Consider the following 57,671-nt stretch of genomic DNA (forward strand, 5'->3'; position numbering starts at 1 on the left):
TTAGCCCCGGTTTCCCGGAGTTATCCCCATCTGTAAGGTAGGTTGCCCACGTGTTACTCACCCGTCCGCCGCTAATCTTTAGGAGCAAGCTCCCAAAGATTCGCTCGACTTGCATGTATTAGGCACGCCGCCAGCGTTCGTCCTGAGCCAGGATCAAACTCTCCATAAAAGAGAAATTCGAGTTAGCTCGATTTCTTGCTGGCATCATTTAAGATACTCATTTTGTTTATGTCACCGGCAGAGCCGATGCACAAACGTATAATTCGTTAACGTTTTGCTGTTCAGTTTTCAAGGTTCATGTTGTGCGCTTGCTATAAAAGCGACTCCTCTAATCTACCACATCTTAATTTAACTCGTCAAGTCTTTTTTAAAAAAAGTTTTTTCAGAGTGTTGTGTGCGTTGTAAGGACGTTGTGTCCCTGACGACATTTAATATAATACCATGCATTCAAATAATAAGTCAACAATTATTTCAAAAAAATTATAGAGCGTATTAAAAACCGCTCTACATGGTCTTCAAAGCCCGTGCCAATCGGTATTCTCTATGGAATAACAAATCATTCTTGGATGGCACACTAACGGTTTCGATAAGTTGTTTATCCACTAGGTATTCTATAAAGAACTCCAAGTCCGAAGAATACAAAGACAACTCTTCTCGTTCGTGCAACTCTTGAATATTCCATGATTCTTTTTTGTTTAATATACCTAGTAGATGCTCTGACGCTTCATTCGTGTAATTATGAATGAAAAATTCGCTTGCTAGGAAAACCAAATCCAGTCTTTTCTCCACAGCTTCTTCACTGCCGATCAATTCTTCATAAAGCTTATAGACGGCAGGGTCTATTTTTTTCATTTGGGACCATACAGTTTCTTCGGGTAACGTGTTGGCCTTTATCGCCACCAATCTTGCAAGATGATGTAAGGAATTTATAGCACGCAGATAAGCATCCATATACCGCTTTCTCTCAAAATGAATTTTCCCTTCATTATATGCGCGAATCATTTTAGCTAATTCCATACCCATTTTAATATTTCTTCCGAATAAAGGCTCTGCGGATAACTGCTGTTTTAGACGTTCCGCATATTCATCTCGGTCAAAATAGATTTTGCCTAGAACGAGCCAATCAATGATTTTCTTATTCGTTCCAACCAACAGCCAGTGTGTTAATTGTTTTTCACTAATGATATGCATGGCCGCTTTAAGTTTGCCGTCTGTATAATGTTTTGTTTGTATAGGCACTTCATTATTTGAAGTAATAATGAAAAGTATTGTGTCAAATGTATCCGTAATCGGATCGTCTTCTCTTTGGTTTTCAATAAGCAGCACACTTAACGTGTCAGGCAGACTTGCCCTCTCCTGGTAAACTGGCCGTAATATCTGTTCCACTTTTCCGCCTCCCAGTTCTTTCTCGAACATCTCGAATACTCTTCTTCGACGAATTTCACATAAAATCCTTTAATTTAAAGTGAGATTGTACTGCAATTATTTAAGAGTATGATATATTAGGGAAGGATAGTGTTAGGAGGAAACTAGAGATGAAACCTTATAAAAATAAAATAAATCGCATTCGTTCATTCGCCTTGTCGCTCATTTTTATTGGAGTTGTCATTATGTATATCGGGATCTTTTTCCGTTCCAATGAAATTGTGATGCTAATCTTCATGTTCCTCGGGGTACTCGCTATTATCGCAAGTACTGTTGTATATGCATGGATTGGTACGTTGTCGACACGAGCCGTTAGAATAAAATGTCCAAATTGTGGGAAACACACAAAAATGCTCGGTCGTGTAGATATGTGCGGACATTGCCGTGAACCATTAACACTTGATCCTGAATTAGAAGGTAAAGAGTTTGACGTGGCGTATAATAAATCTAAGATGTCCCACGAAGAGTCATCAAAATAAAAAGAGTGTAGCCCAATTGGGTTACACTCTTTTTATTTTGCTTCGTTTTGAGCTTCCCCGCAGTCAGGACAAGTGCCATACACTTCTAAACGATGTGAATTCACTTTGAAACCTGTTACGTGGGCAGCTAGGCGCTCCACTTCTTCAAGCCCTGGATGATGGAAATCCACTATTTTTCCACACTCGTCGCAAATAATATGATAATGGTCGTGGGTCACAAAATCAAAACGACTCGATGCATCTCCGTATGTCAACTCTTTCACAAGGCCGGCATTTTGGAATACACGTAAGTTATTATAGACTGTTGCTACGCTCATATTTGGAAAGTCTGATTCAAGGGCTTTATAAATCTCATCAGCGGTCGGGTGTGTATGAGAAGTGATTAAATACTCCAGAATTGCATGTCGCTGCGGAGTAATTCTTACACCACTTTCTTTCAACGTCACAAGCGCATCTTTCAAGAAAACTCCCGGCATCGTAATGCACCTCACTTCATAAAGATTACTTCTTTATAATCATTATAATTAGTTTACTCAATGAAGGGGCATACTGTCAACTTTTCTGCTGAGAACCTTGATTTCAGACCATATTTTTTCACTATTTCTCGAAAGTATCAATACCCTTTTTTCAGATCTACCTGATTTATGAGTTCTTTATCACCCGTCAACCATTTATCCAAGTTCGTCTCCATGATGCCGAGTGAACGTATGATGTATTGATCGGATATGCTGGACATATGCGGTGAAACCGTGCAATTGGGCAGTTTCCATAGCGGACTGTCCACAGATAAAGGCTCTGTTTCAAATACATCTAAAACCGCATGACGGATTTCTTGATTTTCCAATGCATCGACGACAATCTGTTCTTTGACAGCGTCTCCTCTTCCCACGTTCATGAAAATTGCGGAATTTTTCATCGCTTGAAAGTGCTCAGCCTGATAAATCCACCTTGTTGCCGGTGTACTTGGCAAAATTGAAATGACATAGTCCGCTTCCGGCAACTTCATCATGATTTCAGAAAATGAAATGGTTTCATTCATCGACGGGCTGTCGTGTCCTGACCGATTGCAACCGATTGTGTGTACATGAAATGCCTGCAACAACCTGCCGATTTCCCCGCCGATTGCTCCAGTCCCCACGATCAAAGCTGTCGAGCTATTCACTTCACCAGGTATTTTATCCAACTCCCAGCGCATTTCGGTCTGTCTTGCATAAATTCCGGGCAAACCTCTTTCGAGCGACAATAAATGTGCCAGCACTGATTCAGCCAGCGGCATCTTATGGACACCATGCGAATTCGTGACGATAATGCCTTTCTTCTGCAATGCATTCAATGGGAGTTCGTCCACCCCAACTGCCGCCACCATGACCCATCTCAACGCAGAAGCACGCTCGATAATCTCTTCCGTAAGATCGACTCCTTCAGTCGCAATCACTTCGACGCCTTCTAACGAAACATCTTCAATAGAAGCTGTATAGATGAATTCGACATTCGGATATTCCTTGCTTAGTTGTTCTTTAAATGCCGTTTTCACCTTAAACGTGAATAATACCTTCATAATCGAACCCCCTATTTTGTCAATTGTTGAAGTGTAGCCAGTGCATCTTCCACATGCCCTTTCACTCGCACTTTCCGCCATTCTCTTACTACTGTACCTGTCGGGTCGATTAGGAATGTAGATCGCTCAATCCCCATATACTCTTTACCGAAATTCTTTTTCAGCTTCCATACACCGTACTGCTCGGCAACCGCATGATCCTCGTCTACCAGAAGAGAGAAAGGCAACCCATGCTTTTCAATGAATTTTTGGTGAGAAGCCTCATGATCGGGACTTACACCTAAAATTACTGCATTTAATTCTTCAAATTCATTGACCGCATCGCGAAAATCACAAGCCTCTGTCGTACAGCCAGGTGTTGCATCTTTCGGATAAAAATACAGCACCACATACTTTTCCCCTTTAAATTGTTCCAATGAAACGATATCTCCATTTTCGTTTGGCAACGAGAATACAGGTGCCTGCAGTCCTTCTAACTTGTCCATTCAAAAAAACCTCCTCTGTGTGATGAAAACGTTCATTATTCTGAAATTACCCATACTTATCGTAGCCGAAATGAACGGGCTTTTCAATTTACTGCAACGCGACGCTGAAGGTGGAGACTTACTGGTGATTAATGCTAAAATGGGTAACGTATAATTGATTTGGAGGAATTCACTGATGAACCGAAAAAATTCAGAAGCAATCTACGCAGAAGCATGTGAACATATTGTAGGTGGAGTAAACAGTCCGTCCCGCGGGTATAAAGCGGTTGGCGGCGGGGCTCCCACTGTCATGGAACGTGCGGAAGGCGCTTATTTTTATGACGTGGACGGTAATCGATATATTGATTATCTAGGCGCATACGGACCAATCATTACAGGGCACGCACACCCTCATATTACAAAAGCCATTACGAAAGCAGCGGAAACAGGCGTCTTATATGGAACGCCTACCCGCCATGAAGTGAAATTTGCCAAAATGCTGAAGGATGCCATTCCCGGAATGGATAAAGTCCGCTTCGTCAACTCTGGCACGGAAGCCGTCATGACAACAATCCGTGTCGCACGAGCATATACTGGACGTACGAAGATCATGAAGTTCGCAGGTTGTTATCATGGACATTCTGACCTTGTCCTTGTCGCAGCAGGCTCCGGACCCGCAACACTTGGCACCCCTGATTCCGCAGGTGTTCCATCTTCCATTGCAAAAGAAGTTATTACAATTCCATTTAATGATCCAAAGAGCTACAAAGAAGCGATGGATAAATGGGGAGACGAGTTAGCTTGTATTTTAATTGAACCGATTGTAGGAAACTTCGGTATTGTCGAACCGAATGAAGGTTTCTTGGAACTCGTTCATGAACTTGCTGCCGATAAAGGAGTACTTACGGTGTATGATGAAGTCATCACAGCATTCCGTTTCCATTATGGAGCTGCACAAACACTGCTCGGTCTCCAGCCGGACTTAACGGCTTTTGGCAAGATTATCGGCGGCGGACTTCCGATTGGTGCTTATGGCGGTAAAAAAGAAATCATGGAACAAGTTGCTCCGCTCGGTCCCGCCTATCAAGCAGGTACTATGGCAGGAAACCCGGCATCCATGCTTTCTGGTATCGCTTGCCTCGAAGTCTTGCAAGAACCGGGTGTCTATGACGAAATGGATCGCCTCGGCGGTTTATTAGAAGTCGGGATTTTGGAATTAGCGAACAAGCACGGCATCCAGATGACCATCAACCGATTAGGTGGAGCACTCACATTGTTCTTTACCGATGTCACTGTGGAAAATTATGAGCAAGCCGAAGCGACAGACGGAGAAATTTTCGGGCGTTTCTTCAAAGAAATGCTGAAAAACGGTGTGAATCTTGCGCCTTCTAAGTATGAAGCTTGGTTCTTGACTACTGCCCATACAGAAAATGATGTAAAGGAAACTTTAAAAGCGGTAGATCGTTCATTTAAAACATTAGCCGAATCAATGGATTGACCGTTTCTCGGCTATATTGTAAAGTAGCAAAAAAGAGCTTATTCAGGAAAGGAATTACCCAATGAAACTTGGTGCCCGCGTCTTTAAAACGGGTATTGCGATTGTATTTGCCCTATTTCTCGCTCAATTACTTGAGTTACCAACTGCGGTATTTGCAGGGATAGCAGCGATTTTCGCAATCCAGCCATCTATTTATAGATCGTATTTAACGATCATTGAACAATTGCAAGGGAATCTGATCGGCGCCGCTGTGGCAGTGTCGTTCACACTTATTTTTGGTCCGCAACTAGTCGTTGTAGGATTAGCTGCAGTGATTGTTATGATCATCATGTTGAAGCTAGGTCTCGAGAAATCTATTTCTCTTGCGCTCGTCACAATGATTGCCGTTATGGAGGTAAAAGACGATAACTTCCTAACCTTCGCCTTACTCCGGGTATCCACTATTCTCGTCGGTGTACTCGCAGCTTTCATCGTGAACATGGTCTTTATGCCACCGAAGTATGAAACGAAACTGTTTCAGGCAATCCATCAAGCTCAGGATGAAATCATTCGTTGGACCCGTCTCGCAGGTCGTCAGGCTTCTGAGCATTCTGCCACAAAAAAGTCTTTGGGCAAACTGAAAGAACGACTCGTTCAAATCGACCAGCTCTACTTGCTATTCAAGGAAGAACGCAGCTACATTAAAAAAACCACTGCTTCCAAAGCCCGAAAACTTGTTGTCTATCGGCAGATGGTTGCAACAACTCGCAGCAGTTACGATGTGCTTAAGAGATTGCATAAATTCGAAAACGAACTTATCAATCTTCCTGATCACTTCCGTATGATGGTGCAAGAACGACTCGAAGCATTGCTCGTCTACCATGAGCAGCTTCACTTGAAATTCATCGGGAGGTTAAAGGCAGAACGCGATGAGGATGGAGTGCATAATGAATTCATTCAGCGACAAGAGGTAATGGATATTTTCGCGAAGGAAATTGCCATCACCAAAGAAGACGAGGAATTCTCTGCCTACCATTTACTCCATATTCTCTCTTCCATGTTGAACTATGAAGAACAGCTGGAGCATTTGGATATGTTGATCACTTCTTATCAATCAAGATTTGAAGATGAAGATAATGCTGCTTTAGAAGATGAATTTTATTAATTAAAGATAAAAACTGCGATAGACTGTTTCTTAGTCCATCGCAGCTTTTTAATTACCCTCCCAATTCCTGTCGATTGTAGAGCCCGGCATATACGCCTTCGCGTCTCATCAATTCTTGGTGAGTTCCTGATTCTTTTAATTCTCCATGATCAATTACATAGATACAGTCCGCGTGTGTAATAGTCGACAAACGATGCGCTACAATCAGAGTAGTCCGTTCATGCGCCAGTCGTTCGAGCGAGTCTTGAATCAAGGCTTCACTTTCCAAGTCGAGCGCAGATGTTGCTTCATCCAAAATAAGCAGCGCCGGGTTTTTCAAAAATACACGCGCGATCGAGATTCGTTGCTTTTGACCGCCAGATAATTTTACACCACGTTCCCCGACTCGTGTATCATACCCTTCAGGCAACGTCTCAATGAAGTCATGTGCGTTCGCAGCTTTAGCCGCAGCCACAACTTCTTCGTCCGTCGCATCGGGCTTGCCCATCAGAATATTGCTTTTAACCGAATCGCTGAACAAAATGGAGTCTTGGAGCACCATACCAATTTGATCACGCAGGGATTTGACTTTGACATCCCTGATATCATATCCATCGACACGGATCGCTCCCGAATTGACATCATAGAAGCGAGGAATCAAACTGATGATCGTTGACTTCCCTCCGCCACTCATACCAACTAACGCAGCGGTCTCACCCGGACGGATCGTCAAGCTGATGTTTTTCAACACCTCTTCTTCCTCATAAGCAAAACTGACATTCTCGAATTGAATTTCTCCGTTAATTGGCGGCAGTACCTTTGCATCTTCTTTATCCACCACATCATACTTCTCATTCATCAAATCAAGCACCCGATCCATCGAAGCAAATGACTGAGTCAGCGATGTCGAAGAGTTAACCAACCGTCTCAAAGGAGAATACAGACGCTCGATGAACGCAATAAATGCGACCATCGTACCGACTGACAGCGAGCCGTTGATCACTTGATACCCCGCAAAACCGATAACGAGTAACGGTGCGACGTCAGTGATTGTATTGACCACGGCAAATGCCTTCGCATTCCATCTTGTATGTTCGATTGCACGATCTAAAAAGGCATTGTTCACTTCATCAAAACGTTCTTGCTCTTTGTCTTCGATGGCAAAACTTTTAATAATGCTGACTCCAGCTATCCGTTCATGCAGATAACTTTGTACATCCGCCAAAGCTTGTGACCTTTTTCTTGTCAATTCACGCAACTTCCCGAAGAAATGCTTGACGCTAAACGCATAAAAAGGAAAAGCAAGCAATGTGACCAGAGTTAACTGCACGTCCAGAGTCAGCATGATGGCAATCGCAATAATAATTGTCGCCAAATCCAACCAGACGTTCATTAAGCCGATCATCACAAAGTTTTTCGTTTGTTCCACGTCATTGATGACCCTGGAAATCACTTCACCTGCACGCGTATTCGAATAAAAACGTAAACCTAGCTTCTGCAAATGACTATATAGTGATCGCCGTATATCAAACAAAATCTTATTGCTGACATACTGCGCATAATATTGGCGATAATATTCAACAGGAGGTCGAATCAGAAAGAATAAAATAATCGTGCCGCCTAGCCAATAAAACAAATACTTCGTTTTCTCGGCGTCGGACATAGCCGGTGCCCCTATGATGTCGTCAATGACAATTTTGATCAGCAACGGTAAAAATAATGGAATGGCAAACTTAATGATCCCGATAAGAACGGTAAAGAGGATCTGCCAATTATAAGGTTTTACGAATTGTAGATAACGTTTAATACTTTCACCCATTCTGTTCCTCTCCTAATCAGTTAAAAAAAACCGACCCACACGAGTGCAGGCAGGTTCAACGTTTTTCATCCTGAAGTTGCTTATAGAACTCAAACCTGGAGGTCCATACATTAATAAAGTCAGGAGCAAACGGTCCTTTTCTTTGCTTGATCCAACCCAGCAATTGGGTTAAATTATCTTGCAGGATTTGATCGATCACTTCTGGATATTTCATTTGACGTTTATGTTCGGCATATTCATCCTCATCTAAAATCAAATAACTCATATCCGGAAAAACTTTCACGTCTAGGTCGTAATCAATATACTTCAATGACTTTTCGTCAAAGACAAACGGTGAACTCATATTAACGTAATAATAGACGCCGTCTTCACGCAACATGCAAATGATATTGAACCAATTTTCCGCATGAAAGTAGCAGATGGACGGCTCGCGTGTCAGCCATGTTCGGCCGTCTGATTCAGTCACGAGCGTACGTTCATTTCCTCCAATGACAATATTTCGGGTTCCTTTTAATACGAGCGTTTCTTGCCAGACACGATGGATCTTGCCATTATGTTTGTAACTGTGGATCTGTATCGTTTCTCCTTCTTTTGGAATTGCCAATTTTCTCTACCACCTTTGAGCCTCATGCCACCGCTCTTGCTATCTGTTCATTATACCAACTGACTTCCCAAAATTAAAACGTTTCAACCATCTATTTTGTAATTGCCTGAATTTTGCGGGGTGCTTGCTTCGTTTTGTCCATAAAAAAACCGGTAGAAATGGCATATAATAGCCATTTCTACCGGTAGGTGGTGTCCATACTTACTTGGAACCTTTAAATTGGTTCGCACGTGCACCCGAAGCTTGTTGCTTGTTTGCTTCTGCTTGACGGTTTTGCTCTTTTACCTCGTTCACATCAGTCTCAGATGCAAATTCTTCATTCATAGATGATTGCATGTTGGAAGATGCTGATTGCATGTTCGCAGCAGACTGTGCATTTTGCTGACGGACTTGGTTCACATCAGTTTCTGATGCGTACTCTTCGTTCATCGTTTGCTGATTAGCAGACTGTGCATTCTGCTTACGCACTTGATTCGCATCTGTTTGTGATGCAGATTGAGCATTACGATTTGGTTGCTTAGGCATGGATTTATTCACCTCCGTGCCCCTTATGATGTCCAGCGTCCTCATATTTATTCAGAACCGGCAAAGAAGTTTTTACCAATCAATACTTTCTATAATTTTCATCACAGGCTTTGATTTCGGCAAGGCTTCAATTTGTTCTTTTGTATAAAAGTTCAGCGGCTCTTTAGAAGTAACATCCTCCAATTGAGCACGATACGCATGAATGTCCCATGTGATGTGCGAGAACAGATGGGAGAATCGCGTGAGCTCTGTTACTTTTTTCAACTTGAGCCCGGTGTCTTTTTCAAACGTCTCCACTGCATCCAACTCTTGAAGTTCTACCATCGGAAACTCCCAAAGTCCTGCAAGTAAACCTGTGCCTGGTCTCTTTTGCAATAACCATTTTCCTTCTTCATTTTGAATTGCGAATGCAGCAAGTGAGACATACTTTTTCTTTTGCTTTTTCAATTTTATCGGCAATTGCTGTTGTTTACCTTCCTCAAATGCGATACAAAAATCACGAACCGGACATAATAAGCAACGTGGATTCGGTGTACAGATGACCGCACCCAATTCCATCAAGGCCTGATTGAATGAAGAGGCATCTTCTTCGGAAATCAATTCCATAACCGCCTGTTCGAATATTTTTCGATTTCGGGGTAAAGCAATATCCTCTTCGATCAGCAATATGCGAGATAAGACTCTCATGACATTTCCATCAACTGCATGCTCCGGTACACCATAAGCTATACTAAGGATCGCCCCCGCTGTATATGGGCCGACTCCTTTGAGCGCCGAAATTTTCTCTCTAGTATTCGGCACTTCCCCACCGTAGGTTTCCACAACTTCTCTTACACCTGATTGAAGATTGCGGACACGTGAATAATAACCGAGACCTTCCCACATTTTCAGGATTTCTTCTTCTTTCGCTTCTGACAAATCTTGCATCGTCGGAAATTTTTCGATAAATCGTTCATAATACGGAATGACTGTATCTACTCGCGTCTGTTGCAGCATTACTTCTGAAATCCAAATATAATATGGATTATTCGTTCTTCTCCAAGGTAAATCTCTTTTTTCAGCTTCATACCAAGACAATAAAGCCTGTTGGAAAGCCTTTTTTTGTTCAATTATTTGCATAATGCCCTCGCTTCTTTATTCAAATACTTTTAGTTCTCGTGAAATAGGGTATATAATTAATACAGACTTAGACATTTTACGACTCTTTCCTCTATCAATTATGCCTCGGCGTAATTGCGTCCAGATTTTGAATTGTGCTTAGGTCTGCGTGACGCAGATCAGTTAGCCTTTGCCGCAGGACGCGGCGAGTTTTGGCTAACTCCATCTTTTAAAACTCCTCTCAAAATCTGTGACATCCGCCGGAGGCTTAGGTCAACAGGATGTTGATCATGCAGGCGTTGTCACAGGATGTGGCGATCTTAGCCTGCGTACTTCTCTTGTTCAGCTGGCGTTTGAATGCCCGCTGAACAGGAAGTAAATTCGAATTCATCTCAGCACCTATAGAGGTGTGAGCCTTCTGCTGAATAAAGATAAAAAGGAGTGATGATTTGGATACAGGTACACATATAGCCATGGGAGTTGCGATTAGCGGTCTAGCACTGGCCGATACTGCCGTAGCGAATGACCCTTCCACTATGGGAGCGGTATTTGCCGGTATTATGGTCGGTTCGCTGATTCCGGATATTGATACTGTGTTAAAGCTTCGAAACAATGCCGTTTATTTGCGCAATCACCGTGGAATTACACATTCCGTTCCAGCCGTCATGTTATGGCCGCTCTTGATCTCGATCCTTTTGACACTCATTGTTCCTGGAGCGGAGTTTTTGCATGTATGGGCATGGACTTTTCTAGCTGTGTTTATCCATGTCTTTGTAGATATTTTTAATTCATACGGCACACAAGCACTGCGGCCCTTTTCACAAAAATGGGTAGCGATCGGGGTCATCAATACATTTGATCCAATTTTTTTCGGCCTGCACGTCATCGCGATTCTCGCATGGTTTCTCGGTACAGATCCTTTAGCCACAATGTCCACTTTATATATCGTGATATTTTTCTATTATTTACTGCGGTTCGCCGTCAAAAGCGCAGTAAAAAGATCTGTCAAAAAGACAGTGCCCGGTGCTACTGAGATTTTCATCGCCCCGACTATGAAATTTTTTCAATGGCGTGTGGCAGCGACCACTGAAGTCGATCATTATGTCGGACGCGCATACGGACGGTCGATTACATTATACGACCGTTTTAAACGCGAACCAATGCCAGCTTCTCCACAAGTCTCGGCAGCTCTAGAAGATCCGAATTTAAAGGCCTTTGTGTCCTTTTCTCCTCTGTATCGCTGGTCGGTTTCACATGTTGGCGATCTTTATGAAGTCCGTCTCATCGATTTGCGGTACCGAAGTAAAGGATATTATCCATTTGTCGCAGTAGCTCATGTCAATCAAGATTTGGAGGTAGTGAATTCCTATACCGGATGGATCTTCTCTGAAGACAAACTTCGCAAGAAATTAAAATTTGCTCCTAACAATTAAAGAACGTCCATGCATTATGCATGAGCGTTCTTTTTGTTTACTTCCCGCTTTTCACGTCTTTCAACATGGCGATCGGCAATGCTTCTATTGCTTTCTCTCCACCTAAACGATGGCCCCATGCAAATAACCCTTTCAAGTAATCTACTTGAAAGAACATACCGTCGTCTCCTTCAATACGATACATTTCACCTGGCTTGATACTTTCCGGATCAACCAAATAGGATTGCACCATGACGGCTTTGCGCTGGTGTACAGCATACTCGCTGATCATGCCCATCTGTTCCGCTTTTCGTGCTTTTTCCATAAGGGAAGCGACTTCACTCCGCAGTTCATTTTCATTCATTTCGCTGTAATGTTTTTCAGTCTCCATCTTCTTCATTCCTTTTCTGTTCAATAAAAAGATCAATCTGCGCAAGTGGAATGCCCTTTTGATACATCGATTGCTTCACTCTCTGTCTCAAATCAGCGCCGGAATACTTACTCTGATAGCGTCTCCACGCCTTTTCACCAAAATTCTGAGTGATTTCAGTCCATTCATCTTCATCCCGTTCGATGGTCACGCTATTAAGCACTTGTTTAATTTGTTCAAATGAAAATCCTTTTCTTGCTAATGTATTTTGGATTTTCTGTTTTACTTGTGCCGGCGGTTGCTGGCTGTTGGAGCGTATCGTCTTTTCAGCGAGCTTCAGTGCATTGTCCATTTGGTCTTCCATCGTGTACTCCTCCAATGCTTGAGTTTGAAGTTCCTTGGGTATACCTTTCTTATAAAGGGATTGCTGAATCGCTCTCGGACCTTTTAAAGAGCTGTTCTTTTCCGTCCGGACAAGCGCTTCAGAGAATGCTTCATCATTTAGGAATCCAAGTCGTTTCAATTTCACGATCGCCTCAAGGACGATCGCTTCTCCATAATCTTTCTCAAGAAGCTTCTTTTTCACTTCCATTTCACTGCGCATACGGAAAGACAAAAAATGCAATGCACGGTTAAATGCTTTTTCAATTTGGTCCGCATAGACAATTTCGTCCGTCTCCCAATCGTCCAGCGTCATTCCCTTCGTGAGTTCAAATTTCACCAGTACAGATTCATGGACGCTGAAAGCATACTGTTCATCAATAAAAATATTATAACGTTCGCTATCTCGTTTTTGTTGTGATATTTTGGTAATTAGCGGCATTTCTTCATCACCTACTTAGTATTAGTATACCGCTTCTTTCAGTGATGGTCAGCAATAGTGTATTAATTTTGCAGAGTTTGGAGGGGAATTAGTATGAGAGTCGTTATTACAGGAGGAACTGGATTTATCGGCAGCATATTGACTGCAAAGCTTCGAGAAAGTGGTCATGATGTGATCATATTGACACGCAAACCGTCTTTCGAACAGAATGGTGTCCAGTACGTTCAGTGGCTAACAGACAACGCTTCACCTGAAAATGAGCTTGGTCAAGTCGACGCTGTTGTGAATCTGGCAGGTGTTTCAATTAATGATGGCCGGTGGACAACAGAGCGCAAAAAACAAATCCACGATAGCCGAATCACAGCTACTCAAGAGGTGCTGCGTATTCTGCGGTCACTGCCTGAAAAGCCAAGTGTATTAGTAAATGGAAGCGCAATTGGAATCTATCCTCCATCGCTCACTGAAGAGTACACAGAATCATCCATAGTGGTCGGCGATAATTTTCTCGCTAAAACAGTTTATGATTGGGAGCGCCTTGCCAGCCATGCAAACGATTTAGGTGTTCGAACAGTGTTCACTCGATTTGGTATTGTCCTTGGCAAAGATGGAGGCGCATTGCCTCTCATGAAGTTGCCTTATCTATTATACTCCGGCGGCAAAATCGGCTCAGGCAATCAATGGTTTTCTTGGGTACATGTTGAAGACGTTGCGAACGCCATCATCTATTCATTGGAAAATAATGCGATTGAAGGTCCTGTCAATGTTGTAGCACCGAGCCCGATGCATATGAATGCTTTCGGAAAAACAGTAGCAAAAGTGCTCCATCGACCACATTGGTTTCCCGTCCCAAGTTTCGTTATGGAGTTAACTTTGGGTGAGAAAAGCATGATCATCTTACAAGGCCAGCATGTTTTGCCAGATAAGCTCCTTAAAAATGGATTTACTTTTCAATATCCATCTTTAAAGCCTGCTTTAGAAGATCTGTTGTGAAATGAAATGTTTGTTGGGATGTTGACAATACCCTGACAAACATTTTCCGAATTTTGCATAGTACATATTTAAAGCCAAACCGCACATGCTCTATTAAAAGGAGTGATGTTGTATGGCTCGCCACGTTTCAGGTATTTTATTGGCTTCATGCTTATTGGTTGTCGGTATTTTAGTCAACCCTTTTGCTGTAAAGGCAGAAGAATTCCATTGGGGATTCAAGAAAGCCACAGATGGAGTGCCTCCTTCGGCTGGAGCGGAATTGGATAAATTGCTCGATGATTATGGAGCACTCTATAAAGGGAAAGGCGATAAGAAAGTTGTGTATCTAACATTCGACAATGGGTACGAAAACGGCTACACAGAGAGCATTTTGGACACTTTGAAGAAGGAAAAAGCCCCCGCTACATTTTTCTTGACCGGCCATTATGTAAAAAGCGCAAGTGATTTAGTGAAACGAATGGTTAAGGACGGACATGGAATCGGCAATCATTCCTATGATCACCCGAATATGGCCAACTTATCCGAACAGCAAATGGAAGAAGAATGGAGTAAGCTTGATGAGATCCTATACGAGACTACAGGACAAAAGCGCACCATTTATACACGACCGCCAGAAGGTGTCTTTAATGCGAAATTACTGCAGAAGGGTAATGACCTTGGATACCGGCATATTTTCTGGTCCGTCGCATTCATTGATTGGCATAAGGATCAACCAAAAGGAAAAGATTATGCATATAATGAATTAATGAAGCAGTTACACCCTGGCGCAGTCATCCTCATGCATACTGTCTCTCCAGATAATGCCCAAGCCTTGCCTGATTTCATTCGCGATGCAAAGAAACAAGGCTATAAGTTCCACTCTCTTGACCAACTGGTCGAAGAGTATGAAAAGGAAAATTCTGTGACCCAATAAAAAGAGACCTTGTCTGTTTAACTTCACCAACAGACAAGGTCCCTACCTATTCGGTCCTTCTTCAATTTGCATTTTACATTCGTAGTTATCCAATGTATTTACTTTTATTGGACTGTTACGGATCCCCTCCTTCGTTATTACGTACCTAGGATTCGATTCGCTTCTATAACTACGACCTCCTTTTCATTTGATTATTCTGACTATACCACCTATTCAGACACTTGTAAACTATTTTATTCGAATTTAATAAATCTTTCTTAAGAAATACTAAAAATCTGCATGATGGATGTGCGCTATGCATGTAATTGAATGAGAAAAATCAGATTGAAAAAGATGGCGTTTTCATATACGATATCAATGATGGAAAGAGGTGGACATATGGACACATCACAAAACAAAGACCAAGTTGTAGAACTGAAAAATCGGTTCAATCAATTCCTTGAAACATTAGAAGCGATCGAACCAGAAAAGACGGGTCTCCAAGAGATCGATCGGCTGATCATGTTACTTGATGAGCTGGAAGAACAAATGGATAGTTATAAAAAATAACATAAATAACGGGGGATTTTGAGATGTACATAGAATCAATCGAGAAAAGTATGTATGATCTAATTTGCGAAACATCTACGAACTTACCAAAGGATGTTCGCCGTGCGATTCTTTCCGCAAAAGAAAAAGAAAACAAAGGTACGAGCTCCGCTATGAGTCTCGATACTATCGCTAAGAACATTAATATGGCAGATGAAAAACTTTCACCTATTTGCCAAGATACCGGTCTGCCAACATTCAAGATCAAAACTCCCGTCGGTGTTAACCAATTGGAGATCAAAGCTGCAATTAACCGCGCTATCGAACTCGCTACTGAACATGGAAAACTTCGTCCGAACGCAGTTGATTCTTTGACTGGCGATAACAGTGGAAACAACTTAGGGATCGGCTTGCCTGTTGTGAAGTTTGAACAATGGGAACAAGACCATATCGAAGTGAAATTGATCCTAAAAGGCGGCGGCTGCGAAAACAAGAATATCCAATACAGCTTGCCAACTGAATTAGAAGGGCTTGGACGCGCTGGACGTGATTTAGATGGTATTCGTAAATGTATCTTACATTCCGTTTATCAAGCACAAGGACAAGGGTGTTCAGCAGGATTCATCGGTGTAGGTATCGGCGGCGACCGTTCATCCGGATACGATTTGGCAAAAGAGCAACTCTTCCGGGATGTAACCGACGTCAATCCAATTCCTGAACTTGCACAGTTGGAAGACTATGTACTGGAAAAAGCAAATCATCTAGGAATTGGTACAATGGGCTTCGGCGGTGAAGCAACGCTGCTTGGCTGTAAAATTGGTGTTATGCACCGGATTCCTGCGAGCTTCTATGTTTCAGTAGCATATAATTGCTGGGCTTATCGCCGCATGGCAGTAGACATCAATGCGGAGACTGGAGAAATTACAGACTGGCATTACAATGAAGGCGAAAAAATTGCATTTGAACAACCTGCTGAAGAAACAAAGTCCACAGCACGTGTAGTGAAATTGCAAGCACCTATTACAGAAGAAGAAATTAGAGACTTGCGTGTTGGCGACGTCGTGAAAATCTCCGGTCGCATGTATACGGGCCGTGATGCTATTCATAAGCATTTAATGGACAATGATGCACCAGTTGATTTGAATGGCCAAGTCATTTACCACTGCGGTCCGGTCGTTCTGAAGAATGAAGAAGGCAAATATGAAATTAAGGCAGCAGGTCCTACGACTTCAATTCGTGAAGAGCCGTATCAAGGAGATATCATGAAAAAATTCGGTATTCGGGCAGTCATCGGAAAAGGCGGCATGGGGCCTAAAACTTTGGCGGCGCTCCAGGAACACGGCGGCGTGTACTTGAACGGAATTGGCGGAGCAGCCCAATATTACGCAGACTGCATTAAGGAAGTAGAAGGCGTTGATTTGCTTGAGTTCGGAATACCAGAAGCACTCTGGCACCTGCGTGTTGAAGACTTCACCGCAGTCGTAACAATGGACTCCCACGGAAATAGTCTACATGCCGATATTGACAAATCTTCATTAGAAAAGCTCTCAAAATTTAAAGAGAAAGTGTTTAACTAATCAACCAGCAGCGAATGATTTCATTCGCTGCTTTTTTGAGTTTACAAAAAGATTGATCATTTTAGTAACATTTTTTCAGAGCAGGTGCTATACTATAGTTAATAACTATTATAATTTCAGAATCATTCTAGTTTGTGATTTAAAAGTCGATTCTACTACGGTAGAGTCGACTTTACTGCTTTAATTAGACATTTGAAATTGAAATTCATTATCAATTAGGAGGTATTCAAATGACAACATCAGCAAAAGAACAATTCGTTGAAAAAGTAGATTGGACCGCGAGATTTGAATTGATCGCTGCCATATTATCCGGACTTTTTATCTTGGCAGCATGGCTCTTGAGTAAAAATGGCACAGAAGCTTTCTCTATCACGCTGTATATCCTGGCATTTTTGATTGGAGGATATGCAAAAGCCAAGGAAGGTATTGAAGAAACGATAAAAAATAAAGAGCTGAATGTCGAGATGCTGATGGTTTTTGCAGCAATCGGCTCTGGCATTATCGGCTACTGGGCGGAAGGCGCCATACTGATTTTCATTTTTGCAATCAGCGGTGCACTTGAAACGTATACTTTAAATAAAAGCCATAAGGAAATTTCTTCTCTAATGGAAATGCAACCTGAGGAAGCGTGGCTCATCACAGAGGATGGCAGTGAACAAAAAGTACCTACTGCATCTTTATCCCTCGGCGCAGTCCTGCTCGTCAAGCCAGGCGAACGCATTCCAGTGGATGGTCAAGTACTCAGCGGCATTACTTCCGTAGATATGTCTGCAATTAATGGAGAGTCCATCCCTGTGACGAAGCAAGAAAATGATGAATTGTTTGCGGGAACAGTGAATATTAGCGGGGCAATTCGAATGACCATGACAAAGCCCAGCTCTGAAACCTTATTCCAAAAAATTATTGCTATGGTTCAGAACGCACAAAGTGAGAAATCCCCTTCTCAACAATTTATTGAACGATTCGAGGGTACTTATGTAAAAATTGTCTTGGCGGCAGTCGTGATTATGATGTTTCTTCCGCATTTTTTACTCAATTGGGATTGGACGACTACCTTTTACCGTGCCATCGTACTATTGGTAGTCGCTTCCCCCTGTGCGTTGATGGCAGCCATTATGCCTGCAACCTTGGCTGCGGTCTCAAATGGTGCTAAAAGAGGCGTTTTATTTAAAGGTGGGCTTCACTTAGAGCACTTAAGCTCTTTGAAAGCTTTTGCTTTTGATAAAACCGGTACATTGACCACTGGCAAGCCGGTTGTAATGGATTTTATCGTCCGAAAAGATACCAATCCAAAAGAAGCGCTCGCTTTATTTGCAGGTGTTGAATCATTGTCCAACCACCCGTTAGCCAAGGCAATCATTCAGTATGCCAACGAGCAAGAGGTCATACCTGAACGGAATCTCCATATTGAAGACGTGCCTGGTTACGGGATTAAAGCTGAAACAGATAATGGTATGATCCGAATCGGCAATCCAAGATTTGTTGGTATAGATTTAGTGGAATCATTTGAGGATGGAATTGCCGAAACACTCGCCAATGAAGGAAAAACTGTTATTTTCATGAGAGATGAACACGGTATTGTAGCATTGGCTGCACTGAAGGATACGTTGAGAAAAGAGGCTGTGACTTCCATCAAAGAACTGAAAGCCCTTGGAATCCGTACCGTGATGCTTACGGGAGACAACGAAAAAACGGCGCATGCGATCGCTGAAGAAGTCGGAGTGGATTCATACGTTGCTGAATGTTTGCCTGAAGAGAAAGTCGTTCATCTGAAGAAATTGCTGAAGAATTATGAAACGGTTGGAATGGTTGGCGACGGTATCAATGATGCTCCTGCACTCGCTACTGCCACATCCGGTATTGCAATGGGCGAAGGCACAGATGTCGCTTTAGAGACCGCGGACGTAGTGCTAATGCAAAACGATTTGAATCGCCTTTCCTATGCAATCAAACTCTCAAGAAAAATGCAACGGATCGTTAAGCAAAACGTTTTCTTCTCCATCGCTGTCATTGCCATTCTGATCATATCCAACTTCATGCAAGTAGTCGATCTCCCTCTTGGTGTGATCGGGCATGAAGGAAGCACCATCCTCGTCATCCTTAACGGTTTGCGCATGTTGAACAAAATAGAATGACAAATTAAAACAGGCTGTCACTGGGGATGGAATCGTCCTTAAGTGACAGCCTGTTCTCATAACTAAAAAAAGCCGCCCGAGACGTCAGATGACAATGACTTCTCGGCCAGCCCTGCTTTTTTACGATGCCATTTGACGTTTACGTTCATAGCGCTCTGTCATCACTGCATTTATCAACCCGCCAATCATCAGAATGATAGCTGATAGATAGAGCCACATGATGAGCACGATAATTCCACCAATACTGCCATAAGTATTCGCATAATTTCCAAAGTTACTAATATAGAAAGAGAAACCTAATGATGTAACAATCCAGCCCACGGTCGCAAAAAAAGCACCTGGAACGATACTTTTATAGGACAATTTGATAGCTGGAATGAGCCAATATAACAATGAAAAAACAGCGAAGATAAGGAATGGCGGAATAAGGAAACGGATCTTCGTCCACATGGATAAAAATGAATCTTCCAATCCCATGAATGAGAACAGAAGCTTCCCGATCGGTTGACCGAAAACCGGCAATACTAGAGCGACTATGACGGTACCAATCAACATGATCGTAAACACAATCGACAAACCTCTAGAAATAAAAAAGTTTCGGTCGTCTTCTACATCATATGCCCGATTTAACCCCTTCGTTATAGCCCCCATACCTTTAGAGGCCGACCAAATCGTTGCAAGGATACCAATTGATAATAAGCCGCCATTACGATTTTCCAGCACTTCTGACAACGTGGACTCAATCAAGGTTGAGACACTTTCTGGAGCATATTCACGTATAAACATGAAGATCTGGCTTTGATCTAAATGCAAGTAAGGCAATAACGTAAAAAGAAAGATTAGTAGTGGGAATAATGACAACAGAAAAAAGAAAGCTAATTGCGAACCGGCAGCTGATATATCCAATTCTTTTATACGAATAATGAGCTGCTTGAAAAACCCGCTCGTCGTAGCTGGATTAAAGTCATCTTCATCCCCGTCTTTTATATCCTTAATAAAACCTTTTACTTTTTCGGTCTTAGACGTACCCTCAGAATTCGAAGAAGGGGCACTTTCATGACTTTTCATTTCATGTGACCCCCTTTCGTTAAGTGATTCGATATTTAGTGATTCTCTACTGGTACTGCGTTTTTTTTTTGCACCATCGGCGGTAAGCTTGTGTCTTCCTGAGCAGAAGAGGCAGATGCCGCAGTTGATTCATCTTGAATGATTTGCTCATACTCAGATTTGGAATCAGTGAATGCTTCCTTCGTATCTGTGAACATTTCTTTCACTTGAGGTGTCAGTGTTTTAATTTCATCCACTTGTGACTTGATATAATCAACATCACCTTTCACCTGTTCATAAAGAGTTTGCACTTGATCTTTCTTTTCTTGAAGTTGGTTTTTCACTACATCTGGATTTTCTTTGTAGTACAGTGCTTTTTCGTATGAAGTCCTTAAGGAAGTGACCGTCATTTGTCTTGTTGAACGATCCAACATGCTTACAACCGCCCCAAGCAATGCGCCACCTAAAATAAACTTACCTAATTTGTTAGAACCCATGAATTTCGCCTCCTATCACGTTAACCTTTCAATTCATTATACCCATATAGCCGATTACCAAACAATGATTGTGGCACTTTATTGAAAAAAAGCTTGACGAACCGTTCTATTTTTCGGATTATTAACAATAACATAGAACTAATAGAATTCCCTAAAGGGAGTTGATGTGCAACACTTTGAAAATCATAAAAATCTATAGAAACGGATGGAGGGGATGAAATGGAAAAAGTTACAAAATTTTTAACAAGCGCATCAGATCTAATTTGGGGACCCCCGTTGCTTATATTATTGATCGGTACCGGAATATATTTGACGATACGTTTGACCTTTATACAATTGCGATTATTACCTTATTCATTGAAACAAGTATTTTCAAGAAAGCATGATAAGAAAGCAGACGGGGATATCTCACAGTTCCAAGCATTAATGACAGCAATGGCGGCCACAGTTGGAGTCGGAAACATCGTCGGAGTCGCTTCTGCGGTCGTTGCAGGAGGACCAGGAGCTATTTTCTGGATGTGGCTGGCTGGTTTTTTCGGGATGGCGACGAAATATAGTGAAGCCATTCTCGCAGTAAAATATCGTGTGAAGGATTCCAATGGCTTAATGGCCGGCGGACCGATGTATTATTTGGAACACGGATTGAAGCAGAAGTGGCTCGGTGTCCTGTTCGCACTCTTTGGTGCATTGGCCGCTTTTGGTATCGGAAATGGAACACAGTCAAAAGCAGTGGCAGATGTAATGAAAAATACGTTCGATGTGCCACATTATATTACAGGGGCCGCTTTGGTTGCATTTGGTGCACTCGTCATTCTGGGGGGCATCAAGTCGATTGGTCGGGTAACTGCATTTTTCGTGCCTATTATGGCTTTATTCTATTTCATTGCCGGAACGATCGTTATGGTTTTGAATATTGAAGCAGTACCTGCAGCATTCGGTTTGATATTCTCGGATGCGTTTACCGGGCAAGCAGTCGCAGGTGGTGCAATTGGAGCGGTCATCCGTTTTGGTGTCGCGAGAGGTCTTTTCTCTAATGAAGCCGGGCTCGGTTCTGCCCCAATTGCGGCAGCGGCAGCACGTACCGACTATCCTGGACGTCAAGCACTCGTGTCCATGACACAGGTTTTATTCGATACATTGGTTATTTGTTCGATTACAGGTGTTACGATCGTCATGAGTAATAAATGGCAAGACAGTTCCATCGACGCGGGGGCTTTAACAGCTGAAGCTTTTGGTTCCTTTTTAGGAGGAATCGGACCCATCTTAGTATCGATCGGGCTAGTGTTCTTCGCCACTTCAACCATTTTAGGATGGAGTTATTATGGGGAGAAGTGTTTCCAATATCTCGTGCCGAATCGCAAAGCCGTCCTCTTCTATCGAGTAATTTTTGTTGGCTTTATCTATGTTGGCGCAACAGCATCGCTTGATGTAGTATGGGTTTTAGCAGATGTATTGAACGGTTTGATGGCGATTCCGAACTTGATCGGGCTTCTCGGTTTGTCTGGAATTGTTGTGATGGAAACAAGACGGTTTAAAAAGAAAATAGACGAAGAACGAGAAGAACTGCGCAAGTAATTACTCAATGTTCAGTTGACAGTATATCGCTTTCGTGAAATGATGGAAATCATAGATTACAAGGAGAGAAAGGCGGTTTCACTATGGACTTATCTACTCAAACACCAGAGAATATTGCGTATATGATTGAAAAAATTAAAGAAAAACTGCGTATGGTTAATGTCGATGCCATGAAAGCAGATAGTTTCAGTACGGAGCAATATGAAGACTTACACTATATGTACGAGATGGTCATGAAGCGAGAAAATATTACGCCAAATGAAATGCAGGCAATTGCAGCGGAACTTGGTTCTATGCGCAAATAAAAAAGACTCCAATTGGAGTCTTTTTTATTTATTGAGGCGTAACGTTTGTCCCATCTTCTAGTACAAGTGGTTGAATAAGCACTTCGACTCTTCGGTTTTTACTGCGATTTTCTGCCGTATCGTTCGGCACAATTGGTTTATATTCCCCATACCCTTTTGCACTGAAAAGATTCGGGTCCACTTCATTGCTTTCCACGATAATTTTCAAAAATTTGACTGCACGCATAACACTCAGTTCCCAGTTAGATGAATACTGTGCATTGTTGATCGGAATATCATCAGTATGTCCTGTGATGATCACTTGTCGGGGACGATCCAATGTGAGCAACTGTGAAATATCATTTGCCAATCCCATATACTCAGGATTGATTGTTGCTTCGCCAGAATTGAACAATACACTATCGCGAATTGTCAGAAGCAAGCCTTCATTCGTCAGTTCGGTATCAAATTGACTCTCCAATTCATTCACAGCAATATATTCATCTAAATCATCCTGCATCTCACCAAGCGACTGCTGATCTTCCAGATATGATGAATTCTCATTCTGTTCTCCGACCGAATCATCTGGAACCGGAACGTTCGTTGGAGCCGATTCACTCATGATGCCGCTGCCACTTTCGAATATTTCACTGAAAACTGCGGACATCTGCTGAAAACGTCCTTCATCCATAGAACTACTGGCGAAAAGTACGATGAATAACGCCAGTAATAAAGTCAATAAGTCTGAGTAGGGTAGCAGCCAGGATTCACTCATATGTTCCATTTCACGCTTTTTTTTCTTACGTTTCTTCGACAACCTGACCAGCCCCCTTGCCATCATTGCTGTCTGAAGCTAGCTTCTTTCGATCTTCTACTGATAAATAAGATGCAAGTTTTTGCTCAATTACTCGCGGCGCTTCCCCTTCTAATACAGAAAGGATTCCTTCAATGACCATCGTTTTCTGCCGGACTTCTTCTTTCGACTTCCGTACTAACTTATTAGAGAATGGATGCCATAGTACATACCCAGTGAATATCCCCAATAAAGTAGCGATAAACGCTGCAGAAATCGCATAGCCCAACGCTTCAATATTGTTCATATCGCCTAATGCGGCAATCAGTCCAACAACCGCTCCTAGAACACCGAGTGTCGGCGCATATGTCCCTGCCTGTGAAAAGATGAGCGCACCAACAGAGTGACGATCTTGCATAGCCTCCACTTCTTCGCTCAAAACATCTCGAATATAATCGGCGTTTTGTCCATCAATGGCCAAGCCAAGTCCATTTTTCAAAAATGGGTCGTCAATTTCATCCGTTTTCGCTTCTAGTGCCAATAGACCCTCACGTCTTGCTACGTCTGCCCAAGAAGAAAATAAACGAATTAACTCCGCATCAGAGGCAAGCTTTTGCTGAGTGAAAATGATCTTGAAAAGTTTAGGTACTCTTTTTAACTCGCTCATAGGAAAGGCGATCACGACCGCTGCAACAGTTCCTCCGATGATAATCAGGATGGCCGCCATGTTGAACAGCGCATCAGGTGTTACCCCTTTGAGCGTCATCCCGACAAGCAGTGCGACTAAACCTATTACTAATCCTAATACCGTGGATAAATCCATATTAAAAGCCTCCAAATACTGCATTCTTCTTATTATTTCGGTCAATTATCGATGTTCTTTAGGGTAAATGAACGACAATTCGTGATGATTTTGTGGCGTTTCTCGAACCGTCTATTGCTTTATAATTGCGAAAGGCGATCGGCCCTTGATACTATTGACATACTATGTGAAAAGGAGATGTCATGATGGATCATTTTCAAAACCAATTTTCCAATTACGCTGAATTAGCAGTTAAAGTAGGTGTAAATATTCAGAAGGATCAATATCTATTTATTAGTGCTTCCACTGAGATTACTCAATTCGTCAGGTTGATTGTTGAAAAAGCTTATGAAGCAGGAGCTAGGCAAGTATTCGTTGACTGGGTGGATGACGTAGTCACTCGTCTGCGTTACGAAAAAGCACCAGCAGATTCGTTTTCTGACTTTCCTTCTTGGAAAAGGGTGGAGCGTGAAGAGCTTGCTGACAAAGGCGCAGCTTTCATGTCCATCGTTTCGCAAGATCCAGATTTATTGAATGGCATTGAGCCGAATCGCATTCGTGACAATCAAAAAGCTTCCAGCACTGCACTCAGTAAATTTCGACAAGCGATGCAAGCAGATAAATTCAGTTGGACAGTGATCGCGGCAGCTGCTCCTGCATGGGCCGCTAAAGTTTTTCCTGATCACTCAGCTGAGGATCAAGTCCCCGCTTTGTGGGATGCTATTTTGCGCGCGGTGCGGGCAGATCAACCGAATCCTGTTGAAGCTTGGCAACGACACGATGAAAACTTACATGAAAAAGTAGATTACTTGAATGGAAAACATTATCACAAACTACATTATACAGGCCCCGATACAGATTTAACAATAGAATTGCCGGCCAAACATTTATGGTGCGGGGCAGGAAGTATTAATCAACACGGCCATGAATTCATGGCTAATATGCCTACGGAAGAGGTGTTCACCGCTCCTTTGAAAGAGGGTGTAAATGGCTATGTGTCCAGCACGAAGCCACTTAGCTATGCAGGTACAATAATTGACCGTTTTAAAATCACGTTTAAGGATGGTGCAATTACGGATGTTTCTGCTGAACAAGGAGAAGAAATCCTTAAACAGTTAATCGATACCGATGAAGGAGCAAAGTTTCTAGGTGAAGTGGCATTAGTTCCACATGACTCGCCTATTTCCAATTCAAATATTTTATTTTACAATACATTATTTGATGAAAATGCTTCAAACCATTTGGCCATCGGAAGTGCATATGCTTTCTGTTTAGATGGAGGAAAAGAAATGTCTTCCGAACAATTGCAAGCAAACGGTTTGAATCAAAGTTTGACGCATGTGGACTTTATGATTGGTTCTGAAAACATGGATATTGATGGTATTTTGCCGGACGGGACGGTAGAACCCATATTCCGAAAAGGAAACTGGGCTTTCTAAAATTCGTCACATTTTCTTCAAATTTTCATCCAAGCCCTTAAAATCTTGTCTAAAATCGTGTATAATAGGTAAGAGAACAGATCATATATGGAAAGAGGGGCTTACAGATGGGCTTAATGTATACTACAGTTATCGGTTACATGGTTGTTCTTGGATTAGCGTCATTGTTTACAATGCACTTTTTGGCTGGCGCAATGGATTCATCTGACTCAGTGATTATTGATCCAAAACCTGAAACAAAAAACTAATTCGTTCATATCCCGATTCGTTCGGGTCCAGACTTTACATGTCGACTAGAGTTGCCCTACTCGGCAACTCTTTTCTTTTTTATCAAACAGTCCAGGAGGGTTATTAAATGACATCATTATCCGAAATTATGAGTTACAATCAGGCATTCGTAGAAGAGAAGAAATATGAAGAGTTCGCTACCACGAAGTTTCCAAATAAGCGGATCGTCATCTTAACTTGCATGGACACTAGATTAATTGAGCTGCTACCAAAAGCCATGAATCTAAAAAACGGCGATGCCAAAATTATTAAAAGTGCCGGCGCTATCATCACTCATCCATTCGGCGGTCTTATGCGAAGCATTTTAGTCGCAGTTTATGAATTGCAGGCGGATGAAGTATATGTAATCGGCCATCATGATTGCGGCATGAGTTCAATCGATACTTCACATGTCGTGGATAGTATGATCGAACGTGGAATTGATCCCGCCATCTTCAAAACACTGGAGTACTCTGGTATTGATATGGAAGCTTGGCTCCATGGATTCAGCGATGTGACGGAGAGCGTGAAAAAGAGTGTGGATGCCATCAAAAATCATCCATTGATTCCGGAAGACGTCAATGTACACGGTCTCGTTATCGACCCTGCAAATGGCAAGCTCGATGTTATTGAAAACGGCTACGATGTAGTGGAGAAAGCCTAACCCTCCTCTATTTCACCAACACCTAAAGAACCGGCTTCTTCTTTTATAGAAGAGGCCGGTTCTTTTAGGTTACAAACAGAGCAAAAAGTTAGAGAGAGAAGCGAAGAAAACGAATATAGGCTTGCGATCCGGGGATTTGCACTCCAGACGGGGACGCTTTCCGGAGGGCGTGGCTTGAGCCGCTTCCTTCGCTGCGCTCAGTCCAGGGTCTCAAGACTCACGCTGATCCTCCCGGAGTCGCCCCGTCTTCCACGCAAATCCCTAGATAGTGAGCCGTAGCATATTGTGAAATCACTGTATGGAGTACGTGTATTTGTATACTTAGCCAAAAAATTCCCCATCCTTCAGAGAAGTTAAATCGAGCATTTATCTCTTTATGATTGGTGGGTCAACTCACTAACGCTAGGAAAATACGCTAGTTGATCGGAGTGGAAGGCGGCGACTCCAGCGGGATTAGCGCGACAGGTGAGACCCCACAGGAGCGTAGCGACGAGGAGGCTCACCGCACGCCCCGCGGAAAGCGTCCGCCTGGAACGTAAATCAACGGTGCCACTCTCCAATTCTTCCACCCTCATACCGAAAGAACCGGCTCCCTTCTACTCGAAGAGCCGGTTCCTTACTTTTGATATCCATTTCCGCCATGCGGTCTTGCCCTTTCAATAATCACTTTCCAAGATCGTGTACATATAGTGATCTTCCCACACTCCGTTTATAAATAAAAGTTGACGCAGCAAGCCTTCGCGTTGATAACCTGCCTTCTCTAATACTTTCACGGAGCCTGTATTGCGTGGAGATACATAAGCTTCGACCCTATGCAAATTCACTTTTTCAAAAGCAAAGTCATTGATTAGGCGGACTGCTTCCGTACCGATTCCCCGGCCCGTCTCCCTTTGATCGATCGAATAGCCAACAAACCCACTTGAAAACGGCAAGCGCTTAATGCTGTACAAAGAAATCTGCCCGATAATCATGCTTGATTTGGAATCAAAAATTCCGAAATTATATTCTCTTCGGTCCCGCATTTGATAAAGAGATTCACGAATTTTGTCTCGCTGCATGGCTACGGTGTAGTACGTATTGTCGTGCCGCGGTTCGAATTCTGTCCAATACTCTTTATTCGCAATGAGCAGCTGGGTGAACTGATAGGCGTCGTCTTCCGTCAGTATCCGTAAATAACACTGCTCTCCTTCCAGTAATATCATATTCCCCTCATCCTTTTTCTACGAATTCTGTTTCAACCGTATATTCTCTTCAGGTTATGAATGAAATGGAGAATCAATGCTGTATACCTGAATTCATTATTAACTATTATAGTATTTTTCTTCCCTACAAGACAATAGAACGCCATCATTTCGCATTTGTAAAGGAAAATTCATACTTTCTGCTTCAATCATCACAAATTCTCTGTATACTATTCTTCAGGAGGATTTTATCATGCTAAGAATAACTTTGATGGCACTTTCGTTGCTCATCATGATTGGAACTCATATCGCCGCAAACTTGATTCCGCTGAACGGGCTTACAACATGGGAAATCGCCAATCGAGTACCTGTTCTGTTCATGCCGGCAGAATATGTTTTTTCCATCTGGATTGTACTGGATTTATTAATGGTAAGTTGGTTATATTTATTTACTAAAACATCAGCTGGGCAGACTTCGTCGGTTGCCAATCTACGGACTATCTGCTTTAGTGTCAGCTGCTTTTTAAATATAGCATGGTTGTTGTTGTGGCATTATAGCTATTATTATTGGGCAATTATCAGTGTAATTGGTTTATTGATTTGCTTATTGGTTTTCTATTTCAGTTATCCGAAAACGGATGGTATAAACCGCGAACGGTTACCTATCTCCGCCTATACAGGATGGATTTTCATCGCCGTAATCGCCAATACCTACTATGCTTTCAAATTCCATGATTGGTCCGGCTTTGGCTTGAGTGACCCTTTATGGACTGTGTTCTTTTTAAGTCTTGCTACGGCAATTGCATTGCACTTCATGTATCATTATCGTGATTATATGTTTAATCTCATCGTCATTTGGTCTTTTATCGGGATTGCCATCAAGAATGGCACAGATGAATTATTTGTTTCTACAGCAGCCTTATTTCTCTCGGCTGTAATTGCATTCATCTTGATCATGGGGAAACGATTTTCCAAAGCGCAAAATTTGTGACACAGCTGCAAACTCAAACAGCTGTGTTTTTTTGTGTGATGATTTGGCAAAATTGGGTATAGGTTATAGTATGAACTATCATGCTATAGAGGAAAGTATTGGAGGTTACCGCATATGTCAAATACAAAATTACTCTCTTCCCTATGTTACTTCAGCATCTTTTTTGCGCCTCTTTTGCTGCCTGCTATTATATATTTTGTGACAGATGAAGTTGATGTTCGCAATCACGCGAAAAAGTCATTCATTTCTCATATCATTCCCATGTCTTTATTGATTGCCGCCTTTGTCTTACTGTCGTTTTCCGTCCTTTCATTCAACACTCAATCTGGTGCAATGCTAGATGGCAATGTTCTATTCTGGGGGTTCGCTCCATTGATGTTCATCGTCTTATATAGCCTATTGTTTCTTGTCGTGCTCATTTGGAATGTTTTCCAAGGAATAAAAGTACTGAAATAGACAAGTGATTTTGTGGGCAAATCACTAAAAATTCATGAGTAGAGTATGATATAGTATGGATTGTATAATTTGTACGGAAGAAAGGACTTGTGAACATGATTGTAAAAAACGAAGAACAATTGAATGGGTTGCGCGCGATTGGACGGATCGTGGCGGAGATTCGTGAAGCAGTGAAAGAAGCAACTGTGCCTGGTATGACGACAAAAGAATTGGATGAAATAGCAGGTAAATTATTTGCGGAAAAAGGAGCAGTCTCTGCACCTATCGATCAATACGACTTTCCCGGATATACTTGCATCAGCGTTAATCATGAAGTTGCCCACGGCATTCCGGGCAGCTATGTCATTAAAGACGGTGACCTGGTCAATGTAGACGTTTCCGGATCGCGTGATGGCTATTTTGCGGATACTGGCATTTCTTTTGTAGTCGGTACACCCGATGACGCTAAACAAAAGCTATGTGATGTAGCAAAGTCTTCTTTAGAACGAGCTTTGTTGAAAGTGAAGGCAGGATCAAGTCTGAACCAGATCGGAAAAGCAGTGGAGCGAGAAGCAAAGGATCATGGCTTACATGTTATTAAAAATCTTACAGGACACGGAATCGGGACTTCTCTTCATGAAGAACCCCAACATATCCTGAATTATTATGATCCGTGGGATAAAGAACTGCTGAAAGATGGTATGGTACTCGCTGTAGAGCCGTTCATTTCGCAGAAGGCGGAGCATGTGATTGAGCTGGATGATGGCTGGACGTTTGCTACGCCGGATAAATCATTGGTCGCCCAAATTGAACATACGATTATTGTCACGAAAGATGAGCCAATTATCCTGACTAAGCTTGATTGATATTCGAGAGCATTGTGAAACTGCAATGCTCTTTTTTCATAAAAAAGAGCATGCGCGAAATACCGCGATGCTCAGTTTGATTAGTTCTTTTTTTGTTTAGGTTTCGATTTCTTAGTCTTCGGCGCAGCTTTTTTCATTTCTTCAACCGTTTTGGCGTTACCTTCGACTAGATTTCCGCTGTACCAAACTTTCTGTACAGTCTTGATTCCTTTTGTAACCTTACGATAATCCCGCTCTTCTGCATAAGAGAGCAATGTCAGTACTTCACCATCTGCCCCTGCGCGTCCTGTACGTCCTGAACGGTGCAAATATTGCTCCACAGTATGAGGCACATCGACATGGATTACATGTGTCAATCCTTCGATATCCAAGCCACGAGCTGCTAAGTCCGTTGCGATGAGTACACGAATCTTGCCTTCCCTGAAGTCCTCAAGCGTTTTCTGTCGGTCGAACTTCTTCATATCAGAATACAAAACAGCGATTGGTGCATCATTATACAACAACTTTAACTCTTTCATCCGTAACTGATCCACATTGTTCATGAAGGTCAAGGCACGGACTCCAGATAACGCAGAAATTCCGCGCAGAACATCTGTCTTCTTGCGATCATCTACTTTGATGTAGGAATGAACAACATGTCCGCTCTCCGGGATTTCATCTGCATTGACTTGTAAGCGGATCGGATCTTTCATCATCCGTTTGGCAACAAGTTCGATCTCCTCAGTGATTGTAGCGGAGACGACTGCAAGCTGATGTTCAGGATTTGCTGCTTCAATCAAGCTCTTCACCATCACTCTGTATTCGCGCGAAAGTAACTGATCGCCTTCATCGATAACTACATAATGAACATCGTACATCTTCAACTTTCTTTCTTTTACGAGTTCATTCAATCTTCCAGGTGTCCCTACTACAATCGTTGGTTTCTTTTTCAGTTTTTCTATTTGACGCTGCATATTTGCGCCGCCAATTAGCTGGGTAACTGTTACAGAAGTTCCCTCTACTAAATCACGGATCACATTAACAATTTGCATCGACAATTCCTGCGAAGGCGTTATAATTAGTGCTTGTGTCTTTGGCAAATCTCCATTAACCATTTGGATCAAAGGTAAGACATATGCCAATGTCTTACCTGTTCCTGTCGGCGACTCTGCCACGATATCTTTACCAGCCAACATTTCGGGAATCATGAGCGTCTGGATCGGCATGGGCTGCTTAAATTTCCATTTCGTGCGCAAAGATTCATTCAGCTTATCTAAAAAAGTCATTCGGTTCACTCTTTTCTTTAGTTGAGGGGTTCAACCGGTTATTTTTTTTGAAGCTTCTTTTTCATCTTTTGGATTTTAGGCACCACTTTTACAAACATGTTGTAGATGAATGGTTTATATACTTTATCAATTTCTCCAATAAATTCGGTTACTCCATCTTTTTGGCAAAAACTGTTTTTGAAATTATATAATCCGTCCTGTTCGCTATCGAGAACAAATACTCCTCCGAGGTCATACTGTTCGGCTCCGATTTCGAGCCCCCACTTCATCATTTCATAATTCATGAGATAACTGGGATTTAGGTTACGTTTTGTATTGGAACTACCTGCATACAGATAGTATAGCTTGCCGTTATAGTTTATGGTCACAGCGCCAGCCAAATAGTCGTCTTCATGCTTAGCCAAGTAAATCCGCAAGTCATCGAAGGCTTCACGCATTTTCAGAAAGTATTCATATGAACGGATTGAAATTTGATTTCGAACAGACATTTCTTCGTAAATCTCAAAAAACTTCTTTAGATAATCATCACTTCGGGAGTAAGTAACCTCCACCCCGTTGCGTGCTGAACTACGTATTTTACTTCTTGTACGCCCCCGGAATTTCAACATCAAAGAATCTGGATCTTCGTCTGTCAATTTTACAATCATATTATATCGGGGCTGAATCAAATCCTCTTTCCCTGCCCCTTCGTTGCGCACTATGTAACCAGCATTGCGATAGATCTGATCCAATTGTTCTGTAAAGAGTTGTTCAGGATCCATTTTCAGTGCAAATGCTTTGTATTTCTTAGCAATCACATCGGCTTCTTTCAATAACTCTTCTACTAATTGCTTGTCATGCAGATCACAAATCGGACCTCTCGGAGCATATAACAATGAATATCCGCCTGGCACTTTTTTGATCAGCAGTGACATCGCTGCTACAATCTCACCATCACGTTCAACATATACTTGCTCATTTCCCCAATCATCTTTGACATTCGCCCAATTGGGATCCTGGGTAATTGATCTAAAAGGTGAATTTCTTACAAACGTTTCATATCTTCTAACATCTTCTGCTTTGTTTTTATCCAAAATCGGCACTTCCGGAACACTCCTTACGTTACTGCAGCTCCGTACAATTCAAGTTTCAAGCCTATCCAAAAAAGTGTAGATTTTTGAAAGAATGGTACAGCCACAGCTCTATTAAGTGTAGCTTACTGCATTTTTCAAGTCAAGAAACGGGGCGACGAATGAATTGCGAATTGAAACTCAAGCCGAATTCGTTGAAAATTCACATGTCAAATGTTATATGCTATTCCGTTGTTATCCAAAATAGCCTATACTATGAATAAGGGAGAAAAGTTTCATGTTTTTTGTAAAAAAGGGGGGATATACACAATGAAAGGCTCAGTACGCAACAAATTGATAGCGCTTGCAGCTTTAGTTATTTTGATTCCATTAATTGTAGTCGGAATCGTCAACTACTTTGTTGCAAAGTCGGAATTAGAAAAAGTCGGTGAAATGGGGCTCCAAAACGGTACATATGCTGTACTTGATTTAATTGACGAGTTGAATGTACAGGTAGAAAATGGAGCGCTCACTTTGCAAGAAGCACAGGACCGAGCAAAAATAAAAATTATGGGAGCCCCCTTGGATGAAGGCGGAACGCGCTCTTTAGATAATCCAGCAAAATACGGCGAGAACTTCTACTTTTACGTAGTGGATGAAGAAGGTACTTTGCTTGTCCATCCGCAAAAGGAAGGTGAAAGTCTGTATGAATCTAAAACGAAAGACGGCCGGTACTTCATTCGCGAAGTCATTGCTGAAGCAAAAAGCGGAGGCGGGTATGTACAATACGATTGGCCGTTACCTACCAACTTGAATGTTGAAGCACCGAAAATCACATATAGCCTACAGGATCCTCACTGGGGGTGGATTGTGGCGGCTGGTACTTATATAGTGGACTTTAACGCAGGCGCGAAAAATGTTCTTTGGTACACATTAATCTCTGTCGTTATTTCTGTCATCGTCGGTATTGCTTTGTTCTCTATCTTCTCAGGTCGCCTGACATCATACATTAAGAATATCCGCTTAATCACCGCTGAAATAGCAGAAGGTAAGCTGACAGGTTTGGATATTCCTATCCGTTCTCGTGACGAGTTAGGTCATCTGGCTGAAAATGTGAATGAAATGAAAAACAGTTTAAACGAAATGGTCGGTCACACTAGATTATCCTCAGAGCGCATGAAGGAATCTTCCGAAACGCTCAGTGCTATCACCGAGGAAACGACAGCATCTGCAGATGAGATCCACAGCGCGATTAATGAAGTCTCTTCAGGAGCAGTGATGCAAGCGGAAGAAGCGGAAGTCGCCATTACGAAAGTCGATCATTTATCTGCACTTATTTCCAATGCGACTGAACAATACGAACACGTCGTCAAAGAGATGCACAACATTAACAGTTTGCAAAATTCCGGAATGGAAAAGGCAGTAAACTTAGAAGAAAATTCTCAAACCTTCAATGTAGTTATCCATGATCTGCAAGGTAACTTCTCACAACTGATGTCGAGAATGAACGAAATCCAGACGATTGTCCAGACGATTTCTTCCATCTCTGAGCAAACGAATTTACTCGCACTGAACGCCAGTATTGAGGCTGCACGTGCAGGTGAACACGGTAAAGGGTTCGCTGTTGTCGCAAATGAAGTCCGTCAATTATCGGAAGACACAAATGAAGCGACCACAAGAGTGCGTGATTTGTTAGTGCACATCCGAAAAGACACAACATCTGCTGAAAATCAAATGAAATACACACTCGATCTATCGAGTAATCAAACAGACACGATTCAAGAAACCAAAAGTGCGTTTGAACAATTATCGGATTCCATTAATAATATTACGAATTTGCTCCGAACAATGGAAAATGATATGAACAATATGGATGAAAATCGACAAAGCGTTGTACAGGCAATTAACCAAATCGCTTCCGTTGCCGCCGAATCCGCAGCTGCAACAGAAGAAGTCAACGCATCAATCGACGAACAGAAAGCCGCCATCAACACTATCATGCACGCCTCACTCGATCTACACACCGAAGCCGAGAAAATGCATGATCTTGTTGATAGATTTAGCTAATGAAATAAAACATGGCTGTTCTGAAAGTCCAAACGCTTTCAGTAACAGCTTTTTTTTCATGATTGGCAAGAAATGCAGAGGTACGCGCCAAAGCACTCTTGGACCGAACCAAACCAGCCAGATACTGCACTTTTCTCTCCCCCGCTGATCAGGCCAGTTTTCTCATACAAAAAGCCCTAGAAGTCAGGTGGAATCGACTTCTAGGGCAGATTTTTCTTATTTAATCTTTTGAATTCTTATATTTCTTATAATAATTAATCTGTCTCATCAACAAATACAACTTCCGCTTCATATGCCGATCTTTTTTATAAAACAACGGGTTCCCATACTTCCCTGCTCTGATCAATGAACTGATTTCCTTTTGTATAGAAGGATCATCAACAAACTTGTTCAAAACCGCTTTTGGCACAACAGTAAACAAGAAATGTTCGTCCAAATAAGTCAATGGCTTTTCGATACCATAAACTAAATCATCCACCAAATACTTCGCCATGTTCTGTCCGCATTGTGTAATATAATAGCTTGAACGTCCTTGACGAATATTCACTTCAAATACTTTAAACTTGCCATCGCGTTCATCATACTTCAAGTCAAAGTTCCCATATCCTACATAGCCGACCGCTTCCAGGAATTTTGCCAGCTTCGTCATCATTTCTTCATGATAACGTGTGATCAATGCCGTATAGTTTCCAATCGCTGTCATCGCACGCTCTTGCAACACGACTTGAGCAAACGTGATCAGCTGCGGTTTACCATGTTGATCAGCATAATAGACCGCGTCCCACATATACGTATCATCTCCGGGAATGAAATCTTGGATGATCAAGTCTTCCGTATAGCCACTTGCTTTCACCATCTGGATAATGCGGTTGATTTCCTCATATGTATCGACCTTATAAATTTTCTGAAGTCCTTCAAACGGATGGCGGTAATATTGCACTCCGTCACTCGGCTTGATAATGACTGGAAACAACACCCGCTCCGTAAACGGTTCATCCGATCGACACGAATGGAAATACGTAGAAGGCGTATCGATACCATGTTCCGCACATAACTCATAGAAGTTTTTCTTAATATACACCGCGTTCATAATCTCTTCGTCGATGTAATTAAACAAGAAATCCTCTTGTAATGCTTCTCGCTGTTCAATGATCAGACGCACATATAAATCATCCGTACCGACTAGCACAAGCTTTTGATCAGCTGTACGGTACTTCTTTGCCACTTCACGCAAAAATTGGACGAATATTTTTGGATCATGCAAGCCTGGATGCAGTTCTTGGATATCGGTAATCGTACTATAACTTGTGAAAGGCAATGGTTCTCTTCCGACAATGACCGATTTGATCTGATATTCTTCATGAAATGAAATCGCCATATTATAGGCGTTAATATTCGTTCCGACAATAATCGGAATAAAGGGATGCTTGCTCATAAATTCCTCCAGCAGACGTTTTTCCACTTAAGTGTAGATGCCCTGAATTCGTAAGTCAAGAAACTGCTGTAACAACTAACCATAAGTTTGGTAAACTTGGTCTCGGTCATTCCAAAGTTCCCACGGATAAAGGTTAGGAGGTTTCGAGACAAAACGCAGAGTTTCTTTCGTTGTTGGATGTGCAAATTCCAGCGTATGTGCCCATAACGCAATTTGCTCACCAGGTTTGTTAACCCTACTTCCATACTTTTGATCTCCAAACAATGGAAAACCTTCTGTCGCCATTTGGACACGGATCTGATGGGAACGGCCAGTATGAAGACGGACATTCAATATACTTTTATTCGACTCTTTCCCAAGCAAATGATAATCTAAGCTCGCGGCTTTCGCTTCAGGATAATTTCGATCAACACTGAAGACTTGATTTTTTTGACGATCTTTAAAGAGGAAATGACGGAGTGTTGCCTGTTTTTTCTTCGGTACTCCATGAACGACCGCCAAATACTGCCGATCAATCGTTCCTCTGCGTAATTGATCGGATAAACGAGACGCCGCCTTTGATGTCTTCGCAAATACCATCACCCCACCAACTGGACGATCCAGTCGATGCACCAGTCCTAGATAAACATTTCCAGGTTTCTGATACCGCCTTTTAATGTCTTTCTTGAGAGTAGATAGTACGTCTACATCCCCGCTGCGGTCTTCTTGCACAGGGATATTGACCGGCTTTTCAACCACTAATAAATGATTGTCTTCATATAAAATCGGTATATTCATTTTAAAAGTTCCTCTTTCTTGATAAGGTCCAATAACGCTTGGCAGCCTTCAAGTACCAAGTCATAGGTTTCTTGGAAATCACCTGTAAAATAAGGATCCGGTACATCTTTTTGATGACTTGTTAAATCCAAAAAACGAATGATGCGCTGATGATCTGTGTCTCCGAATCGACCACGAATGTTCGTTATATTCTCAGTATCCATTCCGATAATATAATCAAAAGCCTCTGCATCTTCTATGGTTAATTGACGACCTGCCATTCCTTCCGCAGATACCTCGTATTCCTTCAACTTTGATAATGTTCGTTTATGCGGCGGCTTTCCGATATGCCAATCACTTGTGCCTGCGGAATCTACTTCAATTTGATCCGCCAGCTGTTCATCGTGCACCATTTTACGAAAAACTCCTTCAGCCATGGGAGAACGACAAATATTCCCCAAACAGACAAATAAAACTCGAATCATGAACCTCTCTCCTTTAGTATTTATGTTAATCAATATGTATCTAGTATACATCATTCACAAAGAGCATTCAGCGCCACACTGCTAGAAGGAACTTAGTCTCAGTTCACTTCGTCTAAAGTAATAGAATTTAGCTCTATACGGTAAATATAGGAATAAAATCTCGATATTCGAGAATAACTATGAAATAAAGGGGGTCTGCACTATGCAGGTGGTATTTGAGGAAACTTGGGAGGACACATTATCCGATCAACAAAAACAAGCATTTATCCATCAATACAAGACAAAGAAACCGGTACACAAAGGGTTTACCGCGAGCCCTATTCTTATGAAACGAAAACGAGACGGCGGTTTCGTCGCAACGGTCTTTTTACAAAATAATCGTTCGAGCCTGCTTTCCATTCGCGAAGTAACAGCCACTGTACTGAATGAACAAGAAGAGGTAATTGCACAGGATAAGTTTGTTCTTACATTGGACGTTCCTCCATACACCGCGACGCCTTGGTCATTTGTGTTTTCGCCTGAAAACGTCCAGAGCGTAGACGAGCCATCTGATTCTTGGCGATTGTTGGTTAAATAAAAAGGACCTGTTGTTTACAGTCCTTTACTTTAGCTTGTCATCTTTTCCTGATCCCACTTACTTATATTTACGTAAGATTTCTTCTGGAATATGACAATAATCATTTGGATATCTAGCCAATCTGTCTTGATGTTCTTCTGCACTTCTCACATAATTTGTAAAAGATAATACTTCAACAACTATCAGGTCATAATCGTTTCTCTCACTAAGGAATGCCTGCGCCTCCTTTAAGTGTTCAGGCTTTTCACTATATACCCCTGTTCTATACTTCTCGCCAACATCCTGCCCTTGTTTATTCAAACTGTATGGATCAATAATCTCGAATAAATAACCCATTAATTCCCTGATCGTTACGATTGTCGGATCAAATCCTGTCTATACACATTCGGCGTACCCATCGTAATCATCCGCAAGTGTATGACTTGTTCCATTAACTCTTCCTGCTTCCGTAAACATAACTCCAGGTAAAGTTTTTACAAAAGCCTGTACTCCCCATAAACATCCACCTGCAATATATACTACTTCCATATTGACTCCCCTTTTGTTTTTCTAAAAATCCATTCCGAGTAACTGGTTTATCATAAACAATCTGTTCTTGTTAGTATGCCTAATGAGCAGTTTAGGAACGCTTCGGCACCAGAGGATTACCTTACACTGCGAGCCAACACGTATGCCGTATTTTGGTAAGGTTCCAAAATCAATGCAAATCGAAGCTTTCATCAAAAAGCATTTGTAAGAGTGAAAATCAGCATAATCTATACTAAAATTACAAATAAACCATGTATCATTTTGTATGTCCCCTATCTAGCCTGTTCCGCAAAATGTATCGTTTGCGGTGTTAAAATTAAAAACATCTATTACGAAAGATCAACCTTTTGAAAGTGTTCAACTATTGGGAAAGGATTATAAAAATGATGTAAAAGACTTTTCCACTCTTGGTATTCCGATGATTGTCGGAAACCAATTGTATGGTCCTCCAAACTCTCCCAGTTTACTAACAGCAAATATTTTCCTTTCGCTTCAATACAGCAATTCAATTCGTGAGATATGTAACCTTTCCTTGAAGATATGATATGTGACGCTTTATGGAAAGACGCTTCAAATTCCAATTCCATTCCTTCTCTTACCTGTAGCATTGCGGCTTCTAGAATCATAGTGAACCTCCTAATTTTATTTTTATTGCACTCTGGCTCTTTTGTCGGAATATTGAATTCCTTTATTCACTTTACAAATTATATCAGTTCTATTGAAAAAAAACTTTAAAATATAAATTTCCCGTCAATCCACTCATTAGCTAAGACTTTAAACAAATAAAAATAGCATCGCTAAGCACGATGCTATTTAATATTTAAATCATGTCATAACTTCTATTTAAAACTGTATTACTTCCTTTATGCACGATACAACTGAATAAATTACAACTTGGGGACAGCTTCTTAATTATGCTAAATCCACATTGTGATGAACTTGCTGAACATCTTCCAAATCGTCCAGTGCATCAATCATTTTCTCAAACTGTGCCTGTGCTTCTTCATCCAATGAAATTTCATTTTGCGCAAGCATGGTCAATTCCGCTACGGTGAAGTCCGTAACGCCTGCTTGTTTAAAGGCTTCCTGTACTTCGTGGAACTGTGAAGGTTCTGCATAAACTAGTACTTGATCGTCATGAACTTCAATATCCCGAACATCGACATCTGCTTCAAGTAATAATTCCAATACATCGTCTGCCGTCTTTCCTTCGACCCCGATTATAGCTGACGGATCGAACATGTACGCAACTGAACCGCTGACACCCATATTGCCGCCATTTTTACCAAAGGCAGCCCGCACTTCTGAAGCTGTCCGGTTAACGTTGTTTGTCAACGCATCGACGATAACCATCGAGCCATTGACCCCAAAGCCTTCGTAGCGAAGTTCGTCAAAGTTTTCATCGCCGCCGCCTTTCGCTTTTTCAATTGCACGGTCTATAATCGCTTTCGGGACACTATATGTTTTGGCGCGTTCCAATACAAACTTTAGCGCTTGGTTAGATTCAGGATTTGGATCCCCAGATTTCGCCGCTACATAAATTTCACGGCCAAACTTTGCATAGATTCTACTTGTGTTCGCATCTTTAGACGCTTTCTTTTCTTTGATATTATTCCATTTACGGCCCATTCGGTGCACACTCTTTCCTATAGTTAAAATGGTTTACTTCTATCTTTTAGTATACCAATTGAGATTTGACATGAAAAGTAAAAAACTTTAAATGCTTGATTTGTTGTTTCATCGCATGACCTTTAAGTGTGTCCCGGACAGGGTACGTTTTGTGCTTTGACAACGCTTCGCTGGTGTGATGAAGCTAATTAAAACTAAGAAAGCTCCGGCACCTGGTTCAGTAGTCAGAAGCCAATGAGCGAAAATATATATCCGGGGCTTTCACTTACTCAACGCAGGCGCCTTACAAGCGGTAGGCGGAGTGAGGAGACAGACAGGTGCACTTCCTGACTGGCTCATCGCGGGAGCCATCCGCAAGCGCCGAAGTGGTTTCAATGACTTTAGTTATTTTTGTCCCGACGCTCGAATGACAATAGGTCCAATACAAAGTACGTGTTGTGCTTTGACAACGCTTCGCCGCTGGGGGATTGCCTCCCGCCAAGAGCCAACTAGCAAAGGGCGCTAGCTGTCTCTTGGCTTCGGCCGACCCCGCAGTTGCGGCTTCGCTGGTTTGGTGAAAGCAAGGGGCGTAGTGTTTAAAATATTGATGCTCCAGTATCCTATTCATAGGCTGAAGTCGGTTTACAAGAAAAAGTTACCTATTGGTTCTACTTGCTAAACGTAGTCGCCTTACAAGCGGTAGGTGGAGTGAGGAGACAGACAGGTGCATTTCCTGACTGGCTCATCTCGGGAGCCATCCGCAAGCACCGAAGTGGGTTCAATGACGACACTTTATTTATTTTCCTTATGCCTAATCCAATACCTTGTTTAGTTATCAGAATTAGCCTAGACAAAGTAAAATTAACTAACTAGTTCCACTCACCAAACGCAGACGCCTCACAAGCGTTAGTCAGAGCAATGAGACAGACAGGCTGACCTCCTTCCTGACTGGCTCATCGCAGGAGCCCATCTGCAAGCGCCGGAGTGACTTCAATGACAATACCTGCATACACTAAAACTACGAAACAAATTTTATACCCTATTATTCTAATTGGTATTGACTATTTTAAATTATCTGTTAAACTATAGGAAATATAACAGGAGAGCGAGAGGATGGAATGGTCACATTTGAATCATGGAAAGAAGATCTGACATTGCCGGAATTTCCAATGGACTCTGAGTCAAAAGGGGCTTCTGAAGTGTTGCAGTGGGCATATGATCAGTATGGCGAACAACTTGTATATGCTTGTAGTTTTGGCATTGAAGGAATTGTATTGCTCGAATTAATTTCACGTGTGAAAGCAGACGCGAAGATTATCTTTCTGGACACCAACTATCACTTCAAAGAAACGTATGAAACGATTGATAAAGTGAAAAAACGTTATCCTGAGCTCCAGATTCATTTGCAGCAACCCGCTCTTACAATCGAAGAACAAACTGAGCAACACGGTGCCGACCTATGGCAAACCAATCCGAATCAATGCTGTGACTTGCGGAAGATCAAACCTTTGGAAAAAGCGATCGCACCTTCCACTGCATGGATTTCAGGGCTGCGCAGAGAACAATCGGAAACACGCAAAGCAACCGAATACCTGAATTTGGATCAGCGCTTCAAAAAAATTAAGGTTTGTCCGCTCATTCATTGGACTTGGAAAGATGTTTGGCGCTTTGCCCATAAACATCAGCTTGACTATAACGTGCTTCATGACCAAGGATACCCGAGTATCGGCTGCGCTAATTGTACGAAGCCTGCATACAGTGAAGAAGACTTGAGGTCAGGACGTTGGACTGGAAGCGGCAAAACGGAATGCGGCTTGCATACAACCTAAATTTTTTTACCCATAAAACCTAGTATTTAGATAAGTTTAATAAAATAAAAGGATAGGTGTTTTTATTATGACAAATATAGAACCGCATGGCGGCAGATTAGTAAGTTTATATGAGCCTTCTCTCTCGATTGAAGGACTGCGCAAGAAAATTCCGATCGATGCAACGGCAGTTAGCGATCTGGAATTAATTGCGACAGGGGCTTACAGTCCGTTAACAGGATTTTTGACCTCTAAAGACTATCACTCTGTCGTAAACGATATCAGATTAGCAGATGGCACTGTCTGGAGCTTGCCGATCACATTGCCTGTAGGAGATGGCTCTTTGTATTCAGTAGGTGATACCGTTTTACTTGAATACGAAGGAGACATTTACGGGACGCTTACGATCACAGATATTTTCGAACCTGACCAAGAAGTGGAAGCCGAGAAAGTATATAAAACAAGAGACCGTAAACATCCAGGTGTAGCCAAACTGCTGGAACGGGGATCCGTCTATCTTGGGGGACCCATCAAACTGATCAAACGAATTGAACAGCGAAACTTTGTCGAATTTTATTTTGATCCGGCAGAAACGCGGCAAGCATTTGAGGCAAACGGCTGGAAGAAAATTGTCGGTTTCCAGACACGGAATCCGGTTCACCGCGCACATGAGTATATCCAGAAAACAGCGCTTGAAATTGTAGATGCATTGCTGTTGAATCCGCTCGTAGGTGAAACGAAATCAGATGATATTCCCGCAGATGTCCGGATGGAAAGCTATCAAGTGTTACTGCGCGATTATTATCCAGAAGACCGTGTGAAATTAGCAGTTTTCCCTGCTGCGATGCGCTATGCCGGACCTCGTGAAGCAATCTTCCATGCGTTGGTTAGGAAAAATTACGGCTGCACGCATTTCATTGTCGGACGTGATCATGCTGGTGTCGGTGATTATTATGGGACATATGAAGCGCAGGAAATTTTCTCCAATTTCACAGCCGAAGAAATCGGCATCACGCTGTTATTTTTTGAGCATAGTTTCTATTGCACAGCCTGCGGCAATATGGCGACTGCGAAAACATGCCCGCATTCGAGTGAACACCATGTGATTTTATCTGGAACAAAAGTGCGTGAAATGCTGAAAAATGGTGTGCTCCCTCCCGCAGAATTCAGCCGCAAAGAAGTAGTGGATGTTTTGATCAAAGGCTTGAAACAAAAAGAACTGGCAAAGTGAGGAGATATCGACATGACGGAAAATATCGTATGGCATGAACAATTGGTTACAAAAGATGAACAACGGGCAAAAAATCGCCATCATAGTGCGGTTCTCTACTTTACAGGTTTATCCGGCTCCGGGAAGTCCACGATAGCAAATGCAGCGGCGAGGCGGTTGCATGATTTGGGAGCAAATACGTATGTCTTGGATGGAGACAATGTACGTCATGGCTTAAACAAAGACCTCGGATTTTCGGATGAAGCGCGCAAGGAAAACATCCGCAGAATCGGGGAAGTCGCCAAACTATTCGTTGATAGCGGTCAACTCGTCTTCACGGCGTTCATCTCCCCTTTTCAGGAAGACCGGGACAGTGTCCGACGTTTAGTAAAAGAAGATGAATTTGTGGAAGTCTATATCAGTTGTCCACTGGATGCGTGTGAACAGCGTGATCCAAAAGGACTTTATGAGAAAGCACGTGCTGGGGTGATTCCGGAATTTACCGGTATTTCTTCTCCCTACGAAGCACCAGTAAACCCTGAACTAATACTTGAAACGGATCGTTTTACCGTCGAAGAATGCGTCGAACAATTAATCAGCTATTTGCGTGAAAAAAAATGGGTTGACTGAGGAGTGAAGAGGATGGGAAAAGTTTGGCTAGTTGGCGCCGGTCCAGGTGATCCAGATCTATTGACCGTCAAAGCAATGAGAGTGATTCAGCAAGCTGATGTCATTCTCTATGACCGGCTGATCAATCAAGAGATTCTTGAGTATGCTCGACCGGATGCTGAACTGATTTTCGTCGGTAAGCTGCCGAAACATCATTTCGTTCAACAGGACATGATTAATCTCTTATTGGTCAAACATGCGAAGCAAGACAAGCAAGTCGTTCGGCTAAAAGGCGGCGATCCTTTTATATTCGGGCGCGGTGGTGAAGAAGCGGCGTTTGTAGTTCAGCATAAACTTGAATTCGAAGTGGTTCCGGGTATTACTTCCGGAATCGCTGCTCCGGCCTATGCTGGCATTCCTGTTACACACCGTGATTACAGCGCGTCTTTCGCAATCGTAACAGGCCATCGAAAAGAAGGTGTTGAGGAAGAAGATAAATGGCAAGCGCTTGCGAAAGGAATCGATACACTCGCCATTTATATGGGTGTCAGCAATCTGCCCTACATCCAGAAGCAATTGATTCGACATGGAAAACATCCAGAGACACCGGTTGCGTTCATTCATTGGGGAACAACGGAAACACAGCATACAGTCACTGCAACTTTGGAGACGATGACCGAAACAGCGCGTGAAGAAAATGTCCTGAATCCGAGTATGATTGTCATCGGAGAAGTCGTCCGATTGCGTGATGAATTGCAATGGTTTGAAGAGTCTGCCAAAGAGCGCCATTTAGATGCGGTGATCTTATGAGAGCAATCCTATATATTTGCCACGGCAGCCGCGTAAAGTCAGGACAGCAGGCTGCTTTGGCATTCATTGAGAAGACGATGGAAACGAATCCAGCACCGATACAGGAAGCTTGTTTCTTGGAGCTCGCTGATCCATCGATTGCAGAAGGGATTGCACACTGCATAGCACGCGGAGCAACAGAGATTGTGGCTGTTCCTTTCCTATTGTTACGTGCGGGTCACGCCAATGTGGATATTCCTGCAAAGTTACAGGATATCATGGCGCACTATCCTGACGTTCCCCTTTATTATGGTGAACCGATCGGTGTGGATGAGCGCATGATCAATGTATTAATCGAGCGACTGCAGGAAACAACGGAGCAGATTCCTGAAGACGCCGCCATTTTATTGATTGGACGCGGCAGCAGCGATCCTGCAACCAAACAGGACTTTGCGAGAATCCAAAGTCTTTTTCAAGAGAAAACCGGCTTGCGTAATGTCAGCGTCGGCTATTTGGCTGCTTGTGAACCATTTTATGAAGATGAAATTTCAAGATTATTGGAACAAAAACCTGATAATTTATACGTCCTGCCCTATCTATTGTTCACAGGCATTCTGTTGAAATCAATTGAACGCACTCTAAAAAAAATCAACACATCGACTGCCATTCATTTTTGTCCAGCGTTAGGCTACGCGCCAGAGATTCATACGATTTTGAATGAACGTGCCGATGAAGCCGCAGAAAGGAAGCGTGAATTATATGTTCCCTGTTATGCTTGAAAACTTGAAGAATACTAACGTCACTTTAATTGGAGGAGGTTCTGTCGCCTATCATAAAGTGCTTAATTTGCAGCGATTCGGGATCAGGCCCACTGTCGTTAGTCCCGCTTTCCACCCTTCTCTGCTAACTTTAGCACGTGAGGGGACTGTCAGACTGGTCCCGAAAGAAGCTGCATGGGAAGACGTTGAGAATGCTTTCTTAACGATACTCGTGACGAATAATGAAACAGTCAATGATCAGCTTGCCCTTCAACTAAAAGATGCAGGCAAGCTAGTAGTCCACGCCTCCAACCCTTCTTTAGGCACTGCACAAATCCCAGCAGTCACAACACGTGGAAAGCTGGTCATCAGTGTATCGACGAGCGGCGCAAGCCCCTCTTTAGCAAAGAAAATCCGTTCAGAAATAGCAGAGCAGTATGATGAACGATATGAAGAGTATTTGGATTTCTTAGCAGACGTCCGCCACTACGTGAAGCAACATATCCCGAAGCGCGAAAATCGCAAAACTTGGTTGGCAGAAGCCATTGAACCGATCTATTTACATGATAAAGAAGAACGTCAGAAATTCATGAATGAGCTATATTACGCATTTCCAAAAGAGCATGAACTACAAGACGAGGCTGTACTGAAAGTCCAATGTGGCTTTTAGTAACAGCCTTTTTTGCACAATCAGTAAGATAAACAGAGGAACGCGCCAAAGTACCTCAGGACCGAACCAAACTCTCTCCGCACTGCACCAAAGTCCCGTTACACCGAGCCAAGCCATTTCCAGACCGAACCAATCCTTCCATGCACCGCACCTTCTCTCTTTCCGCTGACCGGCCGAAATAAACATATTTCCCTCCATAAAAAAGCCCGAAAAGTCAGGTGAAAATGACTTCTCGGACAACTTCGTTTTTCTGCAAACTATTAAACTGTATGAAAATTTGTTCCATCCGTAGTCGCTGCCACTATTCCGGCACGAATGACAAAGTCCCCAAAATGTTCACCTGCTTCACGCTCTTTCGCATAGCGATTCAGGATTGGCTGCAATTCACTTAAAATTTCCTTCTCTCCGATGTTTTCCCGATAGATTTTACTCAGTCGTTCACCGGCAAATCCACCGCCTAAGTACATATTATACTTACCTGGCCCTTTTCCAATGAAACCGATCTCCGCTAACGCCGAGCGTGCACAGCCATTCGGACAACCTGTCATCCGTGTCACAATCTCTTCATCGCCAAGACCCGCCTCATCCAGCAAGCCTTCGATCTTTGTAATTAATGAAGGTAAATAACGCTCTGCTTCCGCCATTGCCAAGCCACAAGTCGGCAATGCGACACACGCCATGGAATTACGTCGCAAAGACGATTGCGAAGTGGCAGACTCCAATTCATAGCGAGCAATGATCTTCTCGATTTCTTTCTTATTCGTAGTCGTCACATCGCCAAGAACCAAGTTTTGATTTGGACTTAAACGAAAGTCACCTGTATGGATTTCTGCAATTTCCCGTAAAGCAGTCATCAGTTGATAACCTTCTGTATCACGGATCCTGCCATTTTCCACAAAAAATGTGTAATTCCAACAATCGTTCGTCGCTTCGACCCATCCATAACGATCTCCTGTGTGATCAAAATGATAAGGTCGAGCCTCTTCCAATTCCCATCCGAGACGGCTATGGAGTTCCCCAATGAGCCAATCCAGCCCACGTGCATCAATTGTATATTTGAAACGTGCGTACTTGCGCACAGAACGATTTCCATGATCTCGCTGAATCATCATCAGCTGCTTGGCAACTTCAACGACTTGATCCGCCGGTATATAACCAATCAATCGGGCCAGCTGTGGGTACGTCTGCTCGTCACCATGCGCCATACCCATTCCGCCGCCTACTGCTACATTGAATCCCTTCAGCTTGCCGTTCTCTACAATCGCAATCAAACCGATATCTTGCGAGAAAACATCCACATCATTCATCGGCGGAACCGCAATCCCGATCTTAAATTTCCTCGGCAAATAGGTTGCTCCATAGATTGGCTCCACTTCGGTTTCTTCCGTACTGTCGATTACTTTTTCGCCATCCAACCAGATCTCATGATATGCACTTGTCTTCGGTAATAAGTCTTCACTCAGTCGTTTCGACCATTCAAAGACTTCCGCATGGATCGGTGATTCGTTTGGATTTGGACTACACATCACATTCCGGTTGACGTCTCCACAAGCTGCAATCGAATCCAGTAATGCATCGTTCATTTCCTGAATGTTTTTCTTCATATTCCATTTCAAAATCCCATGCATCTGGAATGCTTGTCGAGTTGTCAATTTCAATGTACCATTACCATATTTATGTGCCAGTTCATCCATTACAAGCCATTGTTTCGGCGTAGCAAAGCCAGCTGGCGTACGGACCCGTATCATGAATTGATAGGCAGGTTCCAATTTTTGACGCTGACGCTCTGTCCGCACGTCCCGATCATCTTGCAAATAACTGCCATGAAACTTCATCAGCCGGTTATCATCGTCCGGTATTCCAGCACTGATTGAATCCTTCATCGTATTGATCAGATTCCCCCGTAGGTAATCACTTTCAATTTTTATTTCTTCCACATCACTTGGCGGTCCGTCTTGTATATGGACTCGTTTTGTTGTTGAAGCCATTTCACCATTCCCCTTTCATTTGATTTAATAGACATCTCGTTGATAACGTTTCTCCTGAATCAGTTGCGTCATGAATTGTTCTGATTCTTCCAACGTTTTTCCGCCCTCCTGCTGAAGGATCTCCAGCAATGTAGCATGAACGTCTTTTGCCATGTTTTGCTCGTCACCGCATACATAGATTACAGCACCGTCTTCAATCCATTGATAGAATTCTTGACTCGCCTCTTTCATTCGATGCTGAACATATACTTTTTCTTCGGTATCACGAGAAAACGCCACATCCAGACGAGACAAGCTCCCATCTTTCACATAGTTTTGCCATTCTGTTTGATAATAAAAATCCGTCACATAATGCTGATCTCCAAAAAACAGCCATGACTTCCCTTCTGCGCCTGTCTCGCTGCGCTCCTCAATAAATGAACGGAAAGGTGCGATACCGGTGCCTGGGCCAATCATGATAATCGGCGTTTCAGGGTTTGTCGGCAAACGGAAGTTGTCATTTTTATGCACATAGACAGGCAGCGTATCGCCCGGTTCAAGATTTTCCGCACATTGAATGGAACAGACCCCTTGCCTGCTGCGTCCATGCGCTTCATAGCGAACTACTCCAACAGTAAGATGTACTTCATCCGGATTGGCTTGTAGGCTACTAGCAATTGAATAAAGTCTTGCAGGCAGTTTACGCAGAATTCCGATCAGTTGTTGCTCGGAGGCTGAAATCGGTCCGAAATCCTTAAGTGCATCCAGTAAATCACGCCCTTCGATATACGTCCGCAATTCGGACGCTTGCTCTGATTCCAGTAGGTGTTTCAATCGTTCTGATTCAGAGTAGTTCGATAATTTTTCAAGCAGTGGTTTTGTCAGCACAGTAATCTCAAAGTAGTTTAATAGAGCAACACGGAGTGCACGACGCTCTCCTTGCGAATTAATTTCTACCGTTTCTTCGGGGTTCCAAGACCCTTCACCTATAACTTTATCAACTAACTCGGAATTATTTTCAGGAAAAATTCCTAAACTATCACCTGGTTCATATACTAAACCAGAACCTTCTAATGACAGTTCCAAATGTCTGGTCTCTTTATTTGACCCTCGCCCGTTTAGGTTTATATTCTCCAGTACTTCAGCGCGAAACGGATTCATTCGAGAATATTGAGTGGAGGTTGTGTTTTCGACTTCTAGACTAGCTGCCGCAGACTGTCCGCCAGTCTGAATTTGTAATGCGACTTCCACTGCTGCCAACCACTGTGCAGCCGGCTCATCATAATCCAAATCACAATCAACACGCGGCGCTAGCGGGGTAGCTCCCAACTCCGAAAGTCTTTTATCAAAGTCTGACCCCGTCTTGCAGAAAAACTCATATGAACTATCTCCGAGTGCCAATACGGAATACTGAAGATGATCCAGTTTTGGAGCTCGACGTCCATGTAAGAATTCGTATAGAGGCAACGCTGTGTCAGGCGGGTCCCCTTCTCCATGTGTACTGACTACCAGAAGTAAATGCTCAAGTTTTTTCAATGTAGTTGGCTTGAAATCGCTCATTGACTGGATCGTTACATCGAAGGATTGTTCTTTTAATTTCGCTGCCGCTTGTTCAGCAACCCCTTGCCCATTGCCTGTCTGGGAACCATAAAGAATAGTTATTTCTTTCACTGCGGTCGGCACCTCTATTGCCGGACGTTCAACAACAGCAATATGACTCCCGCTTGGCGGAGATGTTGCCGCACTGATCGCTGTCAAATAGCCGCTCAGCCAATTTTGCTGAGTTTCCGTAATGCTAGGCAGCAGACGATTCAGCAATTCTACTTGCTCTTCACTAAAAGGACTGTTCGTAACTTGTAACGCCACATTCATCACCCTCGCAAACTAATATAGTATTCTCTTTTGTCATCATCTCATCGACAAGACCCAACCAGCCTGTCAACTTCAGTTAAAAGATGTTTACATTGTATTATGATTATTCCTATTAGTCAAGTAGGTTTTTAGTGAATTGAGTTGGATTTCAGACTTTTTAGACAGGATTTCCATCCGAAGTATACTAAAAAACATTCAACTTCCCGTGTGTTTTTCCAGTATGATAGTAACCTAAGAAAATCTAAGCGCTAGGCAGATGTAACTTTATACAAAATATTACGTCTACTTAGTACTGACATGATAGGAGGGAAAAGGAGTGAAGAGAAAAGTAAGCAAACCACAGTACGCTTTCTTAAAACAAGAATTCAACTTTCTTGAGCAACATGGAAAACTAGAATCAGAGGATGCTAAAGACTTACTTGCACTTTACGAACCAAAGGGCGCGACGAATTTCGTACGTTTATTGCTTGTCTTCGGAGCTATATTGGTAGGGGTTGGCATATTAAGTTTCATAGCCGGCAACTGGGATGGACTGATTCCATTTTCTAAATTCGGATTAATTGTCATCGCATTTATTTTATCGTATTCGGCCGGATACAAATTGGAACCAAACTATGAAAGAACAGCTCGCAGCATGTATTACATTGGAGCAGCTATTTATGGTGCAGGCATTTTTCTAGTTGGCCAAAGTTTTCATTTGCAGCATACTGTCTACACGGACTTTCTATTATGGGCTGTCGGAATCCTTCCTCTCGCTTATTATCTGAAGGATCAACTTCTTGCCGTATTCGCAAGTGTTTTTTTAATAATCTATAGTTTTACAGCTTTCGAACCTGGCAGTTTCGGACCTTATTGGTTACTATTACTTCTTCCTATCTTATTTTGGATGAATGAAAAAAGGTTTGGCAGGAAAAGTTCACTCTTTGTCATGTCGACCTTGCTGGCAACAGCATTTATTGTCAATACGCTGGAAGCATTCCATTTTGACGAATGGATCTCCATGTTGATCGTCTTTACCGGTGGTCTGTTGATAGCTTTATTTCCTATCAAACATTTCCGTACGGAGTCATCTTGGATTGGTTCTTTCCTATTTGGTACTGTGGGTATCATGCTGACCTTCCCCTATTCTTGGAGAGAATGGCAGTTGGAAACCATTGCACCTTATATATTCACTGCTTTATTCATTATCCTATTGGTTTATTTCTTGAAGCAAAACAGCCTGCCCGCAATTTTGATCACTTGTGCGTTAATTTATCGGTATTACACAGACATCACATATGACTTCATGCCAAAGTCTTTATTTTTCATAATTGGCGGCTTGCTTTTGATCGCATTCGGATTCTGGTTTGAAAAATCACGACGAGAGACGGTGAAGCGCCATGAAGAATAAAAGGAATCTATTTCTAATGGCCTTTATTGCTCCACTCGTTGTACTTTTGTCTATGACGTGGAAACCGTTGTGGACACTGAATGTCGGTACGCCAATTTTATTGGAGACCGTGCCTGTCGATCCTCGTGATATTTTATACGGAGATTATGTCAGCTTACAGTTTGCTGTGGAAGAAGTTCAAGCGAAAGACATGGACCCAGCTTTATTGAAAGAACTTTCAACTGAATCATACGGAAAGATGGTTGTCTATGCCGTGTTGCAGCAGGAAGACAAAAACAAATACGGACTAAAAATGGTGACTGCAGAAAAACCCGATAGCGGGGTATTTTTGAAGGGACGTATGCATTATTACGGTCAATCTCCATATAATCCGCAAACGACTTATTACGCCAACTTTCTGCCCGATCGTTTCTATGTCCCTGAAAATACAGGCAAGCGTCTAGAGGATCTTTCGCGTGAAGGACAGCTCATCGCAAAAATAAAAGTACACAACGGGTATGCCGTGTTACAGGATATTGTTCAGAAATAAGGGGTGTCTGAGAAGTCATTTCCAACTGACTTTTCAGGCGACTCTTTTTTATATGGGAGGCTTTGGTTCGCTCCTTTCCCGTTCATGAAAAAAGACGATCACTAAGAGAATCTCCTGATTTTCATTGTATACTCTTCGCGTTTACCTCCTTTTCAATTCTAGCGCCTAGTAATAAATCGCTAACTTGCTAGGTATTTACTCACAACGTAAAGAATTTGTAACTATTTCGTAGGCTTTTGTACTGTTCAAAACTACTATTTTTCATTATACTTTGAAGTAACTTAGAAAAGGAGCTGTAGCTGACCTTGAAGCCTATCTCGAAATTAGCATCAAAGATTCTAATTTTAGTCCTCTTTGTCACGGCGATCGCTGCAGGAGTCACATGGAACTATCTACAAGGAACTGGTGGTCAGGAAATCTCTTTTGCAGAGATGGAAAAATTGATTGCTGAGCAATCAGGTGCTGCGCTGACGCTGAATGAATCAGCTGATGGAGAACTATCCCTTACACTAGATAATCAGACATACTTCACCATGGTCCGTCCACAAAGTACGTTAGTGGACGATCTAGTACAAAAATATAATATATCTTATCAATATAAAACAGCCGGTTCAGCTGGAGGATGGATCATTGGGGGATTAGTATTGGCAGCTCTCGTCACATTGTTCCTACTCCACAAAAAAGGCAAGTTAAATATCGGAGCGTCCGGCATGAAACATCAGGCATCTAAAGCAACACCACTGCCCGATATTACACTTGAGGACATCGGCGGTCTTCCACAAGAAATGAAAGAAGAGATCCAGCAAATGTTGGAAATTTTTAAAAATCCAGGAACTGCCAAAGACATGGGCATTGAATTACCAAAAGGGATTTTGCTGTACGGTCCTCCTGGAACAGGCAAAACACTGTTGGCTCAAGCAATGGCGAAGGAGATCGGTGCCACTTTCTATTCTTCAAGCGGTGCTTCTTTCACTGAATTATTTGTAGGGGTCGGTGCTTCGCGTGTCCGGACATTATTCCAAAACGCTCGCAAACAAAGCCCTGCTGTTATTTTTATTGATGAAGTGGATGCGCTGGCCGGAAAACGGAAAGAGCATGGCGGTGAGGAATCTGAAAAAACATTAACCGAATTACTTGTTCAATTGGATGGCGGTAATGACAATGATGGTGTACTGTTCATCGCGGCAACCAACCGAAAAGATATGCTAGATGATGCGTTCTTGCGTCCCGGCCGTATCGATTTCACATTCAACGTGCAGTTACCCGATACAAAAGGACGTCGGGAAATCATCGATATCCATACAAACGGTAAAACATTGGCGCCAAACGTCACCGCTTCTTTAGATACTCTTGCTGAGAGCACATCTGGTTTTTCAGGAGCTGAAATCAGCGGATTATTTGAAACGGCCAGCCGTCGCGCAATCAGAGAAGGGCGCAAGCTGATCGAAAAGCATGATTTGGATTTTGCGATAGACCGGACGATTCTTGGGAATACAGCGCGCACTCTGAATGATCAGGAAACGAAGCGCCGAGTTGCCATTCACGAATCAGGTCATGCGCTTATCGCCGCATTGACCAAACCAGGTTCCGTAAGAAAAGCGACCATTATTCCTCGCGGACAAGCGCTCGGCTATGTGGCGCCTATTCAAAAAGAACTGCATTTATCAACAGCCAGTGAATTACTAGATCAAGTGAGTATGATTTTAGCTGGCGGTATTGCAGAACGTATATACTTAGGTGAGCATAGTATCGGTGTTGGCGGTGATGTCGAACAAGCGAAAGACATTCTTGACCGTATGGTGAATACAGGCTTATTTCAAGATGGATTTTCTTTGATCTTCAATAAAGCCGAAAAAGAAGAAAAGATGCAAATGCTCTTTAATCAGGCGGCGCAAAAGACCGAATCCTTGATCAAGGAACACGCCTATCAATTTGAGGAATTAGTCAATGCTCTCTATAAAGAAGAAACACTCGAAGGCGAGGAAGTTCAGCGTATTGTAGAGTTATCCTTCCCTAAAGAGACGGTTGTATTAGTTTGACCCTCTTACAAATTTAATGACCAGAATTTACAACAGCTGGGATCATTTGAAATGATCCCAGCTGTTTTTTCATTTCAGACGGAGTTGCATGTGCCAATAAACGCACGCATATTATTCAACCTAGTTTTGCTCTTTTATTCTAATTGTTCAGCATGAATTCAATCTTTCTGGGCATCAATATGAAAAGGGAGGTGTGTCGAATGGCAAAAGATGTATTATGCGAAGTGACTAATTGTCATTTCTGGGAATCCGGCAACCAATGTGGTGCAGAAGAAATCAAAGTAGTGACCAGAAAAGGAAAAAAAGCAAAAGACTCCGCAGAAACAGATTGTCAGACCTTTATTCCAAAAGGATGACCACCTACTGACAGCCAAGCATTCAAGCTTGGCTGTTTTTTATTCATGCCGTCAACTTCAAAGCACCGTCATTTCAATTTAAAAGTGGCAGTACAATGTGCGACCAACTCGTCGTTTTCATTAAACAATTTACCTTCCACTAACGCCGTACTGCGGCTCCGATTGATCACAGATGCTTTGGAATAGACGGACTCCTGAACAACCGGCTTCAGGAACTGTGTTGCCATTTGAATGGTCATAACATCATCCGAGCCTAGTGAGCGACAAAGCATACCCATCGTTGTGTCTAAGATAGACATATACATGCCGCCATGAATTGTACCACGCACATTATCATATTCTGGACGGTACGGCAGATATAATTCCACATCGCCCTCTTCCAGTTTTTTCGTTTGCAAACTTGCAAATTTCCAAAATGGACTCGTTTCAAAATCTTGCCGTACTTTTTCCAAATATTCGACTGTCGTATGATTCATTTAAACCCCTCCATAAGAATAAGATGTTTACCCTATACCATATCGCAATCTTCTTAGTACGACAATTCATAACTTTTTTTATTGACGAAATATCGACATGTTTTTTTCAAAAAAAAGGGTTTGTTTTTTTGTGATTTTCCTTTATAATGAAATCAATTTCATAAGTTTTTTAAATTTAGGAAGAGTAATTCTGTGAATATTTCACCAAGCTGATCACCTGTTATGTAATAGACTAGAGGATACCCTCTAAACGTATATCGTCTTTTATATACAAGCCAACAGAGTAAAGGTCTCTCTCCAATCTGTCATGTTTGTGCACGCGCATGTAGATTGGGGAGGGATTTTTTTATGCACATAGATTTGAACAATATGAATAGAAAGGACGGATGTTAAGGTTGGAAAATAAGCTGAAGCTCTACGGCTTTAACAACCTCACCAAAACTCTTAGCTTCAACATATATGATGTAAGCTATGCGAAAAGTAGACGAGAGCAAAGTGAGTATATCGCCTATATCGATGAGCAATATAATTCAGAACGATTGACTAAGATTCTATATGATGTGACCGAAATGATCGGTGCTCATGTATTAAATGTCAGCAAACAAGACTACGATCCTCAAGGCGCAAGTGTCACGTTAATGATTTCGGAAGAAAAGTTTCCTGCTTCACAGATCGATCCTTCTTGCAATCAAGGAGCTATACCTTTCCCTCCTGAAAAGGATTCTGTCGTTAGCCATTTAGATAAAAGTCATGTGACGGTCCACACGTATCCCGAGTATCATCCTGATAACTCAATTGCGACATTCCGGGTGGATATTGATGTGTCGACATGTGGAGAGATTTCGCCATTGAATGCATTGGATTATCTGATTGGCAGCTTTGATTCGGATATCATCACAGCAGATTACCGGGTACGAGGCTTCACGCGATCCGTCGACGGTAGAAAGTTATTTATGGATCATGCCATGACTTCCATCCAAGATTTTATTGATCGAAAAACTTTAGAGAAGTATGACGCTATTGATGTTAATGTGTACCAATCGAATATTTTCCATACAAAAATGCTAATTAAAGAAATTGATTTGCAGGATTACCTATTCAATAAAGACGTTTCAGAACTTCCGCCGAAGGAACGGCTTCAAATCTCTCATAATTTACGAAAAGAGATGATTGAAATTTTCAGCGGTTCCAATGTTTATGAAAATGAGTGAGGAGAAAATCGTGATACATTCACAACAAAGAGCCCCTATCATGGAAGCATTGCAGCGCTATCAAGCTGCTCGAGTTGTCCCATTCGACGTACCAGGACATAAACATGGACGCGGCAACAGTGAGTTGGCTGCGTTCCTAGGTGAAACCTGTCTGCAACACGACGTAAATTCGATGAAACCACTCGATAATTTATGCCACCCGGTTTCAGTCATCAAGGAAGCTGAACTATTGGCAGCTGAAGCATTTGGCGCAAAACATGCTTTCCTGCTCGTTAACGGCACGACATCTGCAGTTCAAGCGATGGTCATGACAGCCTGTAAAGCAGGAGAGAAAATTATCATGCCGCGCAATGTTCATCGTAGCGCAATCAATGCATTAATCTTAAGCGGTGCTGTGCCTGTTTACGTCAATCCCGGTGTCGATGATAATCTTGGAATTCCGCTCGGTATGGCGGTCGAAGAAGTGAAACTTGCCATCTTGGAACACCCTGACGCAAAAGCGATACTGATCAACAACCCAACGTATTACGGGATTTGCTCTAATTTAAAAGAAATTACTGAACTAGCACATGAATACGAGATGCTCGTACTGGTGGATGAAGCTCACGGCACGCATTTTTATTTCAATGACCGACTTCCTGCATCGGCTATGTCTGTCGGAGCTGATATGGCTTCCGTCAGCATGCATAAATCGGGCGGATCGCTAACACAAAGCTCGTTCTTATTGATCAACAATGGAGTAAGTGAGGGCTATACACGTCAAATCATCAATTTGACTCAAACAACGAGTGGCTCCTACCTATTGATGTCGTCGCTCGATATTTCACGAAAAAACCTGGCACTGCATGGTCAGGAAATCTTCAATAAAGTAATTGAGATGGCCCAATATACACGAGATGAAATCAATAAAATCGATGGCTTCTATGCGTACTCAAAGGAATTGATCAATGGGGATACCATCTTTGATTTTGATGAATCAAAGCTGTCAATCCATACGCGCGGAATAGGTTTGGCCGGCATTGAGGTGTACGATATTTTGCGGGATGAATACGATATCCAAATCGAATTCGGCGATGTGGCGAACATCTTGGCTTACATTTCCGTCGGTGATCGAAAGCTTGATTTGGAACGTCTCATAGCTGCGTTGACTGAAATCAGACGACGTTATAAAAGGGACTCAAGCTCTTTATTCGACCATGAATATATCAATCCTGAGATCATTCAAACACCTCAACAGGCATTTTACGCGCCCAAAGAAATATTATCATTACCAAATGCAGTCGGCCGTGTTGCCAGTGAATTTGTTATGTGCTATCCCCCGGGTATTCCGATCGTCGCACCGGGTGAACGTGTGACAAAAGAGATTGTTGACTATATCGAATACTGCCAGGAAAAAGGTTGTTTCTTAACGGGGACCGAAGATCCAAATGTAGAAATCATCAATGTAGTAAAGGAGGCTGACCGATGAACCTATGGTATACCGAAGATCATTCACCGCATGTGCGTTTTTCTTTTCGTGTAGAAGAGCATTTATATACGGCAACAAGTGAGTTTCAAAAAATTGATGTATTCCAATCTACAGAATTTGGAAGGATCCTGACACTGGACGGCTATGTTATGGTGACGGAGAAAGATGAATTTATCTATCATGACATGATTGTCCACGTTCCGCTGGCAACGAGCCCGGCCATTGAAAAAGTGCTGGTGATCGGTGCTGGTGACGGCGGTACGGTTCGCGAACTGACGAGATATCCAAACATCAAACAAATTGACATGGTAGAAATCGATCGACAAGTAGTGGAAGTATGTCAGAAGTTTCTCCCGAAAACTGCTGCCCAGCTGACAGACCCACGAGTAAATCTATATTTCGAAGATGGACTGAAATTCGTCCGTCAACAAGAAAATGCGTACGACTTGATCATCGTCGATTCTACAGATCCATTCGGTCCAGGAGAAGGTCTCTTCACGAAAGAATTTTATGGCAATTGTTATAAAGCACTAAACGATGAAGGCATTTTAGTGAATCAGCATGAAA

At 42.4% G+C, this 57,671-nt stretch carries 57 protein-coding genes, 1 rRNA gene and 1 pseudogene (1 of these 59 running past the window's edge); 32 read left to right on the top strand and 27 right to left on the bottom strand.

Annotated elements, in window-relative coordinates; genetic code table 11:
* Nucleotides 1-169: ribosomal RNA gene (locus tag B5D59_RS14045) — 16S ribosomal RNA — on the bottom strand; the annotation flags it as partial.
* Between the two features lie 335 nt (nt 170-504).
* Nucleotides 505-1,386 (bottom strand): nucleotidyltransferase-like protein, encoded by an 882-nt coding sequence (locus B5D59_RS14050; RefSeq protein WP_009498446.1) that lies wholly within the window; start codon nt 1,384-1,386, stop codon nt 505-507.
* 149 nt (nt 1,387-1,535) lie between these two features.
* On the opposite strand from B5D59_RS14050, the gene B5D59_RS14055 reads away from it, so the two are divergent.
* Entirely contained in the window at nt 1,536-1,904 is a 369-nt protein-coding gene (locus tag B5D59_RS14055) for a YgzB family protein (protein ID WP_009498447.1), read from the top strand.
* 32 nt (nt 1,905-1,936) lie between these two features.
* On the opposite strand, the gene perR is transcribed toward B5D59_RS14055, so the two are convergent.
* The 3 genes from perR to bcp form a co-directional block, all read right to left on the bottom strand.
* On the bottom strand, nt 1,937-2,380 hold the full coding sequence (perR, locus tag B5D59_RS14060) for a peroxide-responsive transcriptional repressor PerR (protein ID WP_078818380.1): 444 nt from the start codon (nt 2,378-2,380) through the stop codon (nt 1,937-1,939).
* A gap of 137 nt (nt 2,381-2,517) precedes the next feature.
* Nucleotides 2,518-3,462 carry a D-2-hydroxyacid dehydrogenase gene (locus tag B5D59_RS14065; RefSeq protein ID WP_078818381.1) on the bottom strand — a complete coding sequence of 315 codons (945 nt, stop codon included), beginning with the start codon at nt 3,460-3,462 and terminating at the stop codon, nt 2,518-2,520.
* Nucleotides 3,463-3,473: 11 nt separating this feature from the next.
* A complete protein-coding gene (gene bcp, locus B5D59_RS14070) occupies nt 3,474-3,947 on the bottom strand; it encodes a thioredoxin-dependent thiol peroxidase (protein ID WP_078818382.1) in 474 nt (157 codons plus the stop codon).
* 175 nt (nt 3,948-4,122) lie between these two features.
* Here bcp and B5D59_RS14075 point away from each other — a divergent pair, with 175 nt between their 5' ends.
* Both B5D59_RS14075 and B5D59_RS14080 read left to right on the top strand, forming a co-directional pair.
* Nucleotides 4,123-5,424: a glutamate-1-semialdehyde 2,1-aminomutase gene (locus tag B5D59_RS14075; protein WP_078818383.1), complete on the top strand. Its 1,302-nt coding sequence runs from the start codon at nt 4,123-4,125 to the stop codon at nt 5,422-5,424.
* Between the two features lie 61 nt (nt 5,425-5,485).
* Nucleotides 5,486-6,568, top strand: a complete 1,083-nt coding sequence (locus B5D59_RS14080; RefSeq protein ID WP_009498453.1) for an FUSC family protein — start codon at nt 5,486-5,488, stop codon at nt 6,566-6,568.
* A gap of 52 nt (nt 6,569-6,620) precedes the next feature.
* On the opposite strand, the gene B5D59_RS14085 is transcribed toward B5D59_RS14080, so the two are convergent.
* From B5D59_RS14085 to mutY, 4 genes are all read right to left on the bottom strand, one after another.
* On the bottom strand, nt 6,621-8,366 hold the full coding sequence (locus B5D59_RS14085; RefSeq protein ID WP_078818384.1) for an ABC transporter ATP-binding protein: 1,746 nt from the start codon (nt 8,364-8,366) through the stop codon (nt 6,621-6,623).
* 55 nt (nt 8,367-8,421) lie between these two features.
* The gene (gene ntdP / locus B5D59_RS14090) at nt 8,422-8,970 is read right to left on the bottom strand and encodes a nucleoside tri-diphosphate phosphatase (protein ID WP_009498455.1); all 549 of its coding nucleotides are present in this window, start codon (nt 8,968-8,970) and stop codon (nt 8,422-8,424) included.
* Nucleotides 8,971-9,171: 201 nt separating this feature from the next.
* Nucleotides 9,172-9,495 (bottom strand): gamma-type small acid-soluble spore protein, encoded by a 324-nt coding sequence (locus B5D59_RS14095; protein ID WP_040759802.1) that lies wholly within the window; start codon nt 9,493-9,495, stop codon nt 9,172-9,174.
* Between the two features lie 72 nt (nt 9,496-9,567).
* Complete coding sequence (mutY, locus tag B5D59_RS14100; protein ID WP_078818385.1) at nt 9,568-10,614, bottom strand: A/G-specific adenine glycosylase; 1,047 nt, start codon at nt 10,612-10,614, stop codon at nt 9,568-9,570.
* A 428-nt stretch (nt 10,615-11,042) separates the two neighbouring features.
* On the opposite strand from mutY, the gene B5D59_RS14105 reads away from it, so the two are divergent.
* The gene (locus tag B5D59_RS14105) at nt 11,043-12,026 is read left to right on the top strand and encodes a metal-dependent hydrolase (RefSeq protein ID WP_078818386.1); all 984 of its coding nucleotides are present in this window, start codon (nt 11,043-11,045) and stop codon (nt 12,024-12,026) included.
* Nucleotides 12,027-12,063: 37 nt separating this feature from the next.
* Here B5D59_RS14105 and B5D59_RS14110 read toward each other — a convergent pair whose 3' ends face one another.
* Both B5D59_RS14110 and recX read right to left on the bottom strand, forming a co-directional pair.
* On the bottom strand, nt 12,064-12,396 hold the full coding sequence (locus B5D59_RS14110) for a YfhH family protein (protein ID WP_040759803.1): 333 nt from the start codon (nt 12,394-12,396) through the stop codon (nt 12,064-12,066).
* Nucleotides 12,386-13,198: a recombination regulator RecX gene (gene recX, locus B5D59_RS14115; protein ID WP_078818387.1), complete on the bottom strand. Its 813-nt coding sequence runs from the start codon at nt 13,196-13,198 to the stop codon at nt 12,386-12,388. The genes B5D59_RS14110 and recX overlap by 11 nt, the downstream gene beginning before the upstream one ends.
* A 93-nt stretch (nt 13,199-13,291) precedes the next feature.
* On the opposite strand from recX, the gene B5D59_RS14120 reads away from it, so the two are divergent.
* The 5 genes from B5D59_RS14120 (at nt 13,292) to B5D59_RS14135 (ending at nt 19,341) form a co-directional block, all read left to right on the top strand.
* Nucleotides 13,292-14,188, top strand: coding sequence for a TIGR01777 family oxidoreductase (locus B5D59_RS14120; RefSeq protein ID WP_078818388.1), 897 nt, complete (start codon nt 13,292-13,294; stop codon nt 14,186-14,188).
* 112 nt (nt 14,189-14,300) lie between these two features.
* Nucleotides 14,301-15,101, top strand: coding sequence for a delta-lactam-biosynthetic de-N-acetylase (gene pdaA, locus B5D59_RS14125; RefSeq protein ID WP_009498463.1), 801 nt, complete (start codon nt 14,301-14,303; stop codon nt 15,099-15,101).
* Nucleotides 15,102-15,479: 378 nt separating this feature from the next.
* Complete coding sequence (locus B5D59_RS18275) at nt 15,480-15,650, top strand: SE1561 family protein (RefSeq protein ID WP_171805944.1); 171 nt, start codon at nt 15,480-15,482, stop codon at nt 15,648-15,650.
* 23 nt (nt 15,651-15,673) lie between these two features.
* Entirely contained in the window at nt 15,674-17,206 is a 1,533-nt protein-coding gene (locus tag B5D59_RS14130) for a fumarate hydratase (protein ID WP_078818389.1), read from the top strand.
* Between the two features lie 230 nt (nt 17,207-17,436).
* Nucleotides 17,437-19,341 carry a heavy metal translocating P-type ATPase gene (locus tag B5D59_RS14135; RefSeq protein WP_078818390.1) on the top strand — a complete coding sequence of 635 codons (1,905 nt, stop codon included), beginning with the start codon at nt 17,437-17,439 and terminating at the stop codon, nt 19,339-19,341.
* A gap of 120 nt (nt 19,342-19,461) precedes the next feature.
* Here B5D59_RS14135 and B5D59_RS14140 read toward each other — a convergent pair whose 3' ends face one another.
* Nucleotides 19,462-20,409 carry a YihY/virulence factor BrkB family protein gene (locus tag B5D59_RS14140; RefSeq protein WP_078818391.1) on the bottom strand — a complete coding sequence of 316 codons (948 nt, stop codon included), beginning with the start codon at nt 20,407-20,409 and terminating at the stop codon, nt 19,462-19,464.
* A 35-nt stretch (nt 20,410-20,444) separates the two neighbouring features.
* Nucleotides 20,445-20,885 (bottom strand): YtxH domain-containing protein, encoded by a 441-nt coding sequence (locus tag B5D59_RS14145; protein ID WP_078818392.1) that lies wholly within the window; start codon nt 20,883-20,885, stop codon nt 20,445-20,447.
* A 219-nt stretch (nt 20,886-21,104) separates the two neighbouring features.
* Between B5D59_RS14145 and B5D59_RS14150 the strand changes: the two genes are divergently transcribed.
* Nucleotides 21,105-22,460 (top strand): alanine/glycine:cation symporter family protein, encoded by a 1,356-nt coding sequence (locus B5D59_RS14150; RefSeq protein ID WP_078818393.1) that lies wholly within the window; start codon nt 21,105-21,107, stop codon nt 22,458-22,460.
* A gap of 83 nt (nt 22,461-22,543) precedes the next feature.
* Nucleotides 22,544-22,765, top strand: coding sequence for a DUF1128 domain-containing protein (locus tag B5D59_RS14155; protein WP_009498470.1), 222 nt, complete (start codon nt 22,544-22,546; stop codon nt 22,763-22,765).
* 28 nt (nt 22,766-22,793) lie between these two features.
* Here the strand turns inward: B5D59_RS14155 and motB are convergent, their stop codons facing one another.
* A complete protein-coding gene (gene motB, locus B5D59_RS14160) occupies nt 22,794-23,561 on the bottom strand; it encodes a flagellar motor protein MotB (RefSeq protein WP_009498471.1) in 768 nt (255 codons plus the stop codon).
* Entirely contained in the window at nt 23,545-24,360 is an 816-nt protein-coding gene (gene motA / locus B5D59_RS14165; protein WP_040759806.1) for a flagellar motor stator protein MotA, read from the bottom strand. Before motA ends, motB begins: the two co-directional genes overlap by 17 nt.
* A 185-nt stretch (nt 24,361-24,545) precedes the next feature.
* Here motA and B5D59_RS14170 point away from each other — a divergent pair, with 185 nt between their 5' ends.
* The 3 genes from B5D59_RS14170 (at nt 24,546) to B5D59_RS14175 (ending at nt 26,709) form a co-directional block, all read left to right on the top strand.
* Entirely contained in the window at nt 24,546-25,778 is a 1,233-nt protein-coding gene (locus B5D59_RS14170; RefSeq protein WP_078818394.1) for an aminopeptidase, read from the top strand.
* A 107-nt stretch (nt 25,779-25,885) separates the two neighbouring features.
* Nucleotides 25,886-26,026, top strand: a complete 141-nt coding sequence (locus tag B5D59_RS18280; RefSeq protein WP_009498474.1) for a hypothetical protein — start codon at nt 25,886-25,888, stop codon at nt 26,024-26,026.
* Nucleotides 26,027-26,133: 107 nt separating this feature from the next.
* Nucleotides 26,134-26,709, top strand: a complete 576-nt coding sequence (locus tag B5D59_RS14175) for a beta-class carbonic anhydrase (protein ID WP_009498475.1) — start codon at nt 26,134-26,136, stop codon at nt 26,707-26,709.
* Between the two features lie 656 nt (nt 26,710-27,365).
* On the opposite strand, the gene B5D59_RS14185 is transcribed toward B5D59_RS14175, so the two are convergent.
* Nucleotides 27,366-27,911 carry a GNAT family N-acetyltransferase gene (locus tag B5D59_RS14185; protein ID WP_009498477.1) on the bottom strand — a complete coding sequence of 182 codons (546 nt, stop codon included), beginning with the start codon at nt 27,909-27,911 and terminating at the stop codon, nt 27,366-27,368.
* Nucleotides 27,912-28,143: 232 nt separating this feature from the next.
* Here B5D59_RS14185 and B5D59_RS14190 point away from each other — a divergent pair, with 232 nt between their 5' ends.
* The 3 genes from B5D59_RS14190 (at nt 28,144) to map (ending at nt 30,182) form a co-directional block, all read left to right on the top strand.
* Nucleotides 28,144-28,881, top strand: coding sequence for a hypothetical protein (locus B5D59_RS14190; RefSeq protein ID WP_009498478.1), 738 nt, complete (start codon nt 28,144-28,146; stop codon nt 28,879-28,881).
* A gap of 114 nt (nt 28,882-28,995) precedes the next feature.
* A complete protein-coding gene (locus B5D59_RS14195) occupies nt 28,996-29,337 on the top strand; it encodes a magnetosome magnetite crystal formation protein family (protein ID WP_009498479.1) in 342 nt (113 codons plus the stop codon).
* A gap of 95 nt (nt 29,338-29,432) precedes the next feature.
* Nucleotides 29,433-30,182 carry a type I methionyl aminopeptidase gene (gene map, locus B5D59_RS14200; protein WP_009498480.1) on the top strand — a complete coding sequence of 250 codons (750 nt, stop codon included), beginning with the start codon at nt 29,433-29,435 and terminating at the stop codon, nt 30,180-30,182.
* 80 nt (nt 30,183-30,262) lie between these two features.
* On the opposite strand, the gene B5D59_RS14205 is transcribed toward map, so the two are convergent.
* Both B5D59_RS14205 and B5D59_RS14210 read right to left on the bottom strand, forming a co-directional pair.
* On the bottom strand, nt 30,263-31,447 hold the full coding sequence (locus tag B5D59_RS14205; protein WP_009498481.1) for a DEAD/DEAH box helicase: 1,185 nt from the start codon (nt 31,445-31,447) through the stop codon (nt 30,263-30,265).
* A gap of 38 nt (nt 31,448-31,485) precedes the next feature.
* A complete protein-coding gene (locus B5D59_RS14210; RefSeq protein ID WP_009498482.1) occupies nt 31,486-32,529 on the bottom strand; it encodes a lipid II:glycine glycyltransferase FemX in 1,044 nt (347 codons plus the stop codon).
* Between the two features lie 297 nt (nt 32,530-32,826).
* Here B5D59_RS14210 and B5D59_RS14215 point away from each other — a divergent pair, with 297 nt between their 5' ends.
* A complete protein-coding gene (locus tag B5D59_RS14215; RefSeq protein WP_078818396.1) occupies nt 32,827-34,563 on the top strand; it encodes a methyl-accepting chemotaxis protein in 1,737 nt (578 codons plus the stop codon).
* A gap of 220 nt (nt 34,564-34,783) precedes the next feature.
* On the opposite strand, the gene B5D59_RS14220 is transcribed toward B5D59_RS14215, so the two are convergent.
* The 3 genes from B5D59_RS14220 to B5D59_RS14230 form a co-directional block, all read right to left on the bottom strand.
* Entirely contained in the window at nt 34,784-35,998 is a 1,215-nt protein-coding gene (locus B5D59_RS14220) for a carboxylate--amine ligase (RefSeq protein WP_078818397.1), read from the bottom strand.
* A gap of 75 nt (nt 35,999-36,073) precedes the next feature.
* A complete protein-coding gene (locus B5D59_RS14225) occupies nt 36,074-36,775 on the bottom strand; it encodes an RluA family pseudouridine synthase (protein WP_078818398.1) in 702 nt (233 codons plus the stop codon).
* Complete coding sequence (locus B5D59_RS14230; protein ID WP_078818399.1) at nt 36,772-37,239, bottom strand: low molecular weight protein-tyrosine-phosphatase; 468 nt, start codon at nt 37,237-37,239, stop codon at nt 36,772-36,774. Before B5D59_RS14230 ends, B5D59_RS14225 begins: the two co-directional genes overlap by 4 nt.
* A gap of 202 nt (nt 37,240-37,441) precedes the next feature.
* Between B5D59_RS14230 and B5D59_RS14235 the strand changes: the two genes are divergently transcribed.
* Nucleotides 37,442-37,816 carry an SLAP domain-containing protein gene (locus tag B5D59_RS14235; protein ID WP_009498487.1) on the top strand — a complete coding sequence of 125 codons (375 nt, stop codon included), beginning with the start codon at nt 37,442-37,444 and terminating at the stop codon, nt 37,814-37,816.
* Nucleotides 37,817-37,873: 57 nt separating this feature from the next.
* Here B5D59_RS14235 and B5D59_RS14240 read toward each other — a convergent pair.
* The 3 genes and pseudogenes from B5D59_RS14240 to B5D59_RS14250 form a co-directional block, all read right to left on the bottom strand.
* Nucleotides 37,874-38,344: pseudogene (locus B5D59_RS14240) on the bottom strand (peptide-methionine (S)-S-oxide reductase).
* A gap of 329 nt (nt 38,345-38,673) precedes the next feature.
* Nucleotides 38,674-38,970, bottom strand: a complete 297-nt coding sequence (locus tag B5D59_RS14245) for an antibiotic biosynthesis monooxygenase family protein (protein WP_009498489.1) — start codon at nt 38,968-38,970, stop codon at nt 38,674-38,676.
* 286 nt (nt 38,971-39,256) lie between these two features.
* The gene (locus B5D59_RS14250; protein ID WP_009498490.1) at nt 39,257-39,973 is read right to left on the bottom strand and encodes a YebC/PmpR family DNA-binding transcriptional regulator; all 717 of its coding nucleotides are present in this window, start codon (nt 39,971-39,973) and stop codon (nt 39,257-39,259) included.
* A 1,097-nt stretch (nt 39,974-41,070) separates the two neighbouring features.
* Here B5D59_RS14250 and B5D59_RS14255 point away from each other — a divergent pair.
* From B5D59_RS14255 to B5D59_RS14280, 6 genes are all read left to right on the top strand, one after another.
* Nucleotides 41,071-41,781 carry a phosphoadenylyl-sulfate reductase gene (locus tag B5D59_RS14255; RefSeq protein ID WP_078818400.1) on the top strand — a complete coding sequence of 237 codons (711 nt, stop codon included), beginning with the start codon at nt 41,071-41,073 and terminating at the stop codon, nt 41,779-41,781.
* Nucleotides 41,782-41,848: 67 nt separating this feature from the next.
* On the top strand, nt 41,849-42,991 hold the full coding sequence (gene sat / locus B5D59_RS14260; protein WP_078818401.1) for a sulfate adenylyltransferase: 1,143 nt from the start codon (nt 41,849-41,851) through the stop codon (nt 42,989-42,991).
* A gap of 12 nt (nt 42,992-43,003) precedes the next feature.
* Nucleotides 43,004-43,600 (top strand): adenylyl-sulfate kinase, encoded by a 597-nt coding sequence (gene cysC, locus B5D59_RS14265; RefSeq protein ID WP_009498493.1) that lies wholly within the window; start codon nt 43,004-43,006, stop codon nt 43,598-43,600.
* A gap of 12 nt (nt 43,601-43,612) precedes the next feature.
* On the top strand, nt 43,613-44,389 hold the full coding sequence (gene cobA / locus B5D59_RS14270; protein ID WP_078818402.1) for a uroporphyrinogen-III C-methyltransferase: 777 nt from the start codon (nt 43,613-43,615) through the stop codon (nt 44,387-44,389).
* Nucleotides 44,386-45,147, top strand: a complete 762-nt coding sequence (locus tag B5D59_RS14275) for a sirohydrochlorin chelatase (protein WP_078818403.1) — start codon at nt 44,386-44,388, stop codon at nt 45,145-45,147. Before cobA ends, B5D59_RS14275 begins: the two co-directional genes overlap by 4 nt.
* A complete protein-coding gene (locus B5D59_RS14280) occupies nt 45,128-45,796 on the top strand; it encodes a precorrin-2 dehydrogenase/sirohydrochlorin ferrochelatase family protein (RefSeq protein WP_009498496.1) in 669 nt (222 codons plus the stop codon). Before B5D59_RS14275 ends, B5D59_RS14280 begins: the two co-directional genes overlap by 20 nt.
* Before the next feature lie 260 nt (nt 45,797-46,056).
* Here the strand turns inward: B5D59_RS14280 and cysI are convergent, their stop codons facing one another.
* Together cysI and B5D59_RS14295 are read right to left on the bottom strand one after the other, a co-directional pair.
* A complete protein-coding gene (cysI, locus tag B5D59_RS14290; RefSeq protein ID WP_078818404.1) occupies nt 46,057-47,784 on the bottom strand; it encodes an assimilatory sulfite reductase (NADPH) hemoprotein subunit in 1,728 nt (575 codons plus the stop codon).
* Nucleotides 47,785-47,808: 24 nt separating this feature from the next.
* Entirely contained in the window at nt 47,809-49,629 is a 1,821-nt protein-coding gene (locus B5D59_RS14295; protein WP_040759814.1) for an assimilatory sulfite reductase (NADPH) flavoprotein subunit, read from the bottom strand.
* A 322-nt stretch (nt 49,630-49,951) separates the two neighbouring features.
* On the opposite strand from B5D59_RS14295, the gene B5D59_RS14300 reads away from it, so the two are divergent.
* The 4 genes from B5D59_RS14300 (at nt 49,952) to B5D59_RS14315 (ending at nt 53,949) form a co-directional block, all read left to right on the top strand.
* Complete coding sequence (locus B5D59_RS14300) at nt 49,952-51,025, top strand: DUF2157 domain-containing protein (RefSeq protein WP_009498500.1); 1,074 nt, start codon at nt 49,952-49,954, stop codon at nt 51,023-51,025.
* Between the two features lie 16 nt (nt 51,026-51,041).
* The gene (locus tag B5D59_RS14305; protein WP_176132594.1) at nt 51,042-51,554 is read left to right on the top strand and encodes a GDYXXLXY domain-containing protein; all 513 of its coding nucleotides are present in this window, start codon (nt 51,042-51,044) and stop codon (nt 51,552-51,554) included.
* 305 nt (nt 51,555-51,859) lie between these two features.
* On the top strand, nt 51,860-53,593 hold the full coding sequence (locus B5D59_RS14310) for an AAA family ATPase (protein WP_009498503.1): 1,734 nt from the start codon (nt 51,860-51,862) through the stop codon (nt 53,591-53,593).
* A 200-nt stretch (nt 53,594-53,793) separates the two neighbouring features.
* Nucleotides 53,794-53,949 (top strand): DUF1540 domain-containing protein, encoded by a 156-nt coding sequence (locus B5D59_RS14315; RefSeq protein WP_078818406.1) that lies wholly within the window; start codon nt 53,794-53,796, stop codon nt 53,947-53,949.
* 68 nt (nt 53,950-54,017) lie between these two features.
* On the opposite strand, the gene B5D59_RS14320 is transcribed toward B5D59_RS14315, so the two are convergent.
* On the bottom strand, nt 54,018-54,425 hold the full coding sequence (locus B5D59_RS14320) for a PaaI family thioesterase (protein ID WP_009498505.1): 408 nt from the start codon (nt 54,423-54,425) through the stop codon (nt 54,018-54,020).
* Nucleotides 54,426-54,811: 386 nt separating this feature from the next.
* Here B5D59_RS14320 and speD point away from each other — a divergent pair, with 386 nt between their 5' ends.
* The 3 genes in view from speD to speE are tightly spaced (each overlapping or abutting the next) and all read left to right on the top strand, a layout consistent with a single transcriptional unit that may run on beyond the window.
* Nucleotides 54,812-55,636, top strand: coding sequence for an adenosylmethionine decarboxylase (gene speD / locus B5D59_RS14325; RefSeq protein WP_078818407.1), 825 nt, complete (start codon nt 54,812-54,814; stop codon nt 55,634-55,636).
* Nucleotides 55,617-57,104 (top strand): aminotransferase class I/II-fold pyridoxal phosphate-dependent enzyme, encoded by a 1,488-nt coding sequence (locus B5D59_RS14330; protein WP_176132595.1) that lies wholly within the window; start codon nt 55,617-55,619, stop codon nt 57,102-57,104. Before speD ends, B5D59_RS14330 begins: the two co-directional genes overlap by 20 nt.
* Nucleotides 57,101-57,671, top strand: partial view of a polyamine aminopropyltransferase gene (speE, locus tag B5D59_RS14335; protein ID WP_078818409.1) — the 5' portion only. It continues 281 nt past the right edge of the window; only the first 571 of its 852 coding nucleotides appear in the window; the start codon lies at nt 57,101-57,103; the stop codon falls past the right edge of the window. Before B5D59_RS14330 ends, speE begins: the two co-directional genes overlap by 4 nt.

It is taken from the genome of Sporosarcina newyorkensis (genome assembly GCF_900167515.1).
Lineage (GTDB): Bacteria > Bacillota > Bacilli > Bacillales_A > Planococcaceae > Sporosarcina > Sporosarcina newyorkensis.

Excerpts from the sequence above, each read along its gene's own strand:
- B5D59_RS14085 (WP_078818384.1), bottom strand. The coding sequence starts at position 8,366 with ATGGGTGAAAGTATTAAACGTTATCTACAATTCGTAAAACCTTATAAT.
- B5D59_RS14275 (WP_078818403.1), top strand. The coding sequence starts at position 44,386 with ATGAGAGCAATCCTATATATTTGCCACGGCAGCCGCGTAAAGTCAGGA.
- B5D59_RS14190 (WP_009498478.1), top strand. The coding sequence starts at position 28,144 with ATGCTAAGAATAACTTTGATGGCACTTTCGTTGCTCATCATGATTGGA.
- B5D59_RS14235 (WP_009498487.1), top strand. The coding sequence starts at position 37,442 with ATGCAGGTGGTATTTGAGGAAACTTGGGAGGACACATTATCCGATCAA.
- B5D59_RS14140 (WP_078818391.1), bottom strand. The coding sequence starts at position 20,409 with ATGAAAAGTCATGAAAGTGCCCCTTCTTCGAATTCTGAGGGTACGTCT.
- B5D59_RS14320 (WP_009498505.1), bottom strand. The coding sequence starts at position 54,425 with ATGAATCATACGACAGTCGAATATTTGGAAAAAGTACGGCAAGATTTT.
- B5D59_RS14205 (WP_009498481.1), bottom strand. The coding sequence starts at position 31,447 with ATGACTTTTTTAGATAAGCTGAATGAATCTTTGCGCACGAAATGGAAA.
- B5D59_RS14230 (WP_078818399.1), bottom strand. The coding sequence starts at position 37,239 with ATGATTCGAGTTTTATTTGTCTGTTTGGGGAATATTTGTCGTTCTCCC.
- B5D59_RS18280 (WP_009498474.1), top strand. The coding sequence starts at position 25,886 with ATGGGCTTAATGTATACTACAGTTATCGGTTACATGGTTGTTCTTGGA.
- bcp (WP_078818382.1), bottom strand. The coding sequence starts at position 3,947 with ATGGACAAGTTAGAAGGACTGCAGGCACCTGTATTCTCGTTGCCAAAC.
- sat (WP_078818401.1), top strand. The coding sequence starts at position 41,849 with ATGACAAATATAGAACCGCATGGCGGCAGATTAGTAAGTTTATATGAG.
- B5D59_RS14255 (WP_078818400.1), top strand. The coding sequence starts at position 41,071 with ATGGTCACATTTGAATCATGGAAAGAAGATCTGACATTGCCGGAATTT.
- speD (WP_078818407.1), top strand. The coding sequence starts at position 54,812 with ATGTTAAGGTTGGAAAATAAGCTGAAGCTCTACGGCTTTAACAACCTC.
- B5D59_RS14155 (WP_009498470.1), top strand. The coding sequence starts at position 22,544 with ATGGACTTATCTACTCAAACACCAGAGAATATTGCGTATATGATTGAA.
- B5D59_RS14315 (WP_078818406.1), top strand. The coding sequence starts at position 53,794 with ATGGCAAAAGATGTATTATGCGAAGTGACTAATTGTCATTTCTGGGAA.
- B5D59_RS14225 (WP_078818398.1), bottom strand. The coding sequence starts at position 36,775 with ATGAATATACCGATTTTATATGAAGACAATCATTTATTAGTGGTTGAA.
- B5D59_RS14150 (WP_078818393.1), top strand. The coding sequence starts at position 21,105 with ATGGAAAAAGTTACAAAATTTTTAACAAGCGCATCAGATCTAATTTGG.
- B5D59_RS14175 (WP_009498475.1), top strand. The coding sequence starts at position 26,134 with ATGACATCATTATCCGAAATTATGAGTTACAATCAGGCATTCGTAGAA.
- B5D59_RS14145 (WP_078818392.1), bottom strand. The coding sequence starts at position 20,885 with ATGGGTTCTAACAAATTAGGTAAGTTTATTTTAGGTGGCGCATTGCTT.
- B5D59_RS18275 (WP_171805944.1), top strand. The coding sequence starts at position 15,480 with ATGGACACATCACAAAACAAAGACCAAGTTGTAGAACTGAAAAATCGG.
- mutY (WP_078818385.1), bottom strand. The coding sequence starts at position 10,614 with ATGCAAATAATTGAACAAAAAAAGGCTTTCCAACAGGCTTTATTGTCT.
- pdaA (WP_009498463.1), top strand. The coding sequence starts at position 14,301 with ATGGCTCGCCACGTTTCAGGTATTTTATTGGCTTCATGCTTATTGGTT.
- B5D59_RS14120 (WP_078818388.1), top strand. The coding sequence starts at position 13,292 with ATGAGAGTCGTTATTACAGGAGGAACTGGATTTATCGGCAGCATATTG.
- B5D59_RS14305 (WP_176132594.1), top strand. The coding sequence starts at position 51,042 with ATGGCCTTTATTGCTCCACTCGTTGTACTTTTGTCTATGACGTGGAAA.
- B5D59_RS14215 (WP_078818396.1), top strand. The coding sequence starts at position 32,827 with ATGAAAGGCTCAGTACGCAACAAATTGATAGCGCTTGCAGCTTTAGTT.
- B5D59_RS14135 (WP_078818390.1), top strand. The coding sequence starts at position 17,437 with ATGACAACATCAGCAAAAGAACAATTCGTTGAAAAAGTAGATTGGACC.
- B5D59_RS14195 (WP_009498479.1), top strand. The coding sequence starts at position 28,996 with ATGTCAAATACAAAATTACTCTCTTCCCTATGTTACTTCAGCATCTTT.
- B5D59_RS14220 (WP_078818397.1), bottom strand. The coding sequence starts at position 35,998 with ATGAGCAAGCATCCCTTTATTCCGATTATTGTCGGAACGAATATTAAC.
- B5D59_RS14185 (WP_009498477.1), bottom strand. The coding sequence starts at position 27,911 with ATGATATTACTGGAAGGAGAGCAGTGTTATTTACGGATACTGACGGAA.
- map (WP_009498480.1), top strand. The coding sequence starts at position 29,433 with ATGATTGTAAAAAACGAAGAACAATTGAATGGGTTGCGCGCGATTGGA.
- recX (WP_078818387.1), bottom strand. The coding sequence starts at position 13,198 with ATGCCGCTAATTACCAAAATATCACAACAAAAACGAGATAGCGAACGT.
- cysI (WP_078818404.1), bottom strand. The coding sequence starts at position 47,784 with ATGGCTTCAACAACAAAACGAGTCCATATACAAGACGGACCGCCAAGT.
- B5D59_RS14055 (WP_009498447.1), top strand. The coding sequence starts at position 1,536 with ATGAAACCTTATAAAAATAAAATAAATCGCATTCGTTCATTCGCCTTG.
- perR (WP_078818380.1), bottom strand. The coding sequence starts at position 2,380 with ATGCCGGGAGTTTTCTTGAAAGATGCGCTTGTGACGTTGAAAGAAAGT.
- motA (WP_040759806.1), bottom strand. The coding sequence starts at position 24,360 with ATGGATTTATCCACGGTATTAGGATTAGTAATAGGTTTAGTCGCACTG.
- cobA (WP_078818402.1), top strand. The coding sequence starts at position 43,613 with ATGGGAAAAGTTTGGCTAGTTGGCGCCGGTCCAGGTGATCCAGATCTA.
- B5D59_RS14075 (WP_078818383.1), top strand. The coding sequence starts at position 4,123 with ATGAACCGAAAAAATTCAGAAGCAATCTACGCAGAAGCATGTGAACAT.
- B5D59_RS14110 (WP_040759803.1), bottom strand. The coding sequence starts at position 12,396 with ATGGAGACTGAAAAACATTACAGCGAAATGAATGAAAATGAACTGCGG.
- B5D59_RS14170 (WP_078818394.1), top strand. The coding sequence starts at position 24,546 with ATGGATCATTTTCAAAACCAATTTTCCAATTACGCTGAATTAGCAGTT.
- B5D59_RS14065 (WP_078818381.1), bottom strand. The coding sequence starts at position 3,462 with ATGAAGGTATTATTCACGTTTAAGGTGAAAACGGCATTTAAAGAACAA.
- B5D59_RS14330 (WP_176132595.1), top strand. The coding sequence starts at position 55,617 with ATGTTTATGAAAATGAGTGAGGAGAAAATCGTGATACATTCACAACAA.
- B5D59_RS14245 (WP_009498489.1), bottom strand. The coding sequence starts at position 38,970 with ATGATTCTAGAAGCCGCAATGCTACAGGTAAGAGAAGGAATGGAATTG.
- B5D59_RS14130 (WP_078818389.1), top strand. The coding sequence starts at position 15,674 with ATGTACATAGAATCAATCGAGAAAAGTATGTATGATCTAATTTGCGAA.
- B5D59_RS14095 (WP_040759802.1), bottom strand. The coding sequence starts at position 9,495 with ATGCCTAAGCAACCAAATCGTAATGCTCAATCTGCATCACAAACAGAT.
- cysC (WP_009498493.1), top strand. The coding sequence starts at position 43,004 with ATGACGGAAAATATCGTATGGCATGAACAATTGGTTACAAAAGATGAA.
- B5D59_RS14080 (WP_009498453.1), top strand. The coding sequence starts at position 5,486 with ATGAAACTTGGTGCCCGCGTCTTTAAAACGGGTATTGCGATTGTATTT.
- B5D59_RS14250 (WP_009498490.1), bottom strand. The coding sequence starts at position 39,973 with ATGGGCCGTAAATGGAATAATATCAAAGAAAAGAAAGCGTCTAAAGAT.
- B5D59_RS14280 (WP_009498496.1), top strand. The coding sequence starts at position 45,128 with ATGTTCCCTGTTATGCTTGAAAACTTGAAGAATACTAACGTCACTTTA.